Below are 55543 nucleotides of genomic sequence, written 5' to 3'. Positions count from 1 at the left end.
GCCGCGGTCTTCATACGCCGCCCCGACCGCCCCGCGTTCGAGAACGACGATCTCCTCGTCGCGGCCCAGCTGGCCACGCACACCGCACTCGGTGTGGACAAGGCCGTCCTCTACGGCCGCGAGGTCTACATCGCGGACGAGCTCCAGCGCACCATGCTCCCCGACTCCCTCCCCCAGCCGACCGGCGTACGGCTCGCCAGCCGCTACCTCCCGGCCGCCGAGACCGCCCGCGTCGGCGGCGACTGGTACGACGCGATCCCGCTCCCCGGCAACCGCATCGCCCTCGTCGTCGGGGACGTCATGGGCCACTCCATGACCTCCGCCGCGATCATGGGCCAGCTGCGGACCACCGCCCAGACCCTCGCGGGCCTGGACCTCCCGCCGGCCGAAGTGCTGCACCACCTGGATGAACAGGCGCAGCGCCTCGGCTCCGACCGCATGGCGACCTGCCTCTACGCGGTGTACGACCCGGTCTCGCACCGCATCGTCATGGCCAACGCCGGCCATCCGCCGCCGATCATGCTGCACCGCGGCGGACGGGCCGAGGTGCTGCGCGTACCGCCGGGCGCACCGATCGGCGTAGGCGGCGTGGACTTCGAAGCAGTCGAGTTGGACGCCCCCGCCGGGGCGACCCTGCTCCTCTACACGGACGGCCTCGTCGAATCCCGCATACGCGACGTGTGGACCGGCATAGAGCAGCTGCGCGAGCGGCTGACCGAAACGGCCCGCCTCACCGGCCCCAACCCGCCCCCGCTCGAGCCGCTGTGCGACGAAGTCCTCGGCATGCTCGGCCCGGGCGACCGCGACGACGACATCGCCCTGCTCGCCGCCCGCTTCGAGGGCATAGCGCCCAGCGATGTCGCGTACTGGTTCCTCGACCCGCGCCCGCAGACCGCCCGCCAGGCCCGCCGCCTGGCGAGGCGGGCACTGGCCCGCTGGGACCTCGAGGAGCTGACGGACGGAGTGGAGCTGCTGGTCAGCGAGGTGATAACCAACGCGGTCCGGTGCGCGGAACGCCCCATCACACTCCGCCTCCTCCGTACGGACGTCCTGCGCTGCGAGGTGGGCGACGACGTGCCGCAGCTGCCCCGGCTCCGTCAGGCCCGCCCCTCGGACGAGGGCGGTCGCGGCCTGTACCTGGTGAGCAAGATGGCCCGGCGCTGGGGCGCGACCCGGCTGAGCACGGGAAAGGTGGTGTGGTTCGAGCTCGGCCTGCCCACCCGCACTCACTGAGAGTGACCCTTACCCCCGGTTCATCCATACGTGGTGAAAATCTGGACAGCGTCCAAGGCCCTGTTGCCGACGCGCTGTCGGCGGAGTTGACTGGCTGGCGTGGAGGGCGACAACGGTGACGCCCTCACCATCACCCGTTCCGGGAGGCGTCCCATGACCGACTCGGCGCAGAGCTCTCCGTACACCACCAACAACGTCGGCATCCCCGTGGAGAGCGACGAGCACTCGCTCACTATCGGTGACTCCGGCCCCATCCTCCTCCAGGACCACTACCTGATCGAGAAGATGGCCCAGTTCAACCGGGAACGGGTCCCCGAGCGGGTGGTCCACGCCAAGGGCGGCGGTGCCTACGGCACCTTCCGGGTGACGAACGACGTCAGCCAGTACACCAAGGCGGACCTCTTCCAGCCTCGCAAGACCACCGAAATGCTGGCCCGCTTCTCCACTGTCGCGGGCGAACAAGGCTCCCCGGACACCTGGCGCGACCCGCGCGGCTTCGCCCTCAAGTTCTACACAGAACACGGCAATTACGACCTCGTCGGCAACAACACCCCCATCTTCTTCGTGCGCGACCCACAAAAATTCCAGGACTTCATCCGCTCGCAGAAGCGCCGCCCTGACAACGGCCTGCGCGACAACGACATGCAGTGGGACTTCTGGACCCTCTCCCCCGAGACCGCGCACATGGTCACCTGGCTGATGGGCGACCGCGGCATCCCCAAGAGCTGGCGCCACATGAACGGCTACGGCTCGCACACCTACATGTGGGTCAACGCCGGAGGCGAGCGCTTCTGGATCAAGTACCACATCAAAACCGACCAGGGCATCGACTTCCTCACCCAGTCCGAGGCCGACCGCATCGCGGGCGAGGACGGCGACTACCACCGCCGCGACCTGTCCCAGGCGATCGCCGGCGGCCATGCCCCCTCCTGGACCATGTACGTCCAGGTCATGCCCTTCGCCGACGCCCCGGACTACCGCTTCAACCCCTTCGACCTCACCAAGGTCTGGCCGCACGGCGACTACCCGCTCATCGAAGTCGGCAAGATGACCCTCAACCGCAACCCCGAGGACTTCTTCGTCCACATCGAACAGGCCGCCTTCGAGCCCTCCAATCTGGTACCGGGCATCGGCCCGTCCCCCGACAAGATGCTCCTCGGCCGCCTCTTCTCCTACCCGGACACCCACCGCTACCGCATCGGCCCCAACTACACCCAACTGCCGCCCAACCGCGCGCACTCGGCCGTCAACTCCTATGCCAAGGACGGCCCGATGCGCTACGAGCCGGCCAACACGGCCCGCCCGTACGCCCCCAACTCCTACGGCGGCCCGGCCGCCGACACCGCCCGCTTCGGCGAGATCGCCGGCTGGCAGGCCTCGGGCGAGATGGTGCGCGAGGCGTACAAGCTCCACCGCGAGGACGACGACTGGGGCCAGGCGGGCACGATGGTGCGCCGCGTCCTCGACGACGCCGCGCGCGACCGGCTCGTCTCCAACGTCGCGGGCCACCTGAGCGCCGGCGTCAGCCGGCCGGTCCTGGACCGGGCGCTGCAGTACTGGCGCAACATCGACAAGGAGGTCGGCGACCGCATCGCCACCAAGGTCAACGGCGGCTGAGCGGGCGCGATTTGCAGGGTACGAGGCTCCGGGCGGCGCACATCCGCCGCCCGGAGCCTCACCCTTGCTTCCAGCGTCACACGGCGAGACGCCAGGCACTCCACCGGCGAAGGTTGTACAGGCCCCGCGAGATGATCACGGCCGCCGAGCGGTCCGCCCGAACGGGGTCACGGGGCGGCTCCGTCACCGTGACGGGCAACTCCGGCGGGCGCAGGGCCCCGTAGCCCGTGAACCGCCACGTACCGCAGTCACGGCACCGCTTCTCGCCGTCTCCGGGCTCCCAGCCCGAGCGGTGCTGACAGGGTTGGACCAAGCGGCCTACAGCTCGCATCAGTTGCCCCTTCCGGCCATGGGCACGGAATGCACCGCGATCCAATGCGCGTACGCGGCCGCAGCGGCGTTCCGGGACAGTTCCCTGTCCTCGCCCGATACGGTTGCCCGCCTGACTGCTTCGAGCTCGGCACACTTGTCGCAGCCTGTCCGGTACGGGCGCAGACCAGCCACCTGACGCTCCTCGGGCGTCGCCAGCCGCAGGGCGTCGGCAGGAACGTCGACATGGGGTCCACCATCCACACCGCGTACAGCAACCCGATCGCTGAACGCCTCGACTACCTGCACGAGTTTCCCCTCGCGCGTGTCCACCACGTAAGTACCCACTCTGTACGTCATTGCATGGCCAGCAGCCACAAGCGCACCCACCTCGGTCTCACAAACATTGCCCCCGCTGGGCGAGTCGCCAGGCTCGCCCTTCATGCCACTTCACTGCCATATCGCAGCGGGTATCACCTGCACGCTCTTTGGCAGTCACCGCGTTCACAGGGGCGTCAAATGGTGAAACCAAGGCGCTCTTACCGGGAGTTCGAGAAGAATGAGCGGTGCTGGGCCCGCGCTCGCGGCTCGGCGCACAGTCGTCGTCCATGAGGAGAGTCACGTGAGCAAGAAGTCGTTGTTGCGCGTTCTGACCGTCGAAACAGGGCTGTCGTACAGGCAGTTCATCCACGACTATGAGCGCGCCGCGAAGGAGATCGCCAGGGAAGGCCCTGATCCGAGCATCGCCTCGGCAACAATCAGCGAACTCACCTATCGACGCTGGACGAACGGACAGATTCGCACACTTCCGCAGCATCCCGCACCGCTGATCCTAGAGCGCATGTTCAGCCATCCCGTCGGAGTCCTGTTCGGGCCTGCTGACGCAGTCCCGCTTCCCGCCCCTAAAGCCGTGCTCGACGAAGGTGAATTCGCTACGACTGCCCGGGATGCCGCTGCGCATGCCTCGGATGCCGCCTCGTTCACCGTGCCGGACATCACCCTCGACCAGCTCAACGACGACATCACCGCACTCGCACGCGCTTACCACAACACCTCGCCACGCGAAGTGCACACCAGAGCAAGAGACTCGTACCGCCTGGCTCAAGGCCTCCTGGAGCGCACTCAGCGCCCCCGCCAGCGCGAACGTCTCTACCTCGCGGCCGGCGAGGTGGCTGCGATCATGTCCGCCGCGGCCTTCGACCTCGGATTCTTCGCGCCAGCCGTGCAATTGGCTCGTACTTCTGTCCTCTATGGCCAGGTCATCGAGTACGGCCCCCTCCAGGCTTACGCCACCGGGATGCTGGCGTACTTCGCCTTCTGGGGGAATCGCCCGGCCGAAGCCGTGCGGCTGGTCCACTCCGCGCAGAGTTGCGGCGGGCTCGGTGCCACTGCGATCACCCGCCTCGCTGCCATCGAAGCCCGTTCCTACGCCTACCTCGGCGACCACGAAAACGCCGAGAGGGCTCTCGGCATGTCCCTCGACCCCAGCAGCAGCACCAGGGACGCACTCCACGACGATGTGGGCGGAGAATTCAACTTCCCCGCCGCGCGCCTGGCCATGAGCAATGCCACCAGCCATCTGCTCATGCACGACTCGGCCAAAGCCGAGGCAACTGCCGGCCACGCGCTGAGCCTCCTGGCCGAGACCCCGAACGAGAGGCACTCAATCGTTGTTTCCTGCAAAGCCTCCGCAGACCTTGCGCGGGCCCGGTTGCTGCGCGGTGAACTCGCCGGTGCGGCCGAAGCTCTTGATCCCGTCTTCGCGGTGGCAAGCGAGTGGCGATGCACGGGCATCACGGCCCGTCTGCTCGTTGCCCGTACGCACCTGACTCAGCCCACGTTCCGCAACGCGGCCGAAGCACGTGATCTTGGCGAACAGATCGAGAACTTCACCGCCAACGCGGTATCCCGTGGGATGAGCGCTTCAGCGCACCTCCCCCTCGGCGGCTGACACGCCGTTCCCGTACAAGTCGGCAAGAATCGCCGCCTCCTTCTCTTCAGCGATTCCATGCTCACTCCACCGAGAGTGCTGCACGGGAATGCCGCCCTGGTGCAGCCATGCCCACGTGGCCTCGACCGTCTCGGCAAGCGATCTGCAGGCAAACCCAGCTGCTTGCGCGAGGTCGGAGCCGATGTTCCAGACACCGCGGTGAGTGCGCCACAGCGGCAGCTCCGTCCACTGCCGGACGCCGTGCTCGATCAGAAGGTCGTCGGCGGCCCACACGAGGTGCCCGCGGCGGCCTGTCACTTCAAGGCACTTGTCCAGGAAGCCTCCCATCGTCTCCCGCCCGATCGGTGCCGTCACGTTGTACGCACCGCCCCTGCTCGCCGTGGCCTGGTCGAGGGCGAAGCTGGCGACGTCGCGAACGTCCACAGGCTGAATGCCCTTGGCAGGCCGCCCCGGAGCAAGAATTGCACCGCCGCGCTCGGCTCGGCGCAGCCACCACGGCAACCGGCCCACGTACTCACCGGGACCCAAGATGACGCCCGGCCGAAGGACAGTGACACGGTCCGCTCCGAACGCCTCCCACACCGCCCGCTCGGCACCGGCTTTTTGACGTCCGTAGTGGAGGTCCGGACCGTCCCAGCCCTTCGGCTGCCGCCCGTAATCGGCATCTGCGTCCGGCGGGCCGTCCAACAGCTCCGACTCCTCCGTCAACGGATCGTCCGGCCAGCCTTGGTAGACGCTCACTGTCGAGACGTACACGTAACGGCGAACTGCCGGTTCAAGCACACGGGCCCCGGCAAGCACACTGCACGGCGCCAACGCGGACGAGGAGGTATCGACCACCGCATCCCAAGGACCAACTGCAGCAAGGCGGGCAAGGTCGGCCGCATCGGTCCGATCCCCTCGCAAGGTCTCGGCACCGGGCAGATCCACGCCCGATCGCCCCCGGTTGAAGGTGGACACCGCCCACCCTCGAGCCAACGCCTCCTGCGCAACTGCGCGCCCCAGAAACCAAGTACCACCCAGAATGAGAATGCGCATGGACCGATCCTGCCGATAGGAACCAGCGCCCGCTACCCGAATGAGTGGGGTGCGTCGTCCGCCAGGTGTTCGCCGGTGGGTGGGGCGGCAGCGGTGGGCGGTTTACGTGGCGAGTGCTTGGCCATCTGGCCGTATCGTCGTTGTGCATGTGAAAAGCAGCTGACTGCGGGAAGGGGGGCAGGCCGGGCTCTCGTCGCCGGGTGCACGACCGACTGGGCGGCCTGATGGCCCGTCACATCGCATCCGCCTCACCCGCATCGCAAGTCGCGAGCGTGTGGGTGCCGGGAGGGTGACTGGCGAGTCGGGTACCGGTTTCCCCCCAAGAACTGCCCCCAGCCGGGGGGAAACCGGTACCCGGTTCGCCGTTCAGCGTCCGGACTGTGGCGTACGGGACCCATGAGGCCGGGCCCACCCCCGCGCAGCGCAACGGAGCGGCACCCGGCAACGCGCACCAGCCGGGCCCCCTCCTCGCCCGTAGCCCGCCGCTGTGCGCCGAAGGCGCGAGACGAGACCCGCACCTGCCCGAGCACCATGCCGCCCCACCAAGCGCTTGCGTGCGCGCCCACCGGGCAGTGGCACAGCCAGAGGACCACAGCCCGGGATCCCCCACCACCCAACGGAACGCCGAACGGCCGCTGTTCTCCCCCGCGAGGAGAGAACAGCGGCCGTTGTGCTGCCGGTTCAACCGGCTACGGTGTGGCCCCGCCGTTGAGCTGGAGGGGCGGGACGTCCGGGCCACCGTCGGTGTTGCCCGTGTCACCGGTGCCGGTCGGGTCCGGCTTCGGCGGCTTCGTCGTCGGCGGCAGGGTGTGCGGCGTCGTCGGCGGCAGCGTGTGCGGCGGCGTGGACGGCTTCCTGCTCGGCGTCGCCGGCGGCGTGGACGGAGGCTTCGTCGGCGTCGGGGCGTGAGTCGGCGACGGAATCGCAGACGTCGGCGGCGCGGTTGTCGGGGCCTCTACGGACCCGCCCTCGTCCTTCGTCTCGAGGTCGAACTTGGCCGTGGGGTCGTCGCCGAGCGCGGCCTTGGTGTAATCGTTCCAGATCGAGGCCGGCTGGCCACCACCGTTGACACGCTGCGTGGGGTCGTCGCTGGCCATGCCGTAAAGCTTGGAGTGGTTGCTGCCGTCCTCACCGAAGATGGCAACCGTGGTGACGAGGTCCGGAGTGTAGCCCGCGAACCAGGCGGCCTGGTCGTATTCGGCAGTACCGGTCTTGGCGGCCACCTGGTACAGGTCACTGCGCACGTTCTTGCCCGTGGCGTCGTCGCCCTCGACCACGCCCTGCATCAGGGCGGTCGTGCCATCGGCGGAGTTGCGGCTGAGGACCTCATCGCCGACCGAGTTGGGCAGGGAGACATCCTGGCCCTTCCAGCTCACCGACTTCAGGATGCTGGGGGTGACCTTCTTGCCGTGGTTGTCCAGCGTGGCGTAGACCCCGGCCATTTCCAGCGGGCTGGCGGTCATGGTGCCGAGCGCCATGGCAGGGGTGGCGGTGAAGCCGCGCTGTTTGTCACTGCCCATGCCCATGTCGACGGCCGTCTTCTTGACCTTGTCCAGGCCGACGTCATAAGCCATCTGAGCGAAGGCCGAGTTGATCGACTTGTCCATCGACTTCTGGACAGTGACCGGGCCGTAGCTTGCCCTGTCCTCGTTCTCGGGGCTGTACTGCTTGAAGTCGTCCCCCTTGACCACGTTCCCGTTGGCGTCCTGGACCGGCCGCTCGTTGGTGCCGTCATAGATGGCGTTCGCGTTGATCGGCCGACCGCTCTGGGTCTGCGCCTGGTTCTCCAGCGCGGAGGCGTAGATCACCGGCTTGAAGGTGGAACCGGGCTGGTAGTCAGTGCGGGTGGCGTTGTTGATCCAGTGCTTGTCCGGCCCGTTCACCCCCGCGCCGCCGTACATCGCCACGATCTTGCCGGTCTTGGGATCCACCGACACGGCACCGGGCTGGACAGTCTTGTCGACTTTGCGGGTCTTGGGGCTGAGCTTGTCGGTCAGCTGCTCCTTGACCGCCTTTTCCAGGGCGCCCTGCTTCTTGGGGTCGATGCTCAAGGTGATGGTGTAGCCGCCCGCAGCGAGGTCTTTGCCCTGCTTCTTGAGGAGCTCGCTGGCTTCCTCCTTGGCCAGCGCGACGATATAGCCCTTCTGCCCGGCCATGGTGGCGTCGGCCTTGGGCGTGATGACCTTGGGGAACTTCATGTCCTTGCGGACATCCTGCTTGAGCCAGCCCTTCTCGACCATCTTGTCGAGGACGTAATTCCAGCGGTTCGTGGCGCCGTGCTTGCCGGCCTCGGTGCCCATGACCACGTCGTACTGGCTGGGGGCCTGGAGCAGCGCGGCGAGGTAGGCGGACTCCTCGACGCTCAGCTTGTCGAGATCCTTGCCGAAGTACGCGCGGGCGGCGGCCTGGACGCCGTAGGCGTTGCGACCGAAGTAGCTGGTGTTCAGGTACCCGGCGAGGATCTCCTTCTTGTCCTTCTCCTTCTGGAGCTTGAGGGAGATGATCAGCTCCGTCACCTTGCGGGTGACGGTCTGCCGCTGGTCCAGGTAGTAGTTCTTGACGTACTGCTGGGTGATCGTCGAGCCACCCTGCTTGCCACGCCCCATCATCGTGTTGAGGATGCCGCGGCCGGTGCCCATGATGTCGACACCGGGGTCGGACCAGAAGTCCTTGTTCTCCGCTGCGATGACGGTGTTCTGGACGTTCTTGGGGATCTTCTCGTACGGAACGATCTCGCGGTTGATATCACCTGTGCGCGCGACGACCTTGCCGTTGGGCAACTTGTACACGTTGCTCTGCGCAACGGCCGCACCGTTCGGCTTGTTCGGAATGTCCACATACAGGTAAAGCGCCACGAAGGCGCCAGCCCCGAGAGCTATGAAACCGAAGAAGTAGGCGAGCAGCTTCTTCCACGTGAAAAAGCGGCGTATGCCCGTCTTCTTGGGCTTTCTGCCCCTTGCGCTGCGGGCGCCGCCCTTCTTTGCCGCCCGTCGTGCTTCCGCTCGACCCATCTCTCCCGTAGCTCCAGTCTGTCCGCCCCCGAACCAGCTCACGAAGCTAACACCGCAACTGCCACGAAAGGCCCATCGATCAAGGCTCAGGAGCACGTGACATACAGCACCCCGGGGGGGCAGGCCCGGGTACGGCGCGATGCGGAAACCGTACAGGGCGACTAAACTGCTATCACTTTGCTAGGTACTTCAAGGGGGGACAATCCATGTCTGACACCCTCACTTCGCAGCAGCGCGCAGTACAGATAGAAGAGGTTTCGGCCAAGGACATCGGCGGCGGGCTCGCCCTGCTGCTGGGGCTGGCAGGTCTCGCGCTCGGCATCGGGCTCATCGCCCTGGGCGGCAATCTGCACCTCGCCGCGCTCATCGTCTGCGGCATCCTGTTGATCATCGGCTCGTTCATCGCCATGCGCGGCCTGAACACCATCGCCCCCGGCGAGACCCGCGTCGTCCAGCTCTTCGGCCGCTACCGCGGCACGATCCGCACCGAGGGGCTGCGCTGGGTCAACCCGTTCACCAGCCGCACCAAGGTCTCGACCCGGGTGCGCAACCACGAGACGCCCGTACTGAAGGTGAACGACGCCTACGGCAACCCGATCGAGCTCGCGGCCGTGGTCGTCTGGCAGGTCGAGGACACCGCGCAGGCCCTGTTCGCGGTGGACGACTTCCAGGAGTTCGTCGGCACCCAGACCGAGGCGGCCGTCCGGCACATCGCCATCGAGTACCCCTATGACGCCCACGACGACAACGCGCTGTCGCTGCGCGGGAACGCCGAGGAGATCACAGAGAAGCTCGCCGCCGAGGTACGCGAGCGCGTACGGGCCGCGGGCGTACAGATCGTGGAGTCGCGCTTCACGCACCTCGCGTACGCACCCGAGATCGCCGCGGCGATGCTCCAGCGCCAGCAGGCCGGTGCGGTCGTGGCCGCCCGGCAGACGATCGTGGACGGTGCGGTCGGGATGGTCGAGCACGCGATCGCCCGCATCAGCGAAGAGGGCATCGTCGAGCTCGACGACGAGCGGAAGGCCGCCATGGTCAGCAATCTGCTGGTGGTGCTGTGCGGGGACCGGGCCGCGCAGCCCGTCCTCAACACCGGCACCCTGTACCAGTGACCGAGGAGATACCCCCCAAGGGACGGCCGCGGCAGCGCAAGCAGGTGCTGCTGCGGCTCGACCCCCTTGTCCACGACGCACTCGCCCGCTGGGCGGGCGACGAACTGCGCAGCGCCAACGCGCAGATCGAGTTCCTGCTGCGCAAGGCCCTCGCCGAGGCTGGCCGATTGCCCAACAACATCAGCACCATGCGCGGGCCCGGCCGTCCGCCGAAGTCGGAGGAGGCCGACGGCTGACGGCGGGGGCGGCCGGGCCCGCACCCCCAAACACCTGCGACTATACATAGTGCGTATACACCTCGTGTACAGTCGTCGGCATGTCTATCGGACACACGCTGCTCGGCCTGCTGGAATCCGGCCCCCGCCACGGTTACGACCTCAAGCGGGCCTTCGACGAACGTTTCGGCCACGACCGCCCCCTGCACTACGGGCAGGTCTACTCGACCATGTCTCGCCTGTTGAAGAACGGTCTCGTCGAGGTCGACGGCATAGAGCAGGCCGGTGGCCCGGACCGCAAGCGCTACGCGATCACCGATGCCGGGATCACCGACGTCGGGCAGTGGCTGGCCCAGCCCGAGAAGCCCGAGCCGTACCTCCAGTCGACGCTCTACACCAAGGTCGTCCTCTCCCTCCTCACCGGCCGCGACGCGGGCACGCTGCTGGACGTCCAGCGCTCCGAGCACCTGCGGCTGATGCGCGAGCTCACCCAGCGCAAGCGCACCGGCGATCTCGCCGACCAACTGATCTGCGACCACGCTCTCTTCCACCTCGAAGCCGACCTGCGGTGGCTGGAACTGACCGCCGCCCGGCTCGACCAGCTGGCGAAGGAGGTGCGCGCGTGATACCCGACGGTTCCCTGCTCAGCGCCACCGGACTGCACAAGACCTACGGTCAGACGCCCGCGCTCGACGGCGCGGACTTCTCCATCCACCCCGGCGAGGTCGTGGCCGTCATGGGCCCGTCCGGCTCCGGCAAGTCGACACTGCTGCACTGCCTCGCCGGCATCGTGCGCCCCGACGCGGGCACCGTGACCTACGACGGCCGCAGCCTGTCGGACATGCCCGACTCGCAGCGCAGCGCCCTGCGCCGCGGCGAGTTCGGCTTCGTCTTCCAATTCGGCCAGCTCGTGCCGGAGTTGACCTGCGTCGAGAACGCCGCACTGCCGCTGCGGCTGGCCGGTGTCAAGCGCAAGGCCGCCGAGGCCCAGGCGCTCACCTGGCTGGAGCGGCTCGAGGTCGCGGACGTACGCGGCAAGCGGCCCGGCGAGATCTCCGGCGGCCAGGGGCAGCGCGTGGCCGTGGCCCGCGCACTCGTCACCGAGCCGCGCGTGGTCTTCGCGGACGAGCCGACCGGCGCCCTCGACTCCCTCAACGGCGAGCGCGTGATGCAGCTCCTCACCGACGCGGCACGGGACACCCAGGCGGCCGTCGTCCTCGTCACCCACGAGGCACGGGTCGCCGCGTACTCCGACCGCGAGGTCGTCGTCCGCGACGGCAAGGCCCGCGACATGGTGGGCATGCTGTGAGGACCTGGCTCCGCGACCTCTCCATGGGCGCCCGGTTCGCGGTCACCGGTGGCCGCGAGGGCTGGCTGCGCACCGTGCTCACCGCCGTGGGCGTCGGGCTCGGCGTGGCCCTGCTGATGGTCGCGGCCTCGGTGCCGGAGATGCTCGACACACGCCACGACCGGGATGCCACCCGCTCCGTGGAGGCCGTACCGGCGGTGGCGCTGGGCAAGAAGCCGCCGCCGCGTGGCGACAACACCCTGCTCTATGCCAAGGCCGACACCGACTTCCGCGACGACCGCATCGGCGGCGGCCTTCTGCAGCCCGAGGGCCCCAAGGCCCCGGCGCCGCCCGGGGTGGACAAGACCCCCGGCCCGGGCGAGATGGTGGTCTCCCCCGCGCTCCGCAGCCTGCTGGGCTCCTCCGAGGGGAAGCTGCTGCGCGACCGGCTGCCGTACCGCATCGTCGGCACCATCGGCGAGCCCGGGCTTCTCGGACCCAGTGAGCTCATCTATTACGCGGGCAGCGACAAGCTCTCCGCCGACACCAACGCCACCCGTATCGACCACTACGGCTACGAGCGCCAGCACATCCCCCTGAGCCCGACGCTCATGGTGCTGCTGATCGTGGTGTGCGCGGCGCTGCTCACCCCGGTGGGGGTCTTCATCTCCACCGCCGTCCGTTTCGGCGACGAACGCCGCGACCGCAGACTCGCCGCGCTGCGGCTGGTCGGCGCGGACAGTGCCATGACGCGCCGGATCGCGGCCGGTGAGGCCCTGTGCGGGGCGGTGCTCGGACTGGCCTTCGGCGCCGCGGTGTTCCTGGGCCTGCGGCAGTTCGCGGAGGACTTCACCGTCCAGGACGCCAGCGTCTTCCCGTCCGATGTGACGCCCACGCCTCTGCTCACCGCCCTGATCGCCGTGGCCGTTCCCGCGTCCGCGGTGGTGGTCACCCTGTTCGCGCTGCGCGGCATCGCCATCGAGCCGCTGGGCGTCGTACGGCAGGGCGGCGTCCGGCGCCGCCGGCTGTGGTGGCGGCTGCTGATCCCGGCGGCGGGCCTCGCCCTGCTCGCCCCGCTCTTCGGCCATGCCTCCGACGATCCCTACGGGAGCCGGCTCAACACCTACCAGGTCGCCAGTGGCGCGGTGCTGCTGCTGACCGGTGTCACGGCCATCCTGCCCTGGGCGGTCGAAGCGTTCGTCGCCCGCCTCGGGGGCGGCCCGCTGTCCTGGCAACTCGCCGCCCGGCGGCTCCAGTTGAGCAGCGGTCCGGCCGCCCGCGCGGTCAGCGGCATCACCGTCGCCGTGGCCGGGGCGATCGCCGTGCAGATGCTCTTCGCCGGAGTGCGGAGCGACTACGAGAAGCCTGCCGGCGAACCGGCGAGCCACTCCCAGCTGTCGGGCATCAACCGGACCGTCTCCCCCGCCCAGGTCCACCGCTATGTCGACGGCCTCCGCGCCACCCCCGGCGTCCAGGCGGCCGCCGGCTATGTGCAGCGCTACGCCGAGCACCGCAACAACTCGTCGCAGGGCATGAATGTGACCGTCGGCGACTGCGCCACCCTGCGCACCCTGGCCAGGATCGACTCCTGCCGGGAGGGCGATGTGTTCGTCGCCAACTCCCCCGGCGACAGCGAGGACTTCGTCAAGGCCGCTCCACCGGGCACCCGGCTGTCGATGTCGCCCTACGGCTCCCGCGGCCGCGTCTACAAGTGGACCGTCCCGGCCTCCGTCCGCGCCACCGAGACCCGGACGGACCCGGCCGGGCGGCAGCCCGGCGGGGTGCTGGTGACCCCCTCGGCCATCAACACGGCCGCCATTCCCAACGCCGTCATGGAGCTGTCGGTCAAGGTCGAACCGGGCAACCCGGACGCCATCGAGCGCGCCCGCAACGCGATCGCCCGCGTCGACCCGACCACCTCGGTCTACCGTCTCGGCGGGGTGCAGAAGGACAAGAACTTCGCCTCCATCGAACGGGGCCTGCTCATCGGCGCGGTGGGCACCCTGATCCTGATCGGGACCAGCATGCTCGTCACCACGCTCGAGCAACTCAACGAGCGCAAGCGGCTGTTGTCCGTCCTCGTCGCCTTCGGCACCCGACGGCGCACGCTCGCGTGGTCGGTGCTGTGGCAGACGGCGGTGCCGGTGGCGCTCGGCATGACCGTCGCGATCGCGGGCGGCCTCGGCCTCGGCTGGGCGATGCTCCGGCTGGTCCGGGCCGAGGTCGGGGACTGGTGGGCGTTCCTGCCGATGGTCGGTGCGGGGGCGGGGGTCATCGCCCTGGTCACGCTCGTCAGCCTGCCGCCGCTGATGCGGCTGATGCGGCCGGACGGGTTGCGCACGGAGTGACGCCCTTCTAGCCCGTCCGGCGCTTGAGGACAACCGCGCGGAGCGCGGTTTCGGGGTGCACGGCTACGCCGTGCGTCCTCAAACGCCGGACGGGCCGGAAGGCACGATCCGCACCGGCAACCCGCCCAGCACCCCCCGCAACGCCTCCGCGAACTCCTCGAACTCCCCCTGGCGCGCCGCCCCCACCCGCATCGCCAGCGCGATCCGCCGCGACGGCGCGGGATCGGCGAAGCAGCCCAGCGCCAGCTGATCACTGCGCGAGGCCTCGACCCGTACGGCCGTACGCGGCAGCAGCGTCACCCCGAGCCCGCCGACCACCAACTGCACGAGCGTCGACAGCCCGGCGGCGCTCGTCGCCGCCACCGTGCCCGGCTCGCGCCCCGCCTCGCGGCAGATGTCGAGCGCCTGGTCGCGCAGGCAGTGCCCCTCGTCCAGCAGCAGCAGATCCAGCTCGCGCAGCGCCTCGCGCGGAATGTCGGCGCGCCCGGCGAGCCAGTGGTCGCAGGGCGTGACGAGGACGAAGTCCTCGTCGAAGAGCGGCAGTTCCACCACCCCCGGCACCCCCAGCGGCACCGCGAGCAGCAGCAGGTCCAGCCGCCCCTGGGTGAGCCCGTCCAGCAGCGAGGAGGTCTGTTCCTCGTGCACCTGGAGGTCGAGATCCGGATAGGAGTCGTGCACCAGCCGCAGCACCGCGGGCAGCAGATAGGGCGCGACGGTCGGGATCACCCCGAGCCGCAGGATGCCCGTGAAGGGGGCGCGTGCGGCGTCGGCCTCCTCCATGAACGACCCCACCGCCTCGAGGACCGTACGGGCCCGCGCGGCCAGCCGCTCACCCGCAGGGCTGAGCAGCACCTTCCTCGTCGTACGCTCGAAGAGCTGAATGTCCAGCGACTCCTCCAGCGCGGCGACGGCCCCGGAGAGCGCGGGCTGGCTCATCGAGATCGCGGCGGCGGCATCGCGGAAGTGCAGATACTCGGCCACGGCGACGAACGCACGCAGCTGCGCCAGGCTGGGCTGGCGCGCTTTCGCGGCGGAAACAGGCAACATCGATAAGCGCCTCCGATCAACTCCACTCAGTCTAGCTATTTCCGCTATCAATGCCCTCTGTGGCAGGGTGGAGACTCGTCCAACCCGCAGGAAACCCCGCAATTCGGGATTTCCCGTTGCAAGGAGAGCGCGTGCTCACTGTCGGTGACAAGTTCCCCGAGTTCGACCTGACCGCCTGTGTGGACCTCGACGCGGACAAGGCTTTCGCGCAGATCGACCACAAGACCTACGAGGGCAAGTGGAAGGTCGTCTTCTTCTGGCCCAAGGACTTCACCTTCGTCTGCCCGACCGAGATCGCCGCGTTCGGCCAGCTGAACGACGAGTTCGCCGACCGTGACGCCCAGATCCTCGGCGTCTCCGGCGACTCCGAGTTCGTCCACCACGCCTGGCGCAAGGACCACGCCGACCTGCGTGACCTCCCCTTCCCGATGCTGGCCGACGCCAAGCACGAGCTGATGAAGGCCTGCGGCGTCGAGGGCGAGGACGGCTACGCCCAGCGCGCCGTCTTCATCGTGGACCAGAACAACGAGATCCAGTTCGTCATGGTGACCGCCGGCTCCGTCGGCCGTAACCCCAAGGAGGTCCTGCGGGTCCTCGACGCGCTGCAGACCGACGAGCTGTGCCCCTGCAACTGGTCCAAGGGCGAGGACACCCTCGACGCGGTCAAGCTCCTCGCGGGCGAGTGAGCTGATCCTCCATGGCCCTCGATGAACTGAAGTCCGCCATACCGGACTACGCCAAGGACCTGAAGCTGAACCTCGGTTCGGTGATCGGCAACTCCGACCTGCCGCAGCAGCAGCTGTGGGGCACGGTCCTCGCCTGCGCCATCGCGACCCGTTCGCCGATCGTGCTGCGCGAGCTGGAGCCACAGGCCAAGGACAACCTGTCGCCCGAGGCGTACACGGCCGCCAAGTCCGCCGCCGCCATCATGGCGATGAACAACGTCTACTACCGCACCCGGCACCTGCTGTCGGACCCGGAGTACGGCAACCTGCGTGCGGGCCTGCGGATGAACGTCATCGGCAACCCGGGCGTGGAGAAGGTCGACTTCGAGCTGTGGTCGCTGGCCGTCTCCGCCATCAACGGCTGCGGTATGTGCCTCGACTCGCACGAGCAGGTGCTCCGCAAGGCCGGTGTGAACCGCGAGACGATCCAGGAAGCCTTCAAGATCGCCGCTGTTCTGCAGGCCGTCGGTGCCACGCTCGACGCCGAGGCCGTCCTCAACGGCTGACGTACAAAGCGCATCACGACAAAAGCGGCCCGCCGACCATCCCGGTCGGCGGGCCGCTTTTGCGTACGCTCGCTCAGGCGGGGTCGTCCGCCGCGGGCACCTGCCCCCGCGAGTACGTCCGCAGATAGCCGACGACCGTATTGGTGACCGCCACCAGCGGCACCGCCACGACCGCGCCGCCGATGCCCGCGACCATGCCACCTGCCGCCACCGCGAGCACCACGGCCAGCGGGTGGACGCTCACCGCGCGGCCGAGGATGAACGGCTGCAGCACGTGGCCCTCGATCTGCATCACCGCGATCACCACGATCAGGACCATGGCCGCGGTGAACACGCCCCCGGTCACCAGCGCGACCACCACGGCCAGCGCGCCCGAGGCGAGGGCGCCGACGAGCGGGATGAAGGCGAAGAGGAAGATGAACACGGCCAGCGGCACGGCCATCGGCACATCGAGGAAGTACAGCCCGATGCCGATGCAGATCGCGTCGATCATGGCCACTATCACCGTGCCCCGCACATAGGCGGTCAGCGTGACCCACGCCTGCGGACCGGCACCCGCCACGCCCTCACGGGCCACGCTCGGCACCAGCTTCAGCAGCCAGCCCCAGATCTTGGGGCCGTCGTAGAGCAGGAAGAGCGTGGTGAACATCGCCAGCAGGATGCCGGTCAGCGTCTCGATGATGACCTGGACGCCCTCTATGCCGGCCGAGGTGAGGTCCTTGGTGTTGGAGCCGATGGCCTGGCTGAGGTTGTCCGCGATGTGGTTGATCTGGTCCTGGGTGACATGGAACGGGCTGGTGCGCAGCCATTCCTTCAGGTTGTCCAGACCCAGCTGCACCTGATGGGACAGGTCGCTGGCGTTGTCCATCACCTGCCACACCACGAACCAGCCGACCAGGCCCATGACCACGAAGCCGGAGATGAAGGTCATCGCCGTGGCCAGTCCCCGGGGGACGCCTCTGCGCTTGAGCATCGCGACGGTCGGCTGGAGCAGCGCCGTGATCAGCAGGCCCACGACGAAGGAGAGGACCACCAGCTCCACGGCGCTGATCACCTGCATCAGCACCCACAGCGTCGCGGCCAGGATCAGCAGCCGCCAGCCCACCTCGGCCGCGACCCGTACGCCCCAGGGGATGACAGCGGACGGATCCGGCCGCCGCCCCTCCTCCGGCTCATGGCGGGTGGCAACCTGCGCGGGCACGGCCGGCTCAGCCGGCTCCGGCGTCGTCGGCGCCTCCGGCTCGGGGGCGGGCTCGGCGGGCTCCGCCCGTACGGCAGTCTGCACCGGTACGCCCACCGGTTCGGGAGGGTCCGCCGTGGCGGCCATGCTCACCTTGCGCTCCTCGAGCCGCTGGGCGAGCCGGGTCAGACCCGTCCCCAAGCCGCCAAGCCATTGTGGCAATCTGGACATTCCTCTTCCTCTTCCCCCACAACTCCCCCGTGACCGTCCCAGACGACGTTACCTGGAGAGCACGACAAAGCCCCCGGCTGTCTTGAGCCGGGGGCTTTGCGGAAACACCGGGTTACGGGATCAGTACCAACCGTTGGCCTGGTGGAACGACCAGGCGCTGCAAGCGCTGCCGTACCGCTCGTTCATGTAGCTGAGGCCCCACTTGATCTGGGTGGCCGGGTTGGTGCGCCAGTCGGAACCGGCCGACTCCATCTTGGAACCGGGCAGAGCCTGGACCAGACCGTAGGCGCCGGAGGAGGCGTTGACGGCCGTGTAGTCCCAGGTGCTCTCTTCGTTCACTATGTTGCTGAAGCACTGGAACTGGTCGCCCGGAACGATCTGCCGGGCGATCGCCTGGACATCGGAGACGCTGTAGGAACCCTTGACCGGGAAGTCGGCGTCGGAGCGGGCGGCGGAGCGGCTGGCGACGTCGTTCGCCTTCTCGCGCTCCTTGTCGGCCTTCTCCTTGGCCTCCTTCTCCTTCTGCGCGGCGTCCGCGGCTTCCTTCTTCGCGGTGGCGTCCTCGGCGGCCTGCTTGCGCGCGGACTCCTCGGCGCTGCGCTTCGCCGTGGTCTGGGCCACGTCCCTCTGCGTGTCCGCCTGCTGTGTCAGCGAGGCGGTCTGCACCTGGGCGCCCTGTTCAGCGGGGATCTCCGCGAGGAGCGTCGTGTCCGCGGCGGTGGCCTCGACCTTGTCGGTCGAGCCATGGTCATTGCCCGAGGCGACGCCCACAACGGCGCCGACGGTGGTGACCGCGGTGGCGGACGCCACAGCGATTCCCCTGACCGAGATCCGGCTCACACGGTTTCCTTCCAGCATCGCCCGCTCGGTGACCTCGTGGGCGAAATCTTGCCCCTGGCTCTGGTCTCCGCTGGCACGGACCCACAACAAGACGGGACCGGCCGGTCACTGGAGACACTGACCCGGTGCGTACTTCCACGAAGGAGACCCACACGATGTCCGGGTGGCATACGGCGACGCTGTTCAGTTGGGATGCCGCAACGCCCTTTTGAGGGGCAAGTGCCGTATGCGGGGCCTGACAGGACCCAGACTCTGCCCCAACGGCACACCCGGAGGCAATTCTTCGGTGCGTGGGAAAGCTCACATCCCGTTTACCCGACAGGATTTCCGGAAAGACCCGCGCGACACGACGACGCGCGGCTAAGCTCCTCGGCTTTGCCGCGCGCCGCCCGAACTCCCGCGCCTACAACCGGCCTTAGATGCGACCATCCTCCAGCATCTCGGTCACCAGTGCGGCGATCGGCGAACGCTCCGAGCGTGTGAGCGTGACGTGCGAGAAGAGCGGATGGCCCTTCAACTTCTCCACGACCGCGACCACGCCGTCGTACCGTCCGACGCGCAAGTTGTCGCGCTGCGCCACGTCATGGGTGAGCACCACCCGGGAGTTGGCCCCGATACGCGACAAAACGGTCAGAAGGACGTTGCGTTCGAGGGACTGCGCCTCGTCGACGATGACAAAGGCATCGTGCAGCGACCGGCCGCGGATGTGGGTGAGCGGCAGCACCTCGAGCATGCCGCGCCCGACGACCTCATCGATCACCTCTGCCGTCGTCACCGCCGACAGCGTGTCGAAGACCGCCTGGGCCCACGGGCTCATCTTCTCCGCCTCGGTGCCGGGCAGATAGCCCAACTCCTGCCCGCCCACGGCGTACAGCGGCCGGAACACCATCACCTTCCGGTGCTGGCGCCGCTCGAGCACCGCCTCGAGCCCGGCGCACAGCGCCAGCGCCGACTTGCCCGTACCGGCCCGGCCGCCCAGCGAGACGATGCCGACCTCCGGGTCGAGCAGCAGGTCGAGCGCGACGCGCTGCTCGGCGCTGCGGCCGTGGATGCCGAACGCCTCCCGGTCGCCCCGCACCAGCCGCACCGAACCGTCCGCCGCGATCCGGCCCAGCGCCTTGCCGCGCTCGGACTGGAGCACCAGCCCGGTGTGCACGGGCAGTTCGGACGCCTCCGGCACGTCCACGCGTTCCTCGGCGAAGAGTTCGTCCACCTGCTCGGCGGTGATGGACAATTCCGCCATCCCCGTCCACCCGGAGTCGGTGATCGCCAGCTCCGCCCGGTACTCCTCTGCCCGCAGCCCCACCGACGACGCCTTGATGCGCAGCGGCAGATCCTTGGAGACGACGGTGACGTCGTAGCCCTCGGCCTGGAGGTTGCGGGCGACCGCGAGGATGCGCGAGTCGTTGTCCCCGAGTCGGAAGCCGACCGGCAGTATGCCCGGGTCCGAGTGGTTGAGCTCGACCCGGAGGCTGCCGCCGAGTTCGCCGATGGGAATCGGCGCGTCGAGCCGGCCGTACTGAACCCGGTACTCGTCCAGTGAACGCAGTGCCTTGCGGGCGAAGTAGCCCAGCTCCGGGTGGTGCCTTTTGGCCTCCAACTCCGTGACCACCACGACGGGAAGCACGACCTCGTGCTCCTCGAAGCGGGACATGGCTCCTGGGTCCGCCAGCAGGACGCTGGTGTCGAGGACATACGTGCGCCGGTCGTTCTCACGGCGCTTCTTGCTGGTCACCATTGGGTGCACGAACCCCCTCGGGGAGAGGTACTGGACGCGACGGTGTCGATGATGTCGCGGGGAAAGGGCCGGGTTCACACCCCTGTGAGGGCCGGCAGCCGGCCCTCCACGTCGTCCGCGCGAACCGCAGCGCCTTTTCCGCCTGCTCCGCACGGTCGGATACGTGTGCAAAGGGCCTCCCGGGCGAACGGCCCCATGCCGTCCGCTGGCAGAGCGACGGTCATGGACCGACCGTCGGCCTGGAAGGGATATTCCCGCCCAACCGCTTGACCATGCAACGGCATATGCGAGCAGCAGGTGAACACTTGATCCGCGCGTTGTGCCGGATGCGTCGCATACGCGGCAATAGCCCAGCGCACTTGCGGTAGTTGGGCCGTGACAGCCCGTGGATTCCCGAGGTTTGCTCAGTACCGCTCAGTATCCGTAACGCCGGTGCCGCGCCGCATAATCACGCAGCGCGCGCAGGAAGTCGACCTTCCGGAAAGCGGGCCAGAAGACCTCGCAGAAGTAGTACTCGGAATGCGCGCTCTGCCAGAGCATGAAACCGGACAGCCGCTGTTCACCACTGGTACGGATGATCAGGTCCGGGTCGGGCTGGCCACGCGTGTAGAGGTGCTTGGTGATGTGCTCGACGTCGACCTGTTCGGCGAGTTCCTCGAAGGAGGTGCCGTTGTCGGCCGCCTCCAGGATCAGCGACCGGACCGCGTCCGCGATCTCCTGCCGGCCGCCGTAGCCGACCGCGACGTTGACCAGTATCCCGTCGACCCCGATCGTGTCCTGCTCGGCTTCCTTCAGAACTGTCTGGGTCCGGGACGGCAACAGATCGAGCTGGCCCACGTGGTGAACGCGCCAGCGCTTCTCCGCGGCCAGGTTGCGGACCGTGTTCTCGATGATCCCGAGCAGCGGGTTCAGTTCCTCGGCGGGCCGGTCCAGGTTGTCCGTCGACAGCATCCACAGGGTCACGACCTTGACGTCCGTCTCGTCGCACCAGCCGAGCAGTTCCTGGATCTTGGCGGCGCCCGCCTGGTGACCCTGCTCGGGGGTCCGGCCGTCCGCGCGCGCCCAGCGGCGATTGCCGTCGAGGATGACTCCGATGTGCTTGGGCACCTGGGCGTGGTCGAGGCGGCCCTCCACCCGGCGTGCGTAAAGCCTGTACACCAGGTCGCGCAACTTCACGATTCAAGCCCCTCCAGCCTTGGCGGTCGCCCCGAGGGCGCCACATTACTGCCAGCGTGTCGCCAGGACCCAACTCGGCCTGTCACCGGAGCGTGATACTCAGTGGTCATGACCGATCCTTCGCACTACCGCGCGGCCGAAAATCGCTATGACTCCATGGAGTACCGGCGTACGGGTCGCAGTGGCCTCAAGCTGCCTGCCATCTCCCTTGGACTGTGGCACAACTTCGGCGACGACCGCACCCTCGAGTCACAGCGCGCCATCCTGCGCCGCGCCTTCGACCTGGGTGTCACCCACTTCGATCTGGCCAACAACTACGGACCGCCGCCGGGTTCCGCCGAGCTGAACTTCGGCAAGCTGCTCGCGCAGGATTTCCGGCCCTACCGCGATGAGCTGGTGCTCTCCACCAAGGCCGGCTATCTGATGCACCCCGGTCCGTACGGCGAGTGGGGCTCGCGGAAGTACCTGCTGTCGTCGCTCGACGCCTCACTGGCCCGAATGGGTGTCGACTACGTCGACATCTTCTACTCGCATCGTTTCGACCCGCACACACCTCTGGAGGAGACGATGGGCGCACTGGCGTCCGCCGTCCAGCAGGGCAAGGCGCTGTACGCGGGTGTCTCCTCCTACACCGCGCAGCAGACCCGCGAAGCGGCCCGGCTGCTGCGTGAGATGGGCGTACCCGCTCTCATCCACCAGCCCTCCTATTCCATGATCAACCGCTGGACGGAGGACGACGCCCTGCTCGACACCCTCGAGGACGAGGGCATGGGCTGCATCTGCTTCGCCCCGCTCGCCCAGGGCCTGCTCACCGACAAATACCTCCAGGGAGACATCCCGGAGGGCTCACGCGCCTCCCGGGGCGGCTCGCTGAACGCTTCGCTGCTCACCGAGGACGTCGTACGCCGCCTGCGGGGCCTGAACGAGATCGCCCAGCGGCGCGGCCAGTCCCTGGCCCAGCTCGCCCTGACCTGGGTGCTGCGCGACGACCGCGTGACCTCCGCCCTGATCGGTGCCTCGAGCGTGCGCCAGCTGGAGGCGAACATCGCCGCGCTCGGCACTCCGCGACTGTCCAAGGAAGAACTCGCCGAGATCGATTCCTTTGCGGTGAGTACGGAAGGCGTCAACATCTGGGCGCAACGCGGCGATTCCTAGCCACTTGCTCACCGCTTAGTTGCCGCTAGTTGCCGCGCGCTTGTCTCTCGACCGACCCCGCCACATGAATCCCTACGCAGAGTGACGGCCGGGGAAATGAGGCAAAAGAAAACGGGCCGGTCCGTGGGGGGGATACGGACCGGCCCGAGGGGGGGTTTCCACCATAACCGGTCGGAGGCGGTGCTCTGCGCATCAATAGGGGTGACAACCCCTATCGCGCTGACGTGCAACACCCTTATCGATCTTGGTTTTCGGGGCGCACACGATCACTCAAAAGCTCTCAAGGCCCTGCAAGCACTGGACTTACACCGTAGAACCGGACCAACGTTCCAGTGCCGTGAAACGGCTCGCAGAAGCTTCCAAAAATGTCGCGGAAAGTCATCACCGACTTGACGCGAACCGCGCGTCTGTCGTCACCGTCTGTCATTCCCCGTCACTGTCACTGCCCCCGGGGTGCCGCACATCACGCCGCCGCACCGCCCGCCAGCACCCCCACCCAGGCGCCCGCGATCATGAACGGCCCGAACGCGAGAGTCGCCCGCCGCCCCGCCCGCCGGATGAGCACCAACCATCCCCCGTACACCGCCCCCGCCAGCATCCCCACGAACCCGCCGAATATCACCGCCGCCCACCCGTACCACCCCAGCGCACAGCCCAGCCCCAGCGCCAGCTTCACATCGCCGAACCCCATGCCGCTCGGGTGGATCAGGAACAGCAGCAGATACCACCCCCCGAGCGCCACCGCCCCCAGCAGCGCCCCGGGCCACGACCCACCCGCCCCCGGTATCAGCGCCGCCACCCCCAGCAGCCCCGCGACCGCTACCGCCAACGGCACCGTCAGCACATCGGGCAGCCGCCGCACCGACCGGTCGACCCCCGCCAGCACCACTCCCACCGGCGCCGCGAGCAGCCACACCGCCAGCTCGGGCCGCGCCCCGGTCGCCGCCGCCAGCGCGGCACACGCCACCGCCGTCACCAGCACCGCCGCCCACGCCGGCCCGTACCGAGCCCCGCACACCCCGCAACGCCCCCCACCGACCCAACCGCCGATCCAGTCACCGACCCAGCCGCCGATCCGGCCGCCGACCCAACCACCAGTCCGGCCGCCGAGGCCACTGCCACCCACCGCATGCCCGCATGGCCCGGCAGCGCGCCACCCCTCCTCCGGCTCCACGGCCAACCGATAGCGCACCCGCGGCACCAACCACCCGGCCACGGCCCCGTACACGGCAGCGAAAGCAACCAACAACGCGTCCATGAGCCGAGGTTACGAACTTCCGCACTCCTCCGCTGCCCCCTGTGGACAACCCCGCCACGGTGGATAACTTGGCCACCCACAACGGCACTTCCGCATCACTTGGAGCGCGTATGCCCCGTTGGCCCGACGGCCCTGCCCGGCTCCTCACTCCCGAAGCCGAGGTCCCTCTTGAGATCGCCGCCTCCTACCGCGCCCGCACCCGCGGCCTCCTCGGCCGCGACACCGTCGACGGCGCCCTCCTCCTCACCCCGGCCGGCAGCATCCACACCTTCCGGATGCGCTTCCCCATCGATGTCGCCTACCTGACCCGCGACTTGACGGTCCTCTCCGTCCACACCATGCCCCCGGGCCGCCTCGGCCTCCCCCGCCTCCGCAGCCGCCACGTCCTGGAGGCGGCGGCCGGGGCGATGGCGGGGTGGGGCCTGCGCCCGGGGGCACGGGTTGAAGTGGCGCCGCGCCAAACCCCATTGACGGAGTGAGCGCTCACTCCGATAATCGACTGTATGGCAGCAACCACACCCAAGCGGGGACGGGCTCCGGCGATGGATCCGGAACGCCGCCGCGAGATGATCGTCCATGCGGCGCTTCCCCTGGTGATCGAGCACGGCAGTGCCGTGACGACACGTCAGATAGCCCAGGCCGCAGGCATCGGAGAGGGCACCGTCTTCCGCGTATTCGCGGACAAGGACGAGCTCCTGGACGCCTGCGTGGCCGAGGCACTCAGTCCGGATCACGCCCTCGCCGAGCTCGCGTCCGTGTCCATCGACCAGCCTCTCACCGCCCGGCTGACCGAAGCGGCCTCGGCGCTCCACGCCCACCTGGACCGGATCGGTGCGGTGATCGGCGCGCTCCACGCGACCGGCGGACGCCGCCGTAGCGGCCGCCCCGGCAGCGCGGGAGGACCGCCCGACCGCGCGGCCGGTACCGCGCGAGTGCGCGAGGCGCTCACCGAACTCTTCGAGCCGGAGCGGGAGTCGCTGCGGATCCCGCCCGAGCAGGCGGCGCAGATCTTCCTCGGGCTGTTGTTCACCGGCGCGCGCGAACCATCCTCGCCGCCGCAGCCGGACACCGCCGACCTCGTCGAGGTCTTCCTGCACGGCGCCCTGTCCCGTCCCACTGTCCGACCCGTCGAGAACTGAGAGGCCGACCGATCATGCCCATCACCCTGAACCACACCATCGTCCCGGCCGCCGACAACGAGGCGGCAGCGCACTTCTTCGCCTCCGTCATGGGCCTGGACTACGAACACACGGGCTCCGCACGGCACTTCGCGCCGGTGCAGGTCAACGAATCCCTGACGCTGGACTTCATGACCGTCGACGAGCCCGTGGGCCACCACCTCGCCTTCGACGTCGACCCGGCCACCTTCGACGCCGTCCTCGCCCGACTGCGCGCCGCCGGCGTGCCCTACGGCAGCGACCCCCGCGAACCCGACAACGGCCGGATCGACCACCCGCTGTGCCCCCGTGGCCTCTACTTCGCCGACGACGCGCGCAACCTCTACGAGGTCATGTCCCCGCAGTGAGGCGCGAGGGTCAGGAGGAGGTCAGGAGAGCTCGCCGTCGTAGTCGGGCAGCTTGAAGGCCTTCTCGTAGTAGCCGCCCTCGAAGTCGGTGGAGCGGTTACCGATGTTGGCCGTGATCGTGTAGCCGTCCTCGGTGAGTTCCTCGCGGCAGCGGGCCTTGCCCTCGCCCTTGCTCTCGCCGTGCTCGCGCGTGCAGATGGCATCCACCGGGTAACCGGCGTCAGTCAGTTGCTGCTGTGCGGACGACGAGGATTTGCGGGCCGTGACGAACAGCACGGACATGTTGTGCTCATGCGCCCACTGGGCCACCTTGAGCACCGGCTTGTTGGCCTGCCCGGGGTGGTAGTACGTCTCGAGCGACGTGTTGTCGATGTCCAGCACGATGGCCAGCTTGTCGCCGCCCGTGGCCGCCCGGTCGCGCAGCCACGGGATCGCGGGGGCGGCGGCCTTCTGTACGTCCGCCTGCCACGTCCGGTAGCTCGGCACTCCGCCGCCGTCGGCTGCCGGTGCGGCCTGCGCCGTGGTGGCGGAGGCCAGCGAGACGGCCGACAGTGCGAGTGCGGTGAGGGCGACGAGGCGGGTCTTTCCGACGGACATCAACTCGGTCCTTCCAGCGGGGGGTTACCTACTGGTCAGAAAGGTCAACATCGCAAGGGGACATTCAGACGAACAAGGCGTGTCAGAAACGTGAAGAGGCAGGCTGAGGCGCTGAGTTCGGTACGGGGACACGACGGCCGTGGCGCATCACCACCAGCTGCTGCACCCCGAGCGTGACACCCACGCCGAGCCACAGGGCGTTGCCGTTGAACGGCTCGCCGAACGCCATCGCCCCGACCGCGCCGAGGACCAGCCGGGCGGCGAGCGTGGCGAGCCACAGCAGCAGCGTCACCCGGCCGCCCTTGCGGTACAGGACTCCGTTCGCGTCCCGCCACATCGGCATGGTGCGGCCGCGCAGGAAGCCGAACACCGCCGACACGACCAGCCCGATGGCCAGGAGCACGATCCCGGCCGCGGTCGCACGGGCCGGGCCGGGCGGCACGCAGCCACGCGCTATCAGCAGGCCGACCCATATGTACGCCTGCGGTCTGACCGGCCGCGCCGAGAACTGAAGTACCAGGATCAGTGCGGTGATTCCGACGATGAGCAGCAGGTTGAGTGTCGTGGGTGTCATTGGGACGGTCCCCCTCCTTCGGCTCCGGCGAGGTACATGGCGACGGAGGAGGACAAGGCCGCCCGGAACGCGCTCTCGTGGGCCGGGTCGGCCGGATCGTGCCCGAGTCCCGACAGCCAGGTGCGCTTGCCGAGCGCGTATCCGTACGCGCCGGACAGCGTCAGCAGCACCACCTGCTCGATCCGCGCCCGGTCCGGTCCGTCCGGCGGCGGCAGGACGAGCCGGATGCCCGCCTCCATCGCATCGACCAGCTCGGACAGCGCACGCGACGACGCACCCGCGTCCTCGGCGTGCAGCACGGACCAGGCGAACAACCGCACGTAGCGCTCGTCCGCGAGCGTCTCGAAGAGCACGCGGGTCATGTCGGTCGCGTACGGCACACCCTGCCCGGCACGCATCCGTTCACGGATCCGCTCCCGCTGCCGCGCGTTCTCGCGCTGCAACACGGCGCGGACGAGCGCCGCGTAGGTGCCGAAGTAGTGCGTCACCAGCCCGTGCGAGACGCCTGCCGCCTCGGCGACCTGGCGCAGCCCCGTACCGTCCGGCCCGTGCCGGGCGATCAGTTCGGTGGCGGCGTCGAGGATCTCCTCGCGCGCCTGCTCGGGCGTGCGTCTGCGCCGTGGTGTTGTCATGTCCCCCCTATTGGCAAGGTGGACAATAACTCATCGGCCGGAAGTTGGGCGCGCCGGTTTCCGCGAACGGTTATCCACAGGGGTGACCAACTGCCCGCACATTGCGGTGTGCTGGACCCGTGAAGGCCGACCTCCGTGAACTGCACCAACTCGCCGCGGCGCAGGGCGGCATCCTGCTGACGACTCAAGCCGTCGCCTGCGGCATCGACCAGCAAAGCGCAGCCCGGCTGCTGCGCCGTTGGGGCTGGTCCCAGCTGCACCGGGGCGCCTGGGCCGAGCCTGGTCGCGAGGTCGGCCTCCGGCTGCGCCTCGCAGGATTCCAGCTGCAGAACCCTGGGTGGATCGCCAGCCACAGCTCTGCGGCCGCAGCCCACGGCATCGCGATGATGCGACTGTGCACGGCCGAGTTCACACCGATCGAGGCCCTTCGCCGCCGACGGAACCCGGAAGCCACCTTCCACCGGGCCCCGTTGGCCGAACACGAGGTCACGGTCGTCGAGGGTGTGCGGGTCACCACCGCAGTGCGCACAGTCTGCGATCTGCTCCGCACGCTCCCCCGGGACGAAGCGGTGATCGCTACGGACTCCGCACTCGCCCGCAAGCTCGTGGGCCTCCGGCACGTCGCTTCCGCACTCGAAGCGCCGCCCCGCCGTGCCCGGGCCCTGGAAGCCCGCAAGTGCTTGGCGCTGACCGACCCCCAGTGCGGCTCGCCGGCAGAGACCCAGGCCCGCCTGATCATGCACGATGCCGGGCTGCATCCCGAGAGCCAGGTCGAGGTCAGCGGGACGGGCGGGCGCACCAGGCGAGTCGACTTCTTGTTCCGGGCAGAGGGACTGGCCCTGGAAATCGAGGGTTTCGCCTGGCACGGCAGCAGAACCGCTCACCAGCGGGACACGGTGCGCTTCAACGAACTCGGCGGTTGCCGTGAGATCCGCCAGTTCCTCCGCTTCACCAGCGACGACGTCTTCCGCCGTCCACGCTCGACGGTCCGCACCATCCAGACGGCGCTCAGCAGACTCCGCGCCGACGGCGGCTGAACCGGGTACCGGTTTCCGCACGGTTTGCAGGGCTCAACGTGCGGAAACCGGTACCCGGTTCGCAAAAAACACGTTGGCCGGCCGCCACAGAGCTGTGATGATGCCCCTATTTCCCAAGCGGAGGGCATTTGTTCGTTTTCGTGTGTGCGGGGTGCGGCGCCAGGCTGACCGCTCCGCTGTCCCAGGTTGTCCTGCCGGTCCACGCTCATCAGACGTACGGGAACGGGATTCAGCTCCCGGTGCTCATGGAGCCGGGCACGTTCGCCGTGGATCCGGAGCCCTGGGGGCCGCCGTGGCGGACGTGGGAGGAGATCGGTCCGGACGAGGCGGCGGCTCGCGGCGTCTACGCGCCGGTCCATGCCCTGTCCGACGGCGCGCCCGGCGCGATCGTCATCGCACCCGGAGATGTCCGCGGCACCATGCTGCTCCCGGAGAAAGCCGGCGGCTATTGCTGCGGCCTGTACGGGGCCGACGGTCCCAACATGGCCTGCGAGGCGTGCGGCCTGGGCGTGGCGAGCCGGATCGACGACTGCTCGCTCTGGCAGGCGGTGTGGCTCGCCCCAAACGCCGTGCGCCGCATCCCTGTTGACGGCGCCAACTCCGCACCGCTCTCCTGGGGGGAGTTGACAGCGCAGGGGAAGGGCACGCCCCCGTTCGAGCCGATCGCCGGCTGGTCGCGGTCGGGCTCGAGGTACTGGTGGTCATGGAGCCCGCAGTGGGAAGCGGCAGCCGGCCGGGCGCTCGCCCATCTGCTGGTGGCCTCGGAAGGCCGACCGGTGACCGTTCCGGACGGCTTGGTCAAGGAGGTGTTCCAACGCGCCCTCGACGCCCTGTTGCCCGTGGGGCTGCCGGCGCGGCAGGCAGTCCTGGCCGGACCGGGACGGCCCGTCCCCGGCGCGGGCGCGGATATCCACCTCGTGCCGACCCATCCGCAGACAGGCGAGATCTGGACCCCAGCCGACACGGCCACCTCGGCATATCCGGTGCCGCTGCCGTTCGGAGTGTGGCTGTGGCTGGCCTTCCCCGAGCCGCACCTGCCCGTCCCCGCGTCGGGCGGCATGCCCGACGGCGTCCTCCGCGACGACCCGCCCGCGCCACGCCCTTGTTACCTGTTCCGGGCCGACCCGGAAGTGTTCCAGCACACTCTGGTTCGGCTGCCCGCCGTCCGCAGCCCGTGGCTGCGCGAGATCCTCGAGAACCTCACGCAGGACATGCGCGTCCGCCTGTTTTAGCCAGAGTGCTCCGCATATGACTGGGCGCCTGTGCAGGGCACGTTCGCCCAGACCTTGGCGCCCTCGGTGCCGGGGCGGGGCCTGTCCACGCCCCACATGCCGCCGCATGCGCGGACCACGCAGGCGAGGAGCAGCAGCGTGCGCTTGCGTTGCGCGGCGCACAAGGCGTACGCGGAGGGGTCGTGGCGGTGGGAGGGGTGGGGATCCCAGAGGGTGGTGCGGATGGTGTGGTCGCGCCAGTGGAGGGAGAGGTAGAGGTCTTGGCCCGGCTCGAACTGGGCGGCGCATGCGACCAGTTCGCCGGTGATCTGAAGTACGGGCTCGGCGAGGTGGGCGAGCGCGTGGGTACGCAGGGCGGCGTGGACATGCGAGCGCGCAAGTGCGGCGGAGCGGGGTTCGCCGGGGATGGTGAAGCTGTAGGCGAGGCCGGAGGGGTCGGCGAGGCGCGTGGGGTGTTCGGGTGGCGTGTCTGCGGTGGGGTTTGCGAGTGGGCAGAGACTGACGGGCATACGGCAGCTCCGGGTGGGGTGTGGAGTTCCGCTCGCGCGGGGCGTGAGCGATGAGGTACCGAAGGTAGCGGAGCTGGGGGCAACTTAGCCCGCTACATGGCTAAGTTGCCCCCATCGAGTGGAGAGCGATACCCGTGAACCGGCACACTGCTGCTCACCACACCCATGAAGGGGAGCCATGGCCGCCAGGACATCGCCCACACACCGTCAGCGACGCCTTGGCTCCGAGTTGCTCAAGATGCGTACCTCCGCCAAGGTCAGCGCGGAGTCTGTTGCCTCACTACTGGGTGTCGACCGCGGCAAGATCTCCAACATGGAGCGGGGCTCACGTCCCATCAGCGTTGACCGTCTGCGGAGTTGGACGCACCACTGCAAGTGCTCCGATAAGGACTACGTCAACGCTCTCTGCGCAATGGCAAAGCCGAACAATCATGCCTGGTGGGAGCGCTACAGAGGTTCCTTGCCCGACGGGCTGCTGGACATCGCCGAGCTGGAGGCCAACGCCGTACGGCTGCGCACTGCACACACCGTTCACATTCCGGGGCTTCTCCAGACCCCGGATCACGCCCGTGCGATCTTCGGATTCTCCGTTCCGCCGCTCACGCAACGGGAGTTCGAGCTGCGGATGGTGCACCGCATGGAACGACAGAGAGTCCTCATGCGGGAAGATCCGCCCGGCTACTCCTGTACGGTCCATGAAGCTGCGCTCCGCATGCAGTTCGGCGGCAAGTCCGTGGCACGGGCACAGCTGGAGCACCTGCTCCACATGTCAGAGCTGAGCCACGTCACGCTACGCGTGTTGCCAGTGGCAAGCGGGGGCTTTCCCGGCTCCGGCCAGACACTGGTGTATGCCGAAAGCGCCGTCCCGCAGCTCGACACAGTGCAGATTGACAGCACCCATGGCCCGGAATTCCTCCATGACGAAGGGCAATTGGCGAAGTACCGTGTTCAGCTGGATTGGATGGAACGACTTGCCCTGGATCCAGATGAGTCACGCACGTTCATCCACGACATCGCCCGCCACCTCTGAGGGACTCCCCCATGCCCAAAATCACCTGGGAAGAGCCGTACTGCGCTGAGGCCAGTGCCTGCTTCCGCATAGGCACCGACACCAACGGCAAGGCCTACATCGCCGTCAGCGGCGCCGAAGAGCATTACGTCACCGACAGCCGCGAGGCCCTCCGCGCCCTCATCCTCGACATCAAGGCAGGCAAGGCCGACCACCTGCTCTGACCGGCCCGCCGCGGAGTTGGGCCCTGGTTTGGGGCCACGGGCCCATGCCGTACCGCGCTCACGGACATAGGGTCGCCCACCGGCCACATCGCTCAGTCACACCAACTGAGACAGGGGTGCCATGGTGGGGGCTCGCAGACGTCGGCGAGGGTTCTCGCTCGTCAGGATGCTGAGACTGCGGCATATGGACCGCGGCCAGACGACTGCGGAGCACATCGGTCTGATCGTGGTTGTCGCCGTGGTCGTAGGCAGCCTCGTCACGGCAGGGATCACGACCGAGCTGGGGCGGACGGTCGGCAGCAAGATCTGCCGGGCGGTCGGGGGTGATTGTGGATCGCCCGGGGGCGGCCAGCAGAGCAGTACGCAGGCCGCGGGCGATACCACCGGCGAACCGCCGGGCAACGCCGCGCTGTCGCCGGAGGACAAGGCGTACGAGGACGCCAAGAACGCCCTGGACGAGGCCAAGCGGCTCGAGAAGGACAGCAGCGACGAGGCGAAGGACGCCGCGAAGGAGCTCGCCAAGATCCTCGCGGATGAGCTGGGTATCACGGATGCGCTGGACTGCATCACCAAGGGCGACGGAAAAGCGTGCGCGGAAACGCTCGTCAATGTGCTCACGAGCCTCCTCGGCGGCGCGGTCGGGAAGCTTGCGGCGAAGTACGGGGCGCCGTGGAAGTGGGCGAAGGCGTACAAGCTCATCAAGAGGCTGAAGAAGTACGGCGGGAGGCTGTACGAGGGCCTCAAGGATCTGGTGAAGAACCGGAAGCGGGTCAAGGAGGCCGAGAAGAGGCTCGCCGAAGCGCTCAAGGGCTGTAAGCACAGCTTCCCGGCGGGAACCGGCGTCTTGTTGGCGAGTGGTGCGGCCGTACCGATTGAAAGAATCCGGCCGGGGGATCGGGTGCTCGCCACAGATCCGGCGGATGGCGTGACGGCCGAACGGCCCGTAGTGGGGACCATCACCACCGAGCAGGACAAGGACTTCACTCGGCTGACGGCACGCACGGGCGGGCGCACTGTCACTCTGGCCGCGACCGACACCCACCCCTTCTGGCTGACGGACCAGAGGCGATGGGTTGACGCGGCCCACGTACGACCCGGCGCGGGACTCCTTACGGCACACGGCAGTTCGCTGCGGATTACCGGGATCGAACGGTACGAGAAGCGGCAGCGAACCCATGACCTCTCGATCACGGGCATCCACACGTACTACGTTCTTGCGGGCAGTACACCGGTGCTGGTGCACAACTGCGCGGCACCCCGTATCCGGATTTCTCCCGCTGCGTCGGACTGGGCTACGAAGGGTGCACATATGCATGTCGGAAACTCCGAGGTGCGCATCTTTCCGTCCGGTGACGGAGGGGTCGGATTTGAAGCGATTCGCCTCAGCACCGGTACGGCGAGTGCGCGCGACGTGGCGTTGGCCCGCGATGCCATCATGAACAACCCGGAGCTGAGAGCCGATCTGATTGCGAAGGCTCGGTCCGCCATGGCGGACATGAACAAGCACAATTGGGGGAACAAGCTCAACCGGGGATTGGAAATGCACTTCCTGATCAAGGCTCTGGAGAAGGTCAAGTGACAGCCGTCAGCTTCCTCGCGCACGTCGCGGCGACTGGGACGGTCGCGGGCGTGGGACTGGGCAGCTCGGCTGTACAGATCCGCGACGCAATGGGAGACGAGTGCATCGCGGACCGTAGGAAGAAGTCCCTCCGACTCGATTACGGGCTAGTGGAGTTCAACCTGTACGCCGGATCCTGCGAAGGTATCGGCGTACAGGTTCATCGACTGGCGCACGGCCTCGACAGCACCATTCCCAGCGCCTTGAGAACTGACCTCTCCGGGATCTCGCGAACGGTTCCCTTTGAAGCCATCCGCGACGAAATCGAGAGAGAGGGAGCTCATTTCCTGGAGGAATACCCGGCCCAGCCCGGGTATCGCTCCTGCCGTGTCGCGGGATCTCACGTGATCCTCTTCATCGTTGATGAGCCCGCGGGCGAGGACGACCCACTGATGCCGGGCGATCTGTGGTCAATCATGATCTCGGGGCACAGCTGACGGCTGGGCCCCCGGTGGGCCCGTGGACCCATGCGCAATGCCAACGCCGTTGCTAGCGTGCGGCGGCGGCCCACCACCGAAGCCGGGAGGCGGCAGCATGCGGGTTCGCACGGCAGCACGTCTGGCGCTTGTCGTCGCGCTGGGGCTTACGGCCGCGTGTGGCGGCGGGTCGTCCGGAGGTTCGTCGCCGATGGTGCGGTCGTCCGGTTCACCGACCGCGCCGGCCCATGGACGGACGTTCTCCAAAGCCGAGTTGGACACGATCGCGCTCGCGCAGGACGACGTGAAGGACTTCACCATCGGCCCGCTGCCCGGCGCCGCCTCCGGGCCCGGCAAGGAGAAGGCCGACACCGCCGCCTGCCAGCCGCTCGTCTCCGTCATCAACGGTGCGCCCGAGCCCGCAGCCGCTGCGACCGTTTACCGGCAGATCACGGATAAGAGCGAGAGCGCCATCACCGAATTCCTCACCGTCCATGCCGACGCATCTGCCGTCATCGCCCGCCTCCGTGCGGCGGTACAGCAGTGTGCGGGTGGTTTCACCTCCCGTGGTGGTGACGACGGGCCGTCCAAGTACTCCGCGGTCAAGGAGCTGTCCGCGCCCAAGGCCGGAGACGATTCGCTCGCCTATCAGGTCACGGGTCAAGTTGACGGCGACGCAGTCCCGTTGGCGTTCCGGGTCGTGCGGTCCGGGGCGACCGTCGCGACGTTCTACGCGCCGAACTTCAACGGCGGCGGCAAGACCCCCGAAGTGCCGGAGGCCATCGTCACCGCGCAGGTCGCGAAAATGGTGAACGCACGTTGAAGCGGGCGGTGAGCCACCATGCGCCCAGCCACAGGAGCAGTGCGCTGCCCGTGCCGATGCCTGTGTAGCCGATGATGTGGCGGAGGTTCGGGCCCGGGGAGGCGGCCGTGCCGTCCGGGTCGGCGGAAACGTCGAAGCCTGCGGCTACCGGGTCGCCGGCGTAGGCCGGTGTGGGCGTCGGGCGGCCCTTGATGCTGATGCGCAGGGTTAGGGGAACTGGGCGCGTGGCTACCTCGGCGACTTTCTGGTGGATGCCGACCTGGAGGTAGTACCAGCCAGCGACTCGCATGCCGTTCGCGGGGTCGGACGGGTCGCGCAGGCGGTTGTCGTACGCGACCGGTGCGGTGCCCAGGGGGATGGTTTGTGCCTTGCCGTCGTATTCCTGGTCGATCTCCTTGACCGGGCCCCGTGCGGGGTTGTTCAGGCCTACGCGGATGCCGTTGGCGACGTAGAAGCCGGAAGGGGCGAAGGCTTGCGGGAGTTCTGCGCTGACGAAGAGTTGCTGGCCCCAGTTGACGGGGATGCGGTAGAAGCGGGTTTCGCCTGGGGCGGCTTGGTCTTGCCAAACGCCGTCGCCTACTGCGGGGGCGTCGTTGAAGCCGGTGCCGCCGGAGATCTTTCGGGGCGGGCTGTGGGGTGGTGACGGTGGTGTGGAGCTCCAGTTGTGCGGGGCGGCGAGGGTTCCGGCGGAGGTGCCGGATTTCAGGCCGGGTTCGGCCATGTATTTCAGCTCGATGGGGAAAGGGCCGTTGTTCGCGCCGGCGGATTCCTGCGCGCGGCTCACGGTGACGCGGTACGTCCCCGCCTGGCGGCATGCGCCGGCACGGCGGACGGCGTACGCGGCGAGCGGGTGGGGGCTGTCGCCGTCGGTGAACTTCGCCTGGCCTGCGCCGCATTCGTGTCCGTCGGGGCGGGCGAGGGTGACCTGGAAGGGTGCGTCCGATTTCAGGGGCTGCCCGGAGGTGGGGGCGGCCACGACCGATACGTAGGCGTCGGAGGTGTCGTCGAGGCGGACTGTGTAGTGCTTCTTCTCGCCGGGGTCGAGGGCGTCCGTGTATGTGCCTGGCTTGAGCAGCGGGCCGTTGTCGTCCGCTGCTGAGCCGTTGACGACCTTGGATCCGGGTGCGGGACGGTATTCCGGCAGGACGGTGCCGTCCAGGGCGCCCGCCTGCGCCTGGCCGAGTGCGAGCAGGCACAGGGCCGCTGTGCCTGCGAGAGCAGCTTTGCACGTGCCGTCGTACCGCATACAGGCCCCGCTTCCCGGACGCCGCCGACTGTGTCCGGGCCCATCCTGCACCGACTCAGTTGGCGCGGGGGAACGAAACCTCCACTCGGCGGTTCTTGGCGCGGCCCTCTTCCGTGTCGTTGGAGGCGACCGGGCGGTCTTCGGCGTAGCCACGGATTTGGTAACTGACGGATGGGTCGAGCTGTTTGGAGAGCTCTTGCTGGACCGAGTCGGCGCGTTGTTTGGACAGGGCTACGCCGTGGTCGTGCGAGCCCAGGTTGTCGGTGAAACCGAAGACCTTCACCTCGTGGGCTTTCTGTTTCTTGATCTCGTCGGCGATGCTCTTGATGCGGGCATCGCCGCTGAGAGTGGAACTGTCCTTGCCGAAGAGGACCTCGGCCTGGAGCTCGAACTTCACGTCGGAGTTGGAGTCTTCGCGGCGTTCCTTGCCGCCTTCGTCGCCGATGATGGTTTTGAGGTCGAGGACCTTGGGGGGTGCGAGTTTTCGGCCCGGCGGGAGTTTGAGGCCGGGGGCTTGGGAGTCGATGGTGCCCTTGAAGACCGAGGGAGCGGGGGGTACTTCGTCGGCCAGGGCTGGTGGGGCCGAGGCCATGACGGCCAGTACTGCCGCGAATGCCGTGCTCGTCCTGCGCCACGACAGCATGGGATCACCCATCCGTCAGCTTCACGGAAGCCGACTGGAATGTGGGGATCTGGAGGTCTACTTGGGCCGTGGACTTCGGCGGGGCCGGGAACTGCATATAGACCTTGCGCTCCGACTTCGCCTTGATGATGGCGAGCCCCATGCTGGCCAACGGACGGTTCTCGGTGTCGCGCAGGGTGTAGTAGCGCTTCTTCTCCGTCTCGTCGACCAGCGTCGCGCCTCCCAGCGAGCTTCCGCCGGCCCCCTGGATCACGGCGAGTTCCGGGCCGGTCCATGCCTGGGTGGAGGTGAAGTCCTCGGTTCCGGTGTTCCTCAGGCTGCCGTTGACGGTGACGAATCCCGCGGCGTCGCGGGTGGCGGAGGTGACGTCGAGGACGATGCCTTCCGCCCCCTTGAGGGTCGCTATGGCTTTAGTGTCATCCGTGGTGTGTCCGGCAGTGGTCTGGGACTTCCCCCCGGCGCTTTGCGTGGCTGCCGTGGTTTCTGTCCCCTTGTCGTCGTCGCTGCCGCATGCGGACAGCGTCAGGGCGAGAACCGCGGTCACGGAGACAGCAGTCGCGACATGACGCACCCGGGAGCTCTGCCACAAACTCATTCCTGCTCGTCCTCTGCTCGTTCGTCTCTGCGAATGTCGGGATCGTCCGTCAGTCCTTGAGCTTCACCGAGAAAAGATCCGCAGCGCTCGGGAAAGTGAGCGGGACGGTCGGCGCCTTGGGGTCGATGTCCCACTTGCGGTCACCGGAACACCACAGCAGCAGGTGTGTGGGCGGTGGCTGCCCCGGAACGGCAGGTGCCAGAACGCACCTGGGCTCGACGACTGCCGTGGAGCTCGCCGTGGTGTGCTGGTGCCCGATGCCGGGGACGATGTCGCCGCCGACGCCCTTCTGCGAGCGCACGGTGACCGCGTAGCCGACACGCGGGGCGGGGAGCCTGCGGCAGCCCTCGTCTCCCCCTGCCGCATCGGCCTCGTTGCGGTTGGCGAAGCGTCTGGCCTCCTGGCACGCGCGCGGATCGATGTATCCGTCACCGCTGATGAGCTTCGGCCAACTCAGGGGATTGCCGAGGGCGTTCAGCAGCCCGGCGCGTAATTGGGTACGGGCGTCCTGGGCTGCCGCCAGTGCCGCGGAATCGGCCGCCGACTGTGTGCCGTTCCGGGAAACGGCGACCTCTCCCACCACGAAATAGGCGAACGCGAGAAAGAGCAGACCCGCCACCATCGTGATGTAGATGGGGAGCGCCTGCCCTGCCTCGCGATCACGCCGCACAGCCGCACAAATCAGGTCTTGATCTTGTTGATCGCTGCGACGATCTTGTCCTTGATCGCCGTGCCTATGTCCGTGAATCCGGCGACCGCCGCCATGATGGCGACCACCACCACGATCATCCCGATGTACTCCGCAGCGGTCTGCCCCCTGGACCGCTCGTGCCGGAACATCCGCTCGATGCAGGTGTCCCTCCAGGAGGCAACGCGCACCTTGGTGCCGACCGCTGTCTGCAACAGCCTGTCGTTCATGGCCCTCCCCTTCGGCTTCGTCGACCCGAAGGTAGGGCACTACGGCCCTGGAGGGCATGGGTCCCGGGGCCCAATAGCGGGCCCAAGTCCAGTTGTTCACCACTCCCCCTCGCGCCGTGCCGTGCCCAGCCAGATCGCTATGGCCTGACTCCGGGTTTCCGCCTGCAACTTGGTGAAAATGCGGTTGATGTGGTTCTTGACGGTCTTCTCGCTGATGAAGCAGACAGAGGCGATCTGCGCATTGGTCATCCCAGCGGCGATCAAACCCATCACCTCCGTTTCGCGACGGCTCAGCGGACACCGGGCAGCCCCGGACCCAGACTTCGACTGTGCCAGATCAAATTGCGATTGCGAAGACCCTGGGGGTGGATGAATGGCGCTCGCCGAATCCTGTGCGCCGGATACAGAAAGGCTGTTGACGGATACTTGTTCGTCGTCGAGCAGAGCGCCGTTTGCAGTGGCAGCGTGCAGAAGGGCCGTACTGAAATGGGCCCGCCCCGCCTTGATGTCGCGGATGGCGCCGATCAGCTGGTCGGCCGTGAACTGGCCGTGCACCAAGTACCCGCTCGCGCCCCGCACCAGTGCTCCGCGCACCACATCCGGTTCGTCGCTGTAGGTCAGCATCATCACCTCGGTGATCCCGGCGAGGGATGGCAACACCGAGAGGCCGTCCATGCCCGGCATGCGGACGTCCAGCAGGACGACGTCCGGGCGGTGGGTGCGCGCGGCCTCGTACGCCTCGCGGCCGTCCGCCGCCTCCGCGACGACCTCGACGTCCGGGCAGCCGGAGAGTACGGCGGTGATTCCGGCCCGTACGACGAGGTTGTCGTCGGCCACGACGACGCGCACGGTCATGGTCGTGGGTCCCGTCCGGTCAGGGCCGCCAGTGGTAACTCGAGGCGGACTTCCGTGCCTTGGCGGGCCCGGCCCCGGCCGATGCGGATGCGGGCGCCGATGCGGGCCGCGCGTTCGACCATGCCCAGCAGGCCGAAGTGCCCGGCACTCCGCAAGCCCTCGAGGGTGGTGCCGGGGGGCAGGCCCCGGCCGTCGTCGCAGATGCTGATGCGCAGCGTGCCGTCGACCGGCCCTGCCGCCACCTCGAGGCGGGTTGCCCCCGCATGGCGGTGGGCGTTCTCCATCGCCTCGGAGGTGATGGCCAGGAGGTGCTTGGCGACGGGGCCCGGGACCGGCGGGGCGGGCGCCACGCCCAGGGGGCGGAAGGCGGCGGGCAGGCCGGTGCGGTGGGTGAAGTTGGTTAGACAGGTGGCCAGTTCTTCGGCCAGGGCCACGCCCTCGTCCAGGGACGACGAGGCGCGGCGCAGGTCCGAGAGCAGCTCGCGCGACTCGGCCGCGGCGCGGCGGGCCGAGCGGGCCACCAGCTCGGCGTGGTCGCGTACCTGGCGGGGGTCCATGCGGTCGGCGGAGCGGGCCAGGCCGTCGGCGGCCAGGGCGAGGCCGTGCAGGGTCTTGGCGACCGAGTCGTGCATCTCCCGGGCGAGCCGGGCTCGTTCGGCCTCCACCGCCTCGTTGACGGCCAGCCGCGAACGCGTCTCGGTGAGCGCCTCACCGGCCTCCCCGAAGCGGAGGACGAGGCCGCGCAGGGTGACGCCGACGGCGCCGGCCAGGAGGCAGACGCCGGGCAGGAGGGTCGCGTCGGCGAGGCCGCTGCCGGTGCCGCGGCCGCCGAGGTCGGCGAGGGCGACGGTCATCAGGGTCAGGAAGGCGAAGAAGGACGCGCCGCGCCAGCCGTACACGAGCCCGGCGAGCAGCGGGGTGCACAGGGTGACGTAGCTCAGCGGGCTGTCCGGACCGGCGGTGAAGAGCAGCAGCGCACCGGCGAGCGTGTCGACGCCGAGGAGGGCGGGGTGGCGCAGGAGCGGGGGGCCGAAGCGTTCCCAGTCCCGGAACAGGACGTACGAGGCCATGAAGACGACCAGGACCGCCGCGCCGATCAGCACGGTGGGCCAGCCACGCCTCACCGCGTGCAGGGCGAAGGGGATGGCGAGGAGGATCACCGCCAGGCGGAAGGCGAAGACCTGGCGGCACAGCGCCTGGAGGGCGCCGATCTGGATCCGCAGTTCCGGTGTCGAAGGCGTCGAAGGTACGGGCGCCGGAGGAGCAAGTGTCGTGATCGGGTGGCTCATCGAGCTGATCGAGTGCTGTGCCACGGTGTCCCCTCCCTCGCGGCTCGGTGTCGGTCGAGGTGTCAGTCCAGCAGGCCGGAACCCAGGAACATGGTGGCGCCGATCAGGAGCAGGGTGGCCGGCACCATGATCATGGTGACGATCGTGGTGGCCTTGGGTACGGCCCTGGCCGCCTTGCGCCGGGCGTTCTGCGCGTCGGTGCGCCGCATGTCGTGGGCGATGGCGATGAGCGTGTCGACGATGGGCGTGCCCAGTTCCTCGCCCTGCTGGAGCGCGGTGACGAACATGGCGACCTGCTCGGAGTCGTTGCGGCGGCGCAGGTCGTCGAAGGCGTCGCGGCGGCTGACGCCCATGTCCATCTGGCGCAGGGTGATGCGCAGTTCGTCCGCCCAGGGGCCCTCGTACTTCTCCGCCGTGCGGTCCAGGGCCTGCCGGAAGCCGAGGCCCGCGGAAACCACGACGGCGAGGACGTCGAGGAAGTCCGGCAGGGTGCGCTCGATCGCGCTCCTGCGGGCGCGTACGGCCGTCCAGATGCCGATCTCCACCCAGAACGCGGCGAAGGCGAGCATCAGGAGGGCCAGGACCGGCTGGCCGCTCGCGAGCATGACCAGGGTGCCGATGCCGCCGGTGACGCCGTAGACGAACCGGCGGGCGGCATAGCGGTCGAGGGTGAGGCCGCCGGGGTTGCCCGCCCGGTCGATCCTCCGGCGGACCCTGCCGATCCGGTCGGGGCCCATCAGGCGCAGCACCAACGGCGCCCAGCGCATGCCGAGGCGGTCGATGAGCGAGCCCGCGGCGTTGGTGCGGGTGGCGCCGACCTCCAGCGCGACCGCGAGGTCGGGCGGCAGCTTGGCCTCGGCGCGGTAGAGGTGGAGGCCGTAGAACGCTCCGGTGACGGAGAGGCCCATGACGAGGGCGAGTGCGAGGGCGATGGCCATGGCGGACCCCTCAGACGTCGATCTTGCCGAGGCGGCGGACGAGGAAGAAGCCCACGGCGTACATGCCGAGCGAGACGATCACCACGGCCTGGCCCACCACCGACCCCGTGATCTTGGCGAGGGCCCCGGGCCAGATGCGGTCCATGAGGAGGAGGGCGGCGAGTCCCATGGCGGGGACCAGGTAGGCGGTCACGGTCACCTGTACCAGCTGGGTGCGTACCTCGCGGCGGGTCTCCTTGCGTTCCTCCAGCGTGGTGGTGAGGTTGCGCAGCGAGTTGACGACCGTACCGCCCGCCTTGTTGGACAGCACCAATGTGGTGACGAGGACGGCCAGTTCGCGGGAGGGCAGCCGTCGGGCGAGTTCGTCGAGGGCGTCGTCCAGGGTGTGGCCGACGGCCAGCCGGTCGGCCACACGGGAGAGTTCCTCGCCGGCCGGGTTCTCGAGCTCCTCGGCCGCCATCGCGATGGCGGTGCGCAGGGAGAGGCCGGCCTGGGTGGCGTTGGCGACGACGCGGGAGAGTTCGGGCAGCTGGTTCATGAACCGCTCGTTGCGCTTCTGGCGCTGCCAGTTGAGGAACGCGAACGCGCCCCACAGTGCGGCCAGGGCCGCTACCGGGCCGAAGAACGGGGCGAGGAGCAGCCAGGCGGTGACCCACAGGGCGATGACCGCACCGGTCATGCAGAGGACGAATTCGCCCGTCGTCAGCGTCAGTCCGGTGGTGGCCAGCCGTTGTTCGATCTTCCGGCCCGCGGTCGTCCCGCGGATCCACCGGTCGAACCTGCCGCCGAAGGTCCGGCGGCGTCCGCGCGACCGTGCCCCGGGTGCTTCGGTTTCGGTGAGCCGGTCGACCAGAGCCGCGCTGCGGGCCCGGCCGGAGGCGTACGCGTGCACTCCCGCGACGGCGCTCGCGCCGCACAGCAGCGTGGCGCCGAGTGTCAGCAACGCGATGTTGTCCATGGCCATGGCCGTCGCGGACTCCTATCGGGCTTCTCTGGTGGCGAGTTGGTCCTCGTGCGCCGCCACGCCGAAGGCGGGCGGGACGGGCTCGTTCTTGAGGTACAGCCGCTCGGCGACGCGCGCGGGCAGCGGGTAGTACGCGAACTCGCCGTGCACGACGCCGTCGGCGCCCGGCGGCCAGGCGTGGAACCGGCAGACGGTGGCGATGCGGTAGTCTTCCCGGCCGCGCGAGTGCAGGACGGCGATCTCGCTCACCTTGCGGGAGCCGTCGGAGTTGCGGGCCAACTGGACGATGACGTCGACCGCGCTGTTGATCTGGTCCTTCAGCGCGGCGAAGGGGATCTCCACCTCGGACATCGAGGCGAGCGTCTGCAGTCGCATGAGCGCGTCCTCCGCGCTGTTGGCGTGGACGGTCGCGAGCGAGCCGTCGTGGCCGGTGGACATGGCCTGGAGCATGTCGAGCGTCTCGCCGCCGCGCACCTCGCCGACGACGATGCGGTCGGGGCGCATGCGCAGGGAGTTGCGGACCAGGTCCCGGATGGTGATCTGGCCCTTGCCCTCCACGTTCGGCGGGCGGGACTCGAGGGTGATGACGTGCTGCTGCTGGAGCCGGAGTTCGGCCGAGTCCTCGATGGTGATGATGCGCTCGCCCCCCGGGATCAGCCCGGAGAGCGCGTTGAGGAGGGTGGTCTTCCCGGCGCCGGTGGCCCCCGAGACGATGATGTTGAACTTGCCCCGGACCAGCGCGGAGAGCAGCATCAGCATCTGCTCGTCGAGCGAGCCCAGTCCGATCAGCTCGTGCAGCGTGTACGCGCGCGGGAAGCGGCGGATGGTGAGCGTCGCGCCGGAGAGGGCGAGCGGCGGGATGATGACGTTGACGCGTTCGCCGGAGGGCAGCCGGGCGTCCACCATCGGATTGGACTCGTCGACGCGGCGGTTGACGGTCGAGACGATGCGCTCGATGGTCTGCATCAGCTGCTCGTCGGAGGCGAAGCGGATCGGCAGCTGCTCGACGCGGCCGGCGCGCTCCACGTAGATCTGGTCCGGCCCGTTCACCATGATCTCGGTGATGGACGCGTCCTCGAGGAGCGGTTCGAGGATGCCGAGGCCGAGTGCCTCGTCCACCACGCGCCGGATGAGCAGGGAGCGTTCGTGGGTGGAGAGGACCGGGCCCTCGCGGCTGATGATGTGGCCCAGGACGCGCTCGAGCCGGGCCCTGCGCTCGGCCGCGGCGAGCGAGGACATCTCGGCGAGGTCGATCTCCTCGAGCAGCTTGGCGCGGTAGACGGCGACGAGGTGGTTCTCCTCGTGCGCGCCGCGCGGGGCGTCGGGGACGTTGAGGCGTGCGCGCAGGCTCATGGCAGCAACTCCCCCGGCAACGCCCCCGGCAACTCCCCTGCCTGCGCCGCCTGGTCGCGGGGCATGGTCACGCTCTTCGAGATGTGGCCGAGCTCCACGCCGAAGAGCGAGGGGACGTCGACGGTCGCGGTCGCTGTCACCTCGTCCGTGCCCGCACCCGCGACCTCGATGCCGGTGTCCTTGGCGATCCAGCCGCTCATCGCGCCCTTGCCCGCGGCCGGTCCGTCGTGGCCGCGTGCCGCCGCGCGGGCCGCCGCCCGGGCGCCCGTGCCGGCCTGCTCTGCGCTGTACGCCACGATGCCGAGCTGGACGAGCGCCATCCCGACCAGCACCAGGACCGGGAGCATGGAGATGAACTCGACCGATGTCTGGCCGCGTTCGCGGCTGCGCGCCATCACTGCTCCTCCCTCTCTTCCCTCGCGGCCGAGGCCTCGCCGTGCACGAGGGGGAAGCCGGCGAGGCCGGGGAAGAGCACCGGGACGTCCAGGGTCACCCTGGCCTCGTACAGGTCCGCCCCTTTGGCCCCGCAGTCGACCGTCGCGCCGGTCCGCCAGCTGTCCGGCAGGCTCGCGACCGCCGCCGCCCGGCACGCCCCGGCGTCGCCGGAGACGGCGCCCTTGTGCGCGCCCTTGTCGGCGGCGTCCCCGGCGAGGGTGTAGGTGTAGCCGGCCAGCGCGGCCTCCCAGAGGACGGCCAGCACCAGGATGATCAGCGGCAGGATGCCCAGGAACTCGACCGTCGTCTGGCCCCGGTCGTGAGCCCGGGTCATCACCGCTCGTGTCGTCACCACTCGTGTCGTCACCGCTCGCCCCGTCCGCCGCGGGGCAGGGCCCGCCGGCCCCTGCGGGCGGCGGCGTGCAGGGCCACGGCACCGCCGGTGAGGCCGAGTTCGCCCGCGAGGCCCCACATCGCCTGCTTGACGATGCTGCGGCTGTCGAGGTCCTGGAGGCGGCCCGCGTCGACCACGGGCTGAAGGTCCTTGAAATGCGCGGGGATCGCGGTACGGGCGACCCGGGCGCCGACGATGCGCTCGATCAGCGGCGGCTGGATCTCCGTGCCGCGCACCGCCCGGTTGACGACCACCAGGGTGTCCTCGGCCTTGCGGACCTGGAGCCGCTCCCACATCCGCACCGTGCGCTTCGCGGCCCGTACGGCGACGACGTCCGGGGTGAGGACGAGCACGGCGGTGTCGGCCATCTCGATGGCCGCGGCGCCCGCGGCCGTCAACTGGGTGCCGCAGTCGACGACCACGACCTGGTGACGGGCGCGGAGCGCGCTGACGAGCTGGCGCACCGTACGCTCGCCGACCTCCTCGGCCCGCTCGCCGTCGCCCGGGGCGAGGACGAGGCCGAGGCCGGTCTCGTGGGAGAAGAGGACGTCCTGGAGCACCCGGGGCGAGATGTCCTGGATCTCGGCCAGGTCGGCGACGGACCTGCGGAACTGGACGTCGAGGTACGAGGCGACGTCCCCGCCCTGGAGGTCCATGTCCACCAGCGCCGCGTGCCGCCCCGAGGCACGGGCGGCCAGCGCCAGCTGGACGCCGATGACCGAGGTGCCCACCCCGCCCTTGGCTCCCGTGACCGTGACGACCGTGCCCCCGGGGCCGCCGGGCAGCTCCACGTCCGCGCCCAGGTGCCGGCGCACGCCGACCGCCCAGTGGGCGGTGGCCCGTACGCGGGCGGCCAACTCGTCGTACGACAGCGGGAGTCCGACCAGGCCGCGGGCGCCGGCGTCCATGGCGGCCGAGAACAGGGCGGGGCTGGTGTCCGCCGTCATCAGGATCACTCCGGACGCGGGGAAGCGCAGGGCCACTTCGCGCACGAGCTCCAGGGCGGGGACCGGCCCGATGCGTTCGTGGACGAGGACGACCTCCGGCAGTTCGGTGACCGAGGCGGCCGCGAGCCGGGCGAGGGTGTCGAGCAGCACGGTCGAACTGCCGATGGCGTGGGCGGGTTCGATGTCCGGCAGCTGGCTCAGCAGTGCCGTCACCGCCCGCGCGGCATCCGCGTCGCCGACGGCCGGAAGGATGCGTGTGGCCATCCGTCACCTCACTTGTCGCCGTTCAAGGTGTAGTCGCGCTGGCCCGCCGGGATCTGGCTCTCGTCGCCCGGCGCGACGAGCGCGAGGCGCACGTGGGAGGCGAACGACTCGGCGTAGGCCACGCGCTGGGCGTCGAGGGTCTCGAGCGCGAAGGTGATCGGCACCGCCTCGCGGCCGGCCTGGGCCGCGTCCCCCTGCTTGGGCTGGAGAGCGGTGAGCCGGCCGACGTCGATGACCTTGGCGTTGCTCACGATGACCTTGGAGCGCGGCTGGCCGCCGCTCTCGGCCGGGAACGTGGCGTAGATGTTGACCGAGGACCCCGGGGTGATCTTGCCCGCGACCCCCGTCGACGCATCGATCATGATCGCGATCTCCTGCTGCCCGGGCTTGAGCGCGGGACGGTCGGCCAGCATGTCGGCCTGGAGCAGCGAGCCCTCGCGCAGCCGGCTGACCGCGATCTTGCCCGTGATGTCACCGAGGTCGGTGACGGCCGTCCTCGGCAGCCACCGCCGGGGCACGGACACCTTCCGGAACTGGTCCGCGTCCAGGGACCGGTACGCGGGCACGTCCGCCTTCAGCTCGTACGCCGTGGACTCGGGCCCCACCTTGGAGTCGACGTCGTCGATCACCGCGAGCACGCCGGCGAAGGCGCCGATCGCGCAGACCGCCGACACGAGCAACAGGATGACACCACGGCGCTGGCGTGAATTCATGGTTGCGGACTACCTCGTTCACGGTCTCTCGTTCACGGTGATGAAGGCGATGAAGGCGATGAAGGCGATGGAGGCGAGCACGGCAGCTGGTTGTCGGAGGAGGAGGCGGCTGCGGACAGGAGTGGCGCGGAGCAGAACCCGCAGCGGTCGCCGATGAGTTCGAGGCCGCACCAGCGACAGCACTCCCTCCGCACGGAGGCGATCAGGTGGTAGAGGATGGACGGATCGGGGATCGCGGCGGCGAATTCGACGGCCCGGCCGGTGCCCCACCAGCGGGCGGAATCGGCGGGCAGCGGGAAGACCTCCTGGACGCCCTCGACGCGCCAGGTGGGGGCAAGGGTGTCGAGAACCCAGTCCTCGCCCTTGCGGGGTCTGCTGCGGGCGACGGTCATCCGGGTCGGGAACGCCGGGCCGCCGGGCGGCTCGGCGTTCCCGAGCCGCAGCAGGTGCGGCGCCGGGTTGACGAGCACCCCGAACCGGACACCGGGCAGCAGGGAGCTGAGGTGCGGGCCGAGCCCGACCGCGACCCGGTCGAGCCGCGCCACGCTCGCGAGCTGGGCGCCCGCGTAGATGTAGTGCGCGAGCAGGCGTGCCGCCGAGGCGAGTACGCCGGGGCTGAGGTCGGAGACCGACAACTGCCGTAACTGACGCGCCAGTACGGCCACGGCGAGAGGCGGGAGGGGCATGGGCAGGAGAGCGACGCGGTCGCTCTCGAGCACCGCCCGGACCGTGTGCAGCCTGCGCACGTACGCGGCGGGGAGCGAATCCGGATAGACGACCACCAGGAATCCGCACTGGTCGAGCAGGATCGACGCCTGGGTCACCGCCGTCTCCAGCGGCTGGACCTCGGGCGGCTGGAGGACCGCCGCGGCCGGGGCGGGGCCGTCGCCGGACGCCAGCACCAGGTCGGAACTGGTGACCGCTATCGCAATCGGCACGTCGGCTACCCCGTTCACTCCGGCCGCACCGCCTCCGACGACCGCAGATCGACACTCCCCAACGCTCGCGCCTCCGCACTGTATCCACGAATGCGGCGGCTGAAACAGACCCCCTGCACGGCCCTGTTCCCAGCCCGCGCAACTGACCGGCGCGTCAGTCCTCGCGCATCACTCCATAGGAACTGCGGACGGGCCACGGCCAGTTGACGCCACCGGGAACGATCAGGGGTACGCGGAGGGTGACGCTCGCCTTGTACACCTCGCCCTCCCTGCCGCAGCGCGGCTCCGTCGGCCACTCCTCGGGCAGGTCCGACAGCACCGCCGTCCGGCAGTCGCGGCCCACGGATGCCGCACGGGCGCCCTTGTCCGCGGCGTGGCCCGCGAGGGAGTAGGTGTAGCCCACGAGCACGCACTGCCAGACGACCGCCATCCCGACGACGACCATCGGGATCGCTCCCGCGTACGTCTCTCCGCGGCCGTCTCCCCCGCGCCCGACCCGACCACCCATTGGCACGCCTCCATACTGCCCGGCTCTGAAACCCTTGACGGATGAAATGGTCTGGACCATCCTCGCGATCAGCGATACCCCCCACCCACCACAACTTCCTTCCCACCGGAGGCGGTCATGGATCGCTCATGTCCTACCAGAAGACGCTTTGGCAGCATTCTGGCCACAGTTGCTGTTGCACTCGGCGGTTTCGGCGGTCTCGGCGCCGTCGGCACGCCTCCTGCGCGGGCCGCGGACGCGAACCTGGTGCGCAACCCCGGCTTCGAGAACGGGCTCTCGTACTGGACCTGTTCGAGTGACAGCGGAAGCGTCGTGAGTTCACCCGTGCACGGCGGGTCGGGCGCGCTCAAGGCGACGCCCGCGGGGTCCGACGACGCCAAGTGCTCACAGACGGTCGCGGTCAAGCCGAACTCGCAGTACCAGCTGAGCGCTTGGGTGCGCGGCTCGTACGTCTATCTGGGCGCGAGCGGCACGGGCACCACGGATGTGTCCACGTGGACGCCGAGCGCGGGCGACTGGCAGCAGCTGACCACGTCGTTCACGACGGGCGCGGATACGACCTCGGTGACCGTGTACACGCATGGGTGGTACGGGCAGCCCGCGTATTTCGCGGACGACGTCTCCCTGACCGGCCCCGGGGGCGGCACCCCCGGGGATCCGGTGCCGGCGGCACCGGGCGGGCTGGCGGTGGGGGCGGTGACGTCGTCGTCCGCCGCCCTGTCATGGGGCGCGGTGTCCGGGGCCACCGGGTACAACGTCTACCAGGACGGCACCAAGGTGCAGGCCGTCGGCGGGACTTCGGCGACAGTGACGGGGCTGGCCCCGTCGACGTCCTACCGGTTCCAGGTCACGGCCACCAACGCGGCGGGCGAGTCGGACAAGTCCGCGGCGGTGAGCGGGACGACGGCCGCCGGCGGGAGCGGGCCCACGGTGCCGAAGCATGCCCTCACGGGCTACTGGCAGAACTTCGACAACGGTGCGACCGTGCAGAAGATCAGCGATGTGCAGAGTCAGTACGACATCATCGCCGTGGCATTTGCCGATGCGACGAGCACGCCGGGGGCCGTGGACTTCACTCTCGACCCTGCGCTGCATTACAGCGAGGATCAGTTCAAGGCGGACATCGCGGCGAAGCGGGCGGCCGGGAAGTCGGTTGTGATTTCGGTTGGCGGGGAGCGGGGCGCCGTTGGCGTGAACGATGCCGCCTCCGCGGCGAATTTCGCGAACAGCGTTTATGCGCTGATGCAGAAGTACGGCTTCAACGGGGTCGATATCGACCTCGAGAACGGGCTCAACCCGACCTATATGACGCAGGCGCTGCGGGCGTTGTCGGGAAAGGCCGGGAGCGGGCTCGTCATCACGATGGCGCCGCAGACGGTCGACATGCAGTCGACGTCGGGGTCCTATTTCCAGACGGCGCTCAACATCAAGGACATCCTGACGGTCGTCAACACGCAGTTCTACAATAGCGGTTCGATGAACGGGTGTGATGGGCGCGTCTATGGGCAGGGGTCTGTTGACTTCCTGACGGCGTTGGCCTGCATCCAGTTGGAGGGTGGCCTGGCGCCCTCGCAGGTCGGGCTGGGGCTGCCGGCGTCTCCTCGGGGTGCGGGGAGCGGATATGTGGACCCGTCCGTGGTCAACGCGGCGCTGGATTGCTTGACGGCGGGGACGGGGTGCGGGTCGTTCAAGCCGGCTCGGACGTATCCGGGGGTTCGGGGGGCGATGGCGTGGTCGACGAACTGGGATGCGCTTGGCGCTGACGCTTGGTCGGGGGTTGTGGGGCCGCACGTGCACGGGTTGCCGTAGGGGGAGTTGTGCCCCGGTCCCGCCCTCTCACCGTCTCCTCCGGGGGCAAGCCCCCGGGCCCCCGGTCCCGCGCTCCGCGCGGTTGTCCGGGGGCTACGCCCCCTGGGCCCCCGCAACGCGGCTCCGCCGCGTTGGTCCTCAATCGCCGGACGGGCTGACTTGTAGCCCGTCCGGCGATTGAGGACGAGCGGCGAAGCCGCGACAAGGGGGCCCGGGGGCGGAGCCCCCGAAACGGGGTCCGGGGGCGGAGCCCCGGGAGACGGTGAGAGGGTGGGGCCGGGGCGCAGGCCGTCAGTTGTCCCAGCCCGCCGGCTTCGGCAGCGTGCAACCCGGCAGGCTCAGGTCGAGCTTGTTGCCGGTGCCTATGCACTGCGGAATGCCGTACGTCTCCTCCGCATAGTTGCGGCCCTGCCGCACCGTGACCTGACCGTTCTCGTCAACCTCGCACGGGTTGTTCAGCGTGCACTGCCCGCCGCTCTCGTTCCCCGTGTTGTTGATCGCGATCACCTTCCCGCTGACCGAGTCAATGACCGGCGAACCGGACGTCCCGCCAATCGTGTTGCAGGACGGCGTGTAGCGAAGCGAGTCCTTCCAGGTCCAGTCCGCCTCGCGCAGCCGGTAGACGAAACCGTCGACATTGCAGGAGTAATTCTTCTTCCAGTACCCGGAGACGACGTTGATCGCGGTCCCGGTGCTCGGGTGATCGGTCGACAGGGTCAGCGCGTCGATGCCGGTGTTCTGCTTGATCTGGGCGTACGTGCTGTCGAGCTCGTACAGCGTGACATCGGTGTCGGTCATCGTGGCGTACGTGACCTTGGTCGCCTGGAGCGTTCCGGCGTTGCCCGCGCCGGAGTCGAGCAGGGTGAAGGTGCGCGAGGACGGCTGGTCGGTGATGACCTCGCCCGCGCCCGGCATGCCGGTCTCGAGGCAGTGGCCGTTGGTCATGACGAGGCCGGGGTCGTTGTCGGACGAGTTCGGCATGCGGATCAGCGAGCCGGAACAGTTGCTGAGCGCGACCGTTCCGGCGAAGTCGACGGCCTTGACCTTGGGGGCCGCGTTCGCGGTGCCCGCACCGGCGAGGGCTGCTCCGGTGAGCACCAGCGTGGTGAGCGCGCTGACGAGAGGTCTGTTCATGGGGGGTGGTCCTCTCCAGACGGAAGAGCATCCTTTTTGACATGTGCATTGTTGAGGCTGGTGAGGCCGGGCGCAATCAACCGATCCGAAGCGGAAGGCAAGTTGGCCGGAATCCCCCGCGCCGGGCCGCTTGACCCGTGCATGCCATAACTCGACACTGGGCGCGGCTCACCCCCCACATTGGAGGCCGTATGCGACTCCACTCCCACGGCAGATGGGCCGCGGCCCTGGCCGTCGTACTCTCCCTCGCCATGGCGTCACCGGCGGCGTCCCGGGGCGCTTCGCCCACGCACGAGTACCGCGTCATCGGCCCGCACACAGCGGAACAGCGTACGGCCGTCGCGTCGACGGGCGCGTCCGTCGACTCCGTGCACGGCAACTCCCTCGTCATCACCGCCAGCGCCGTACAGGCCGAGCACGTACGCGAGTTGGGATACCGGGTCAGCGTGCTGCCCGGTCCCCCTGACCGCAGTGGCGGCAAGAAGCCCAGGCCGTATACGTTCCCGGCGCAGGACGCGAAGTACCACACCTACGCCGAGGCGATGGCGGAGATCGACGCCGGCATCGCGGCACACCCGGCGATCATGAGCAAGCAGGTCATCGGGCGGAGCTACGAGGGCCGCGACATCATCGCCGTCAAGGTCACCTCCGCCGTGAACCCCGACAGCGCCAAGCCCGAGGTGCTCTTCACCCACCACCAGCACGCGCGCGAGCACTTGACCGTGGAGATGGCGCTGTACCTGCTCAAGGAGTTCGGCTCGACGTACAGCAGCGACCCGCGGGTCACCAAGATGGTCGACAACCGGGTGATCTGGATCGTGCCCGACGTCAACCCGGACGGCGGCGAGTACGACATCGCCGACGGCACCTATCACAGCTGGCGCAAGAACCGGCAGCCCAACGACGGTTCGTCCTCCGTCGGCACCGATCTCAACCGCAACTGGGACTACAACTGGGCGTGCTGCGGCGGTTCATCGTCCAGTACCTCCTCCGAGACGTACCACGGGCCGGCCGCCGAGTCGGCGCCCGAGGTGAAGGTCGTCGCGGACTTCGTGCGCAGCCGGGTCGTGGACGGCAAGCAGCGCATCAAGACCGCCATCGACTTCCACACCTACAGCGAGCTCGTGCTGTGGCCGTACGGCTACACGTACGACGACACCGGGCCGGGCATGACGGCGGACGACCGTGACACGTTCTCGACGGTCGGCAAGTCCATGGCGGCCAGCAACGGTTACACGCCGGAGCAGTCGAGCGGCCTCTACATCACGGACGGTTCGATCGACGACTGGCTGTGGGGCAACCAGAAGATCTTCGCCTACACCTTCGAGATGTATCCGACCAGCCAGGCGGGCGGCGGCTTCTATCCCCCGGCCGAGGTCATCGACCGGGAGACGGCGCGCAACCGCGACGCGGTGCTGCAGTTGCTGGAGTTGTCCGACTGCATGTACCGGGCGATCGGCAAGGCGCAGCAGTACTGCGGTACTTCGTGACCTCGTGACGGTCAGTCGTCCAGTACCGCGAGTGCGTCGATCTCGATGAGCAGGCCCTTCGGCAGCCCCACGTAGACCGTGGTGCGGGCGGCGGGGGCCTGCTTGAGGTCGGCGAAGTGGTCGTTCCAGATGTCGTTCATCTCGGCGAAGTGCTCCGTGTCGGTGAGGTAGACGCGGAGCATCATCACGTCCTCCCAGCTCGCGCCGCCCGCCTCGAGGACGGCCTCGACGTTGGCGAGGGTCTGGCGGGTCTGCTCGCGCAGGGTCGGCCCGGCGACGACGGGCGCGGTGTCCGCGTCGGTGGCGGGCAGGAAGCCGACCTGGCCGGCGACCTGGAGGATGTTGCCCTTGCGCACGCCGTGGGAGAACTTCGCGGGCGGGGCGGGGTGGGTGGACGGGGTGACGGCGGTCTTCTCGGTCATGTCAGGCCTTGCCTTGCGGGGACGGGGACGGGGAGGTGGACGGGGGTCTGCCGGAGTACTCCGCGCTGATCGCGTCGGCGGTGCGGCGCAGCAGCGGGAGCAGTGCGAGGAGTTCGTCGGAGGTCACGACGACGTTAGGCGCGGAGAGGGAGCAGGCGGCGATGACACGTCCGTCGGGTCCGTGGACGGGGGCGCCTATGCAGTTGATCGATTCTTCGTGCCCGCCGAAGTCGGTGGCCCAGCCCTGTTCGCGGACGGTGGCCAGTTCGCGGAGGAAGGCGACGGCGTCGGTGATCGAACGGGGCGTGTAGGCCGGGTAGTCGAGGCGTTCGGCGAGGGCGCGCCGTTCGGGTTCCGGCAGGTCGGCGAGGAGCAGTTTGGCGACGGCGGCGACGGTGACGGCGACGGGTCTGCCGATGCGCGAATACATCCGTACGGGGTAACGGCTGTCGACCTTGTCGAGGTAGAGGACCTCGTCGTCCTCGCGGACGGCGAGGTGGACGGTGTGTCCGCACTGCTCGTTGAGCGCGACGAGGTGGGGGTGGGCGATCTCCCGTACGTCGAGGCCCTCGACGGCCTGCTGGGCGAGCGCGAACAGGCGGGTGCCGAGACGGTAGCGCTGATCCTGCTGGCGGTAGACCATGCCGTGCTCGTGGAGGGTGCGCAGGAGGCGCAGCGCGGTCGACTTGTGGACGCCGAGGTTCCGGGCAACCTGTTCGAGGCCCGCGGGGCCCTCGGCGAGCAGGGGCAGGATGCGTAGGGCGCGGTCGACGGTCTGGCTCATCGGGGAACCTCTCCGGTGTCGGCTCGCCCCGTCCATCCGGGGGCGAGCCGCAGTCTTCCCCATTCCGGGGCGTCGAGTGCGGCCAGCCGGTCGGCGTGCTCGCGGTGCGGGGGGACGGCGAGGTCGCCGGGGGCGGTGAGGGCCGCGGCGGCGGCGAGGTGGCCGTGCCGGAGCCGGTGGGACGGGGGCAGTTGGCGCAGGGTGGCGGAGAGGAAGCCGGCGGCGAAGGCGTCTCCGGCGCCGACGGGGGCGACGACGTCGACGGCGGGGGCGGGTTCGGTGGCGGTGCCGTCCGGGGTGAACACCGTTGCGCCCGCTGAGCCTTGTTTGACGACGAGGACCGCGGGTTCGGGCAGGGCGGCCCGTATCGCCTCGGGGCCGCGCAGGCCCCAGGCGGCCTCGGCCTCGTCCTCGCCGACGAACACGAGGTCGCTGCGGCGGGCCAGTTCGGCGAGGACGCCGGGGCCCTCGGGCGCGGTGCGCCACAGGTCGACGCGGTGGTTGATGTCGAAGGAGACGAGCGGGCGGCCCGGGCGGCCCGGGTGGTCGGGGCCGCCGGGTGCGGTCAGGGCGCGGAGGAGGGCGAGGCACTCCGGGGAGAGCGCGGCGGTGATGCCGGTGAGGTGGAGGACGCGGGCGGACCAGGCGGTGCGGCGGTCGATCAGCGCGGTGGACATGGCCGAGGCCGCCGACCCGGCGCGGTAGTAGGCGACTTCGGCGTGGGCGGGTGTGCGGTCAAAGGTGGTGGCGCGCTCGCCGGACGTCCGGAAGTAGATGCCGGTCGGCCGGTGCGGGTCGCGCTGGACGGCGGAGGTGTCGACCCCGTACGAGGCGATCGTGTCGATGACGTGGCTGCCGAAGCCGTCGGTGCCGACGCGGCCGATCCAGCGGACGCGGTGGCCGAGGCGGGCGAGGGCGCAGGCGACGTTCGACTCGGCACCGCCGATGCCGCGGGCGAAGGCGGGTACGTCCGCGAGTGCTCCGGGGTGAGTGGGGCAGGTGGGGCGGAAGGCGGCCATGGTCTCGCCGAGGCAGATGACGTCGCTTCTCACTGGTTCCACGGTTCCACTTGGCTCTCACAGGGTGAAACGCACCGTTGACCCGGTACTGAGCCGGATGCTAGACAGCAATACCGCCATCCGCAACGGACGTTGCGCATGTTGCAATCGACGCCTCTGGAGACCCCTATGGCCGCCGACGACCCCGTCGCCCGTCTCGCACAGGACCGCATCGACCACCGTTTCAAGGCCCTGCCCCCGGACGCGGCGGGCCTGCCCGTCGGCGCACTGGCCGCCGAGCGGCGCTGCCTGTTCACCGGGGGCTTCACCACGCCCGTGCTCGCCCTCTCCGCGGAGGCGCTCGAGCACAACCTGGTGCTGATGGAGCGCTGGGCCGCCGAGCACGGTCTCGCCTTCGCCCCGCACGGCAAGACCTCGCTCGCTCCGCAGCTCTTCGAGCAGCAACTCGCCCATGGTGCCTGGGGCATCACCGCGGCCGTGCCCAGCCAGGTCCGCCTCTGCCGCGCCTTCGGGGTGCGTCGGGTCTTCCTCGCCAACGAACTCGTCGATGCGGCGGCGCTGCGGTGGCTCGCGGGCGAGCTGTCGGCCGACCCGGACTTCCGGGTCATCGCCTACGTCGACTCCGTGCGGGGCGTCGAGTTGATGGACGCCGCGCTGCGCGAGGCCGGGGCGTCGCGGCCGCTCGAGGTCGTCGTCGAACTGGGCGTGCGCGGGGGGCGTACGGGCGTACGTACCGAGGCCGAGGCGACGGCGGTCGCGGATGCGGTGGCGGCGGTCGGCACGCTGCGGCTGGCCGGGGTCGCGGGGTACGAGGCCGAGGTACCGGATGCGGATGAGGCATCCGTACGGTCCTGGCTGCGCCAACTGACCGGCATAGCGGTGGGGTTCGATGCGGCGGGCCGCTTCGGCGGGGTCGAGGAGATCGTCGTCAGCGCGGGCGGCAGTGCGTGGTTCGACACGGTCGCCGAGGTCTTCGCTGAGATTCCGGCGCTCTCCGCGCCCGTGCTCAAGCTGCTGCGCTCCGGTGCATACGTCACGCACGACGACGGCCACTACCGGGGGCGCTCCCCCTTCAACCGTCGCCCCGAGGAGGGTGAACTGCAGCCCGCGTTCCGGCTGTGGGCCCAGTGCGTGTCCCGGCCCGAGCCGGGCCTGGCGTTCCTCAACGCGGGCAAGCGGGACGCTCCGTACGACCTCGGCCTCCCCGAGCCCCAGGTCATCCGCTCCGCCCGCGACGGCTCCCTGCGCCCGGCCGACGGCCTGACCGCCACCGCGGTCGCCGACCAGCACATGTTCGTGGAGGTCGCGGAGGGTGCGGAGTTGGAGGTCGGGGACTGGGTGGGGCTGGGTTTGTCGCACCCGTGCACGACGTTCGACAAGTGGCAGTTGATTCCGGTGGCGGCCGCGGATGGGACTGTGACGGATTACATCCGGACGTTCTTCTGAGTTGGGTGCGGGGGGTGGGGAGTGGGGAGTTGTGCCCCGGCCCCGCCCTTTCACCGTTTCCTCCGGGGGCAAGCCCCCGGTCCCCGGGCCCGCGCTCCGCGCGGTTGTTCCGGGGGCTACGCCCCCTGGACCCCCGCAACGCGGCTCCGCCGCGTTGGTCCTCAAACGCCGGACGGGCTGAAGTTGCCCGGCCCGGCACTATCAAGCCCGTCCGGCGATTGAGGACGAGCGGCGAAGCCGCGACAAGCGGGGTCTGGGGCGCAGC

57 protein-coding genes and 1 pseudogene (1 of these 58 cut by a window edge) are annotated in these 55543 nt (G+C 69.2%); 24 read left to right on the top strand and 34 right to left on the bottom strand.

The features are described 5' to 3' along the window. Both ACV530_RS14830 and ACV530_RS14825 read left to right on the top strand, forming a co-directional pair. Nucleotides 1-1233: the 3' portion of a SpoIIE family protein phosphatase gene (locus ACV530_RS14830; protein ID WP_494333039.1), read on the top strand. Its footprint begins 690 nt before the window's first position; only the last 1233 of its 1923 coding nucleotides appear in the window; its start codon lies off the left edge, out of view; its stop codon occupies nt 1231-1233. A gap of 153 nt (nt 1234-1386) precedes the next feature. After that, nucleotides 1387-2850 carry a catalase gene (locus ACV530_RS14825; protein ID WP_494332901.1) on the top strand — a complete coding sequence of 488 codons (1464 nt, stop codon included), beginning with the start codon at nt 1387-1389 and terminating at the stop codon, nt 2848-2850. A 76-nt stretch (nt 2851-2926) separates the two neighbouring features. Here ACV530_RS14825 and ACV530_RS14820 read toward each other — a convergent pair whose 3' ends face one another. Both ACV530_RS14820 and ACV530_RS14815 read right to left on the bottom strand, forming a co-directional pair. After that, nucleotides 2927-3181, bottom strand: coding sequence for a DUF6255 family natural product biosynthesis protein (locus tag ACV530_RS14820; protein ID WP_494332900.1), 255 nt, complete (start codon nt 3179-3181; stop codon nt 2927-2929). After that, nucleotides 3181-3507 carry a hypothetical protein gene (locus ACV530_RS14815; protein WP_494332899.1) on the bottom strand — a complete coding sequence of 109 codons (327 nt, stop codon included), beginning with the start codon at nt 3505-3507 and terminating at the stop codon, nt 3181-3183. Before ACV530_RS14815 ends, ACV530_RS14820 begins: the two co-directional genes overlap by 1 nt. Nucleotides 3508-3781: 274 nt before the next feature. Between ACV530_RS14815 and ACV530_RS14810 the strand changes: the two genes are divergently transcribed. Then, nucleotides 3782-5110, top strand: coding sequence for an NsdA family TPR-like regulatory protein (locus ACV530_RS14810; protein ID WP_494332898.1), 1329 nt, complete (start codon nt 3782-3784; stop codon nt 5108-5110). On the opposite strand, the gene ACV530_RS14805 is transcribed toward ACV530_RS14810, so the two are convergent. Further along, nucleotides 5084-6148 (bottom strand): NAD-dependent epimerase/dehydratase family protein, encoded by a 1065-nt coding sequence (locus ACV530_RS14805; RefSeq protein ID WP_494332897.1) that lies wholly within the window; start codon nt 6146-6148, stop codon nt 5084-5086. The two genes, ACV530_RS14810 and ACV530_RS14805, sit on opposite strands and share 27 nt — an antisense overlap. A 689-nt stretch (nt 6149-6837) precedes the next feature. Beyond that, nucleotides 6838-9255: a transglycosylase domain-containing protein gene (locus tag ACV530_RS14800; RefSeq protein WP_494332896.1), complete on the bottom strand. Its 2418-nt coding sequence runs from the start codon at nt 9253-9255 to the stop codon at nt 6838-6840. Between the two features lie 110 nt (nt 9256-9365). Between ACV530_RS14800 and ACV530_RS14795 the strand changes: the two genes are divergently transcribed. The 5 genes from ACV530_RS14795 to ACV530_RS14775 all read left to right on the top strand — a co-directional run bounded on the left by ACV530_RS14795 (nt 9366) and on the right by ACV530_RS14775 (nt 14122). Continuing rightward, nucleotides 9366-10271: an SPFH domain-containing protein gene (locus ACV530_RS14795; RefSeq protein ID WP_494332895.1), complete on the top strand. Its 906-nt coding sequence runs from the start codon at nt 9366-9368 to the stop codon at nt 10269-10271. Further along, nucleotides 10268-10507, top strand: a complete 240-nt coding sequence (locus tag ACV530_RS14790; protein WP_494332894.1) for a type II toxin-antitoxin system antitoxin — start codon at nt 10268-10270, stop codon at nt 10505-10507. Before ACV530_RS14795 ends, ACV530_RS14790 begins: the two co-directional genes overlap by 4 nt. A gap of 80 nt (nt 10508-10587) precedes the next feature. Further along, the gene (locus tag ACV530_RS14785; protein WP_494332893.1) at nt 10588-11112 is read left to right on the top strand and encodes a PadR family transcriptional regulator; all 525 of its coding nucleotides are present in this window, start codon (nt 10588-10590) and stop codon (nt 11110-11112) included. Further along, entirely contained in the window at nt 11109-11795 is a 687-nt protein-coding gene (locus ACV530_RS14780) for an ABC transporter ATP-binding protein (RefSeq protein WP_494332892.1), read from the top strand. Before ACV530_RS14785 ends, ACV530_RS14780 begins: the two co-directional genes overlap by 4 nt. A 23-nt stretch (nt 11796-11818) precedes the next feature. After that, nucleotides 11819-14122 carry an FtsX-like permease family protein gene (locus ACV530_RS14775; protein WP_494333038.1) on the top strand — a complete coding sequence of 768 codons (2304 nt, stop codon included), beginning with the start codon at nt 11819-11821 and terminating at the stop codon, nt 14120-14122. Nucleotides 14123-14200: 78 nt separating this feature from the next. On the opposite strand, the gene ACV530_RS14770 is transcribed toward ACV530_RS14775, so the two are convergent. Beyond that, nucleotides 14201-15169 carry a LysR substrate-binding domain-containing protein gene (locus ACV530_RS14770; protein WP_494332891.1) on the bottom strand — a complete coding sequence of 323 codons (969 nt, stop codon included), beginning with the start codon at nt 15167-15169 and terminating at the stop codon, nt 14201-14203. Nucleotides 15170-15300: 131 nt separating this feature from the next. Here ACV530_RS14770 and ACV530_RS14765 point away from each other — a divergent pair, with 131 nt between their 5' ends. Together ACV530_RS14765 and ACV530_RS14760 are read left to right on the top strand one after the other, a co-directional pair. Next, nucleotides 15301-15855, top strand: coding sequence for a peroxiredoxin (locus ACV530_RS14765; RefSeq protein ID WP_494332890.1), 555 nt, complete (start codon nt 15301-15303; stop codon nt 15853-15855). An 11-nt stretch (nt 15856-15866) separates the two neighbouring features. Beyond that, nucleotides 15867-16400: an alkyl hydroperoxide reductase gene (locus tag ACV530_RS14760; RefSeq protein ID WP_494332889.1), complete on the top strand. Its 534-nt coding sequence runs from the start codon at nt 15867-15869 to the stop codon at nt 16398-16400. A 73-nt stretch (nt 16401-16473) separates the two neighbouring features. Here ACV530_RS14760 and ACV530_RS14755 read toward each other — a convergent pair whose 3' ends face one another. From ACV530_RS14755 to ACV530_RS14740, 4 genes are all read right to left on the bottom strand, one after another. Beyond that, nucleotides 16474-17811, bottom strand: coding sequence for an AI-2E family transporter (locus ACV530_RS14755; protein WP_494332888.1), 1338 nt, complete (start codon nt 17809-17811; stop codon nt 16474-16476). A gap of 120 nt (nt 17812-17931) precedes the next feature. After that, nucleotides 17932-18651 carry an aggregation-promoting factor C-terminal-like domain-containing protein gene (locus ACV530_RS14750; protein ID WP_494332887.1) on the bottom strand — a complete coding sequence of 240 codons (720 nt, stop codon included), beginning with the start codon at nt 18649-18651 and terminating at the stop codon, nt 17932-17934. 415 nt (nt 18652-19066) lie between these two features. Further along, a complete protein-coding gene (gene phoH2 / locus ACV530_RS14745; RefSeq protein ID WP_494332886.1) occupies nt 19067-20389 on the bottom strand; it encodes an RNA 5'-3' helicase PhoH2 in 1323 nt (440 codons plus the stop codon). A 414-nt stretch (nt 20390-20803) separates the two neighbouring features. Further along, nucleotides 20804-21565, bottom strand: coding sequence for an isoprenyl transferase (locus tag ACV530_RS14740; protein WP_494332885.1), 762 nt, complete (start codon nt 21563-21565; stop codon nt 20804-20806). Between the two features lie 108 nt (nt 21566-21673). Between ACV530_RS14740 and mgrA the strand changes: the two genes are divergently transcribed. Further along, nucleotides 21674-22720: an L-glyceraldehyde 3-phosphate reductase gene (gene mgrA / locus ACV530_RS14735; protein WP_494332884.1), complete on the top strand. Its 1047-nt coding sequence runs from the start codon at nt 21674-21676 to the stop codon at nt 22718-22720. Between the two features lie 463 nt (nt 22721-23183). Here mgrA and ACV530_RS14730 read toward each other — a convergent pair whose 3' ends face one another. Then, nucleotides 23184-23978 (bottom strand): prepilin peptidase, encoded by a 795-nt coding sequence (locus ACV530_RS14730; RefSeq protein WP_494332883.1) that lies wholly within the window; start codon nt 23976-23978, stop codon nt 23184-23186. 110 nt (nt 23979-24088) lie between these two features. Between ACV530_RS14730 and ACV530_RS14725 the strand changes: the two genes are divergently transcribed. From ACV530_RS14725 to ACV530_RS14715, 3 genes are read left to right on the top strand one after another with little or no spacing between them, the layout of a single operon-like run. Continuing rightward, nucleotides 24089-24457 (top strand): DUF192 domain-containing protein, encoded by a 369-nt coding sequence (locus tag ACV530_RS14725; RefSeq protein ID WP_494332882.1) that lies wholly within the window; start codon nt 24089-24091, stop codon nt 24455-24457. 24 nt (nt 24458-24481) lie between these two features. After that, nucleotides 24482-25117: a TetR/AcrR family transcriptional regulator gene (locus ACV530_RS14720; protein ID WP_494332881.1), complete on the top strand. Its 636-nt coding sequence runs from the start codon at nt 24482-24484 to the stop codon at nt 25115-25117. Nucleotides 25118-25131: 14 nt separating this feature from the next. Next, the gene (locus tag ACV530_RS14715) at nt 25132-25503 is read left to right on the top strand and encodes a VOC family protein (protein ID WP_494332880.1); all 372 of its coding nucleotides are present in this window, start codon (nt 25132-25134) and stop codon (nt 25501-25503) included. 21 nt (nt 25504-25524) lie between these two features. Here ACV530_RS14715 and ACV530_RS14710 read toward each other — a convergent pair whose 3' ends face one another. The 3 genes from ACV530_RS14710 to ACV530_RS14700 form a co-directional block, all read right to left on the bottom strand. Further along, entirely contained in the window at nt 25525-26100 is a 576-nt protein-coding gene (locus ACV530_RS14710; RefSeq protein WP_494332879.1) for an HAD family acid phosphatase, read from the bottom strand. A gap of 82 nt (nt 26101-26182) precedes the next feature. Beyond that, a complete protein-coding gene (locus tag ACV530_RS14705) occupies nt 26183-26674 on the bottom strand; it encodes a hypothetical protein (RefSeq protein ID WP_494332878.1) in 492 nt (163 codons plus the stop codon). Next, on the bottom strand, nt 26671-27306 hold the full coding sequence (locus tag ACV530_RS14700; RefSeq protein WP_494332877.1) for a TetR/AcrR family transcriptional regulator: 636 nt from the start codon (nt 27304-27306) through the stop codon (nt 26671-26673). Before ACV530_RS14700 ends, ACV530_RS14705 begins: the two co-directional genes overlap by 4 nt. A gap of 119 nt (nt 27307-27425) precedes the next feature. Between ACV530_RS14700 and ACV530_RS14695 the strand changes: the two genes are divergently transcribed. Together ACV530_RS14695 and ACV530_RS14690 are read left to right on the top strand one after the other, a co-directional pair. Further along, nucleotides 27426-28343: an endonuclease domain-containing protein gene (locus ACV530_RS14695; RefSeq protein ID WP_494332876.1), complete on the top strand. Its 918-nt coding sequence runs from the start codon at nt 27426-27428 to the stop codon at nt 28341-28343. A 128-nt stretch (nt 28344-28471) separates the two neighbouring features. Beyond that, a complete protein-coding gene (locus ACV530_RS14690; RefSeq protein WP_494332875.1) occupies nt 28472-29575 on the top strand; it encodes a hypothetical protein in 1104 nt (367 codons plus the stop codon). Here ACV530_RS14690 and ACV530_RS14685 read toward each other — a convergent pair. Further along, nucleotides 29572-30084 carry an ATP-binding protein gene (locus ACV530_RS14685; RefSeq protein ID WP_494332874.1) on the bottom strand — a complete coding sequence of 171 codons (513 nt, stop codon included), beginning with the start codon at nt 30082-30084 and terminating at the stop codon, nt 29572-29574. The genes ACV530_RS14690 and ACV530_RS14685 overlap by 4 nt on opposite strands. Before the next feature lie 178 nt (nt 30085-30262). On the opposite strand from ACV530_RS14685, the gene ACV530_RS14680 reads away from it, so the two are divergent. The 5 genes from ACV530_RS14680 (at nt 30263) to ACV530_RS14660 (ending at nt 34174) form a co-directional block, all read left to right on the top strand. Beyond that, nucleotides 30263-31114: a helix-turn-helix domain-containing protein gene (locus tag ACV530_RS14680; protein WP_494332873.1), complete on the top strand. Its 852-nt coding sequence runs from the start codon at nt 30263-30265 to the stop codon at nt 31112-31114. 11 nt (nt 31115-31125) lie between these two features. After that, nucleotides 31126-31317, top strand: coding sequence for a hypothetical protein (locus ACV530_RS14675; RefSeq protein WP_494332872.1), 192 nt, complete (start codon nt 31126-31128; stop codon nt 31315-31317). 184 nt (nt 31318-31501) lie between these two features. Further along, complete coding sequence (locus tag ACV530_RS14670) at nt 31502-32896, top strand: polymorphic toxin-type HINT domain-containing protein (RefSeq protein WP_494332871.1); 1395 nt, start codon at nt 31502-31504, stop codon at nt 32894-32896. Next, nucleotides 32893-33372 (top strand): hypothetical protein, encoded by a 480-nt coding sequence (locus tag ACV530_RS14665; protein ID WP_494332870.1) that lies wholly within the window; start codon nt 32893-32895, stop codon nt 33370-33372. The genes ACV530_RS14670 and ACV530_RS14665 overlap by 4 nt, the downstream gene beginning before the upstream one ends. A gap of 190 nt (nt 33373-33562) precedes the next feature. Beyond that, complete coding sequence (locus ACV530_RS14660) at nt 33563-34174, top strand: hypothetical protein (protein ID WP_494332869.1); 612 nt, start codon at nt 33563-33565, stop codon at nt 34172-34174. Here ACV530_RS14660 and ACV530_RS14655 read toward each other — a convergent pair. The 16 genes and pseudogenes from ACV530_RS14655 to ACV530_RS14580 form a co-directional block, all read right to left on the bottom strand. After that, nucleotides 34137-35420: a hypothetical protein gene (locus ACV530_RS14655; protein WP_494332868.1), complete on the bottom strand. Its 1284-nt coding sequence runs from the start codon at nt 35418-35420 to the stop codon at nt 34137-34139. The genes ACV530_RS14660 and ACV530_RS14655 overlap by 38 nt on opposite strands. A gap of 55 nt (nt 35421-35475) precedes the next feature. Further along, complete coding sequence (locus ACV530_RS14650; RefSeq protein WP_494332867.1) at nt 35476-36063, bottom strand: OmpA family protein; 588 nt, start codon at nt 36061-36063, stop codon at nt 35476-35478. Nucleotides 36064-36067: 4 nt separating this feature from the next. Further along, the gene (locus tag ACV530_RS14645; RefSeq protein ID WP_494332866.1) at nt 36068-36658 is read right to left on the bottom strand and encodes a hypothetical protein; all 591 of its coding nucleotides are present in this window, start codon (nt 36656-36658) and stop codon (nt 36068-36070) included. 49 nt (nt 36659-36707) lie between these two features. Then, nucleotides 36708-37328: a pilus assembly protein TadG-related protein gene (locus ACV530_RS14640; RefSeq protein WP_494332865.1), complete on the bottom strand. Its 621-nt coding sequence runs from the start codon at nt 37326-37328 to the stop codon at nt 36708-36710. A gap of 11 nt (nt 37329-37339) precedes the next feature. Then, nucleotides 37340-37576, bottom strand: coding sequence for a hypothetical protein (locus ACV530_RS14635; RefSeq protein WP_494332864.1), 237 nt, complete (start codon nt 37574-37576; stop codon nt 37340-37342). Nucleotides 37577-37672: 96 nt separating this feature from the next. After that, a complete protein-coding gene (locus ACV530_RS14630; protein WP_494333037.1) occupies nt 37673-38632 on the bottom strand; it encodes a LuxR C-terminal-related transcriptional regulator in 960 nt (319 codons plus the stop codon). Beyond that, nucleotides 38518-39720: pseudogene (locus ACV530_RS14625) on the bottom strand (sensor histidine kinase); the annotation flags it as partial. The pseudogene ACV530_RS14625 and the gene ACV530_RS14630, both read right to left, overlap by 115 nt. Nucleotides 39721-39782: 62 nt before the next feature. Then, nucleotides 39783-40658: a DUF5936 domain-containing protein gene (locus tag ACV530_RS14620; RefSeq protein ID WP_494332863.1), complete on the bottom strand. Its 876-nt coding sequence runs from the start codon at nt 40656-40658 to the stop codon at nt 39783-39785. A gap of 10 nt (nt 40659-40668) precedes the next feature. Next, nucleotides 40669-41616 (bottom strand): type II secretion system F family protein, encoded by a 948-nt coding sequence (locus ACV530_RS14615; protein WP_494333036.1) that lies wholly within the window; start codon nt 41614-41616, stop codon nt 40669-40671. Nucleotides 41617-41637: 21 nt separating this feature from the next. Then, a complete protein-coding gene (locus tag ACV530_RS14610) occupies nt 41638-42975 on the bottom strand; it encodes a TadA family conjugal transfer-associated ATPase (RefSeq protein WP_494332862.1) in 1338 nt (445 codons plus the stop codon). Continuing rightward, the gene (locus ACV530_RS14605) at nt 42972-43370 is read right to left on the bottom strand and encodes a TadE/TadG family type IV pilus assembly protein (protein ID WP_494332861.1); all 399 of its coding nucleotides are present in this window, start codon (nt 43368-43370) and stop codon (nt 42972-42974) included. Before ACV530_RS14605 ends, ACV530_RS14610 begins: the two co-directional genes overlap by 4 nt. Continuing rightward, nucleotides 43370-43777 carry a TadE family protein gene (locus tag ACV530_RS14600; RefSeq protein ID WP_494332860.1) on the bottom strand — a complete coding sequence of 136 codons (408 nt, stop codon included), beginning with the start codon at nt 43775-43777 and terminating at the stop codon, nt 43370-43372. Before ACV530_RS14600 ends, ACV530_RS14605 begins: the two co-directional genes overlap by 1 nt. Continuing rightward, nucleotides 43774-45015 (bottom strand): CpaE/TadZ family protein, encoded by a 1242-nt coding sequence (locus ACV530_RS14595; RefSeq protein WP_494332859.1) that lies wholly within the window; start codon nt 45013-45015, stop codon nt 43774-43776. The genes ACV530_RS14600 and ACV530_RS14595 overlap by 4 nt, the downstream gene beginning before the upstream one ends. Before the next feature lie 8 nt (nt 45016-45023). After that, nucleotides 45024-45728, bottom strand: a complete 705-nt coding sequence (gene cpaB / locus ACV530_RS14590) for a Flp pilus assembly protein CpaB (RefSeq protein ID WP_494332858.1) — start codon at nt 45726-45728, stop codon at nt 45024-45026. Between the two features lie 32 nt (nt 45729-45760). Further along, entirely contained in the window at nt 45761-46666 is a 906-nt protein-coding gene (locus ACV530_RS14585) for a hypothetical protein (RefSeq protein ID WP_494332857.1), read from the bottom strand. A 154-nt stretch (nt 46667-46820) separates the two neighbouring features. After that, entirely contained in the window at nt 46821-47174 is a 354-nt protein-coding gene (locus ACV530_RS14580; protein WP_494332856.1) for a pilus assembly protein, read from the bottom strand. Between the two features lie 117 nt (nt 47175-47291). Here ACV530_RS14580 and ACV530_RS14575 point away from each other — a divergent pair, with 117 nt between their 5' ends. Further along, nucleotides 47292-48983 carry a chitinase gene (locus ACV530_RS14575; protein ID WP_494332855.1) on the top strand — a complete coding sequence of 564 codons (1692 nt, stop codon included), beginning with the start codon at nt 47292-47294 and terminating at the stop codon, nt 48981-48983. Nucleotides 48984-49274: 291 nt separating this feature from the next. Here the strand turns inward: ACV530_RS14575 and ACV530_RS14570 are convergent, their stop codons facing one another. Continuing rightward, complete coding sequence (locus ACV530_RS14570; RefSeq protein ID WP_494332854.1) at nt 49275-50117, bottom strand: S1 family peptidase; 843 nt, start codon at nt 50115-50117, stop codon at nt 49275-49277. A 191-nt stretch (nt 50118-50308) separates the two neighbouring features. Here ACV530_RS14570 and ACV530_RS14565 point away from each other — a divergent pair, with 191 nt between their 5' ends. Beyond that, nucleotides 50309-51607 (top strand): M14 family metallopeptidase, encoded by a 1299-nt coding sequence (locus tag ACV530_RS14565; protein ID WP_494332853.1) that lies wholly within the window; start codon nt 50309-50311, stop codon nt 51605-51607. 11 nt (nt 51608-51618) lie between these two features. On the opposite strand, the gene ACV530_RS14560 is transcribed toward ACV530_RS14565, so the two are convergent. Genes ACV530_RS14560 through ACV530_RS14550 form a run of 3 tightly spaced genes read right to left on the bottom strand, consistent with a single transcriptional unit; the run spans nt 51619 to nt 53865 of the window. After that, a complete protein-coding gene (locus ACV530_RS14560) occupies nt 51619-52029 on the bottom strand; it encodes a RidA family protein (RefSeq protein WP_494332852.1) in 411 nt (136 codons plus the stop codon). Between the two features lies 1 nt (nt 52030). Then, entirely contained in the window at nt 52031-52813 is a 783-nt protein-coding gene (locus ACV530_RS14555) for an IclR family transcriptional regulator (protein WP_494332851.1), read from the bottom strand. Beyond that, a complete protein-coding gene (locus ACV530_RS14550; RefSeq protein WP_494332850.1) occupies nt 52810-53865 on the bottom strand; it encodes a sugar kinase in 1056 nt (351 codons plus the stop codon). Before ACV530_RS14550 ends, ACV530_RS14555 begins: the two co-directional genes overlap by 4 nt. A 135-nt stretch (nt 53866-54000) precedes the next feature. Here ACV530_RS14550 and ACV530_RS14545 point away from each other — a divergent pair, with 135 nt between their 5' ends. Beyond that, entirely contained in the window at nt 54001-55278 is a 1278-nt protein-coding gene (locus tag ACV530_RS14545) for an alanine racemase (protein ID WP_494332849.1), read from the top strand. Nucleotides 55279-55543 lie beyond the last annotated feature (265 nt).

This window comes from Streptomyces sp. SX-6 (assembly GCF_059089585.1).
This window is presented reverse-complemented; position numbering and strand designations above follow the sequence as displayed.

What these genes read in the sequence shown, in the direction of transcription:
- ACV530_RS14825 (WP_494332901.1), top strand. Translation starts at nt 1,387, where the DNA reads ATGACCGACTCGGCGCAGAGCTCTCCGTACACCACCAACAACGTCGGC.
- ACV530_RS14820 (WP_494332900.1), bottom strand. Translation starts at nt 3,181, where the DNA reads ATGCGAGCTGTAGGCCGCTTGGTCCAACCCTGTCAGCACCGCTCGGGC.
- ACV530_RS14805 (WP_494332897.1), bottom strand. Translation starts at nt 6,148, where the DNA reads ATGCGCATTCTCATTCTGGGTGGTACTTGGTTTCTGGGGCGCGCAGTT.
- ACV530_RS14795 (WP_494332895.1), top strand. Translation starts at nt 9,366, where the DNA reads ATGTCTGACACCCTCACTTCGCAGCAGCGCGCAGTACAGATAGAAGAG.
- ACV530_RS14785 (WP_494332893.1), top strand. Translation starts at nt 10,588, where the DNA reads ATGTCTATCGGACACACGCTGCTCGGCCTGCTGGAATCCGGCCCCCGC.
- ACV530_RS14775 (WP_494333038.1), top strand. Translation starts at nt 11,819, where the DNA reads ATGGGCGCCCGGTTCGCGGTCACCGGTGGCCGCGAGGGCTGGCTGCGC.
- ACV530_RS14770 (WP_494332891.1), bottom strand. Translation starts at nt 15,169, where the DNA reads ATGTTGCCTGTTTCCGCCGCGAAAGCGCGCCAGCCCAGCCTGGCGCAG.
- ACV530_RS14760 (WP_494332889.1), top strand. Translation starts at nt 15,867, where the DNA reads ATGGCCCTCGATGAACTGAAGTCCGCCATACCGGACTACGCCAAGGAC.
- ACV530_RS14755 (WP_494332888.1), bottom strand. Translation starts at nt 17,811, where the DNA reads ATGTCCAGATTGCCACAATGGCTTGGCGGCTTGGGGACGGGTCTGACC.
- phoH2 (WP_494332886.1), bottom strand. Translation starts at nt 20,389, where the DNA reads ATGGTGACCAGCAAGAAGCGCCGTGAGAACGACCGGCGCACGTATGTC.
- mgrA (WP_494332884.1), top strand. Translation starts at nt 21,674, where the DNA reads ATGACCGATCCTTCGCACTACCGCGCGGCCGAAAATCGCTATGACTCC.
- ACV530_RS14730 (WP_494332883.1), bottom strand. Translation starts at nt 23,978, where the DNA reads ATGGACGCGTTGTTGGTTGCTTTCGCTGCCGTGTACGGGGCCGTGGCC.
- ACV530_RS14725 (WP_494332882.1), top strand. Translation starts at nt 24,089, where the DNA reads ATGCCCCGTTGGCCCGACGGCCCTGCCCGGCTCCTCACTCCCGAAGCC.
- ACV530_RS14720 (WP_494332881.1), top strand. Translation starts at nt 24,482, where the DNA reads ATGGCAGCAACCACACCCAAGCGGGGACGGGCTCCGGCGATGGATCCG.
- ACV530_RS14715 (WP_494332880.1), top strand. Translation starts at nt 25,132, where the DNA reads ATGCCCATCACCCTGAACCACACCATCGTCCCGGCCGCCGACAACGAG.
- ACV530_RS14710 (WP_494332879.1), bottom strand. Translation starts at nt 26,100, where the DNA reads ATGTCCGTCGGAAAGACCCGCCTCGTCGCCCTCACCGCACTCGCACTG.
- ACV530_RS14705 (WP_494332878.1), bottom strand. Translation starts at nt 26,674, where the DNA reads ATGACACCCACGACACTCAACCTGCTGCTCATCGTCGGAATCACCGCA.
- ACV530_RS14700 (WP_494332877.1), bottom strand. Translation starts at nt 27,306, where the DNA reads ATGACAACACCACGGCGCAGACGCACGCCCGAGCAGGCGCGCGAGGAG.
- ACV530_RS14685 (WP_494332874.1), bottom strand. Translation starts at nt 30,084, where the DNA reads ATGCCCGTCAGTCTCTGCCCACTCGCAAACCCCACCGCAGACACGCCA.
- ACV530_RS14680 (WP_494332873.1), top strand. Translation starts at nt 30,263, where the DNA reads ATGGCCGCCAGGACATCGCCCACACACCGTCAGCGACGCCTTGGCTCC.
- ACV530_RS14675 (WP_494332872.1), top strand. Translation starts at nt 31,126, where the DNA reads ATGCCCAAAATCACCTGGGAAGAGCCGTACTGCGCTGAGGCCAGTGCC.
- ACV530_RS14670 (WP_494332871.1), top strand. Translation starts at nt 31,502, where the DNA reads ATGGACCGCGGCCAGACGACTGCGGAGCACATCGGTCTGATCGTGGTT.
- ACV530_RS14660 (WP_494332869.1), top strand. Translation starts at nt 33,563, where the DNA reads ATGGTGCGGTCGTCCGGTTCACCGACCGCGCCGGCCCATGGACGGACG.
- ACV530_RS14655 (WP_494332868.1), bottom strand. Translation starts at nt 35,420, where the DNA reads ATGCGGTACGACGGCACGTGCAAAGCTGCTCTCGCAGGCACAGCGGCC.
- ACV530_RS14650 (WP_494332867.1), bottom strand. Translation starts at nt 36,063, where the DNA reads ATGCTGTCGTGGCGCAGGACGAGCACGGCATTCGCGGCAGTACTGGCC.
- ACV530_RS14645 (WP_494332866.1), bottom strand. Translation starts at nt 36,658, where the DNA reads ATGAGTTTGTGGCAGAGCTCCCGGGTGCGTCATGTCGCGACTGCTGTC.
- ACV530_RS14635 (WP_494332864.1), bottom strand. Translation starts at nt 37,576, where the DNA reads ATGAACGACAGGCTGTTGCAGACAGCGGTCGGCACCAAGGTGCGCGTT.
- ACV530_RS14620 (WP_494332863.1), bottom strand. Translation starts at nt 40,658, where the DNA reads ATGGCCATCGCCCTCGCACTCGCCCTCGTCATGGGCCTCTCCGTCACC.
- ACV530_RS14615 (WP_494333036.1), bottom strand. Translation starts at nt 41,616, where the DNA reads ATGGACAACATCGCGTTGCTGACACTCGGCGCCACGCTGCTGTGCGGC.
- ACV530_RS14610 (WP_494332862.1), bottom strand. Translation starts at nt 42,975, where the DNA reads ATGAGCCTGCGCGCACGCCTCAACGTCCCCGACGCCCCGCGCGGCGCG.
- ACV530_RS14605 (WP_494332861.1), bottom strand. Translation starts at nt 43,370, where the DNA reads ATGGCGCGCAGCCGCGAACGCGGCCAGACATCGGTCGAGTTCATCTCC.
- ACV530_RS14595 (WP_494332859.1), bottom strand. Translation starts at nt 45,015, where the DNA reads ATGGCCACACGCATCCTTCCGGCCGTCGGCGACGCGGATGCCGCGCGG.
- cpaB (WP_494332858.1), bottom strand. Translation starts at nt 45,728, where the DNA reads ATGAATTCACGCCAGCGCCGTGGTGTCATCCTGTTGCTCGTGTCGGCG.
- ACV530_RS14580 (WP_494332856.1), bottom strand. Translation starts at nt 47,174, where the DNA reads ATGGGTGGTCGGGTCGGGCGCGGGGGAGACGGCCGCGGAGAGACGTAC.
- ACV530_RS14575 (WP_494332855.1), top strand. Translation starts at nt 47,292, where the DNA reads ATGGATCGCTCATGTCCTACCAGAAGACGCTTTGGCAGCATTCTGGCC.
- ACV530_RS14570 (WP_494332854.1), bottom strand. Translation starts at nt 50,117, where the DNA reads ATGAACAGACCTCTCGTCAGCGCGCTCACCACGCTGGTGCTCACCGGA.
- ACV530_RS14565 (WP_494332853.1), top strand. Translation starts at nt 50,309, where the DNA reads ATGCGACTCCACTCCCACGGCAGATGGGCCGCGGCCCTGGCCGTCGTA.
- ACV530_RS14560 (WP_494332852.1), bottom strand. Translation starts at nt 52,029, where the DNA reads ATGACCGAGAAGACCGCCGTCACCCCGTCCACCCACCCCGCCCCGCCC.
- ACV530_RS14555 (WP_494332851.1), bottom strand. Translation starts at nt 52,813, where the DNA reads ATGAGCCAGACCGTCGACCGCGCCCTACGCATCCTGCCCCTGCTCGCC.
- ACV530_RS14545 (WP_494332849.1), top strand. Translation starts at nt 54,001, where the DNA reads ATGGCCGCCGACGACCCCGTCGCCCGTCTCGCACAGGACCGCATCGAC.